The 56,258-nt window shown below is 62.0% G+C and carries 55 protein-coding genes and 1 pseudogene (1 of these 56 running past the window's edge); 42 read left to right on the top strand and 14 right to left on the bottom strand.

Going from position 1 to position 56,258, the window contains the following annotated elements:
* The 7 genes from hscB to NMB41_RS08275 all read left to right on the top strand — a co-directional run.
* A protein-coding gene (gene hscB, locus NMB41_RS08245; protein ID WP_494381982.1) for a Fe-S protein assembly co-chaperone HscB crosses the window boundary here: on the top strand, nt 1-469 show its 3' portion. The gene continues 47 nt to the left of window position 1, outside the view; only the last 469 of its 516 coding nucleotides appear in the window; the start codon falls outside the window, past its left edge; the stop codon is at nt 467-469.
* A 125-nt stretch (nt 470-594) separates the two neighbouring features.
* Nucleotides 595-2,484, top strand: coding sequence for a Fe-S protein assembly chaperone HscA (hscA, locus tag NMB41_RS08250; RefSeq protein WP_494381983.1), 1,890 nt, complete (start codon nt 595-597; stop codon nt 2,482-2,484).
* Between the two features lie 140 nt (nt 2,485-2,624).
* The gene (fdx, locus tag NMB41_RS08255; RefSeq protein ID WP_494381984.1) at nt 2,625-2,966 is read left to right on the top strand and encodes an ISC system 2Fe-2S type ferredoxin; all 342 of its coding nucleotides are present in this window, start codon (nt 2,625-2,627) and stop codon (nt 2,964-2,966) included.
* Between the two features lie 12 nt (nt 2,967-2,978).
* Entirely contained in the window at nt 2,979-3,173 is a 195-nt protein-coding gene (gene iscX / locus NMB41_RS08260) for a Fe-S cluster assembly protein IscX (protein WP_494381985.1), read from the top strand.
* A complete protein-coding gene (locus NMB41_RS08265) occupies nt 3,160-4,068 on the top strand; it encodes a class I SAM-dependent methyltransferase (RefSeq protein ID WP_494381986.1) in 909 nt (302 codons plus the stop codon). The genes iscX and NMB41_RS08265 overlap by 14 nt, the downstream gene beginning before the upstream one ends.
* 4 nt (nt 4,069-4,072) lie before the next feature.
* A complete protein-coding gene (gene ltaE, locus NMB41_RS08270; protein ID WP_494381987.1) occupies nt 4,073-5,104 on the top strand; it encodes a low-specificity L-threonine aldolase in 1,032 nt (343 codons plus the stop codon).
* Nucleotides 5,105-5,839, top strand: a complete 735-nt coding sequence (locus tag NMB41_RS08275) for a S4 domain-containing protein (protein ID WP_494381988.1) — start codon at nt 5,105-5,107, stop codon at nt 5,837-5,839.
* A 135-nt stretch (nt 5,840-5,974) separates the two neighbouring features.
* Here the strand turns inward: NMB41_RS08275 and NMB41_RS08280 are convergent, their stop codons facing one another.
* From NMB41_RS08280 to NMB41_RS08295, 4 genes are read right to left on the bottom strand one after another with little or no spacing between them, the layout of a single operon-like run.
* The gene (locus tag NMB41_RS08280) at nt 5,975-6,502 is read right to left on the bottom strand and encodes an RDD family protein (RefSeq protein WP_494381989.1); all 528 of its coding nucleotides are present in this window, start codon (nt 6,500-6,502) and stop codon (nt 5,975-5,977) included.
* Nucleotides 6,489-7,244, bottom strand: coding sequence for a DUF3106 domain-containing protein (locus NMB41_RS08285; protein WP_494381990.1), 756 nt, complete (start codon nt 7,242-7,244; stop codon nt 6,489-6,491). The genes NMB41_RS08280 and NMB41_RS08285 overlap by 14 nt, the downstream gene beginning before the upstream one ends.
* On the bottom strand, nt 7,241-7,639 hold the full coding sequence (locus NMB41_RS08290) for a DUF3619 family protein (protein WP_494381991.1): 399 nt from the start codon (nt 7,637-7,639) through the stop codon (nt 7,241-7,243). The genes NMB41_RS08285 and NMB41_RS08290 overlap by 4 nt, the downstream gene beginning before the upstream one ends.
* Complete coding sequence (locus tag NMB41_RS08295; protein WP_494381992.1) at nt 7,636-8,205, bottom strand: RNA polymerase sigma factor; 570 nt, start codon at nt 8,203-8,205, stop codon at nt 7,636-7,638. The genes NMB41_RS08290 and NMB41_RS08295 overlap by 4 nt, the downstream gene beginning before the upstream one ends.
* 208 nt (nt 8,206-8,413) lie before the next feature.
* Here NMB41_RS08295 and NMB41_RS08300 point away from each other — a divergent pair, with 208 nt between their 5' ends.
* The 11 genes from NMB41_RS08300 to NMB41_RS08350 all read left to right on the top strand — a co-directional run bounded on the left by NMB41_RS08300 (nt 8,414) and on the right by NMB41_RS08350 (nt 20,455).
* Complete coding sequence (locus NMB41_RS08300; protein ID WP_494381993.1) at nt 8,414-9,289, top strand: TauD/TfdA dioxygenase family protein; 876 nt, start codon at nt 8,414-8,416, stop codon at nt 9,287-9,289.
* A gap of 12 nt (nt 9,290-9,301) precedes the next feature.
* Nucleotides 9,302-10,309: an ABC transporter substrate-binding protein gene (locus NMB41_RS08305; protein WP_494381994.1), complete on the top strand. Its 1,008-nt coding sequence runs from the start codon at nt 9,302-9,304 to the stop codon at nt 10,307-10,309.
* Between the two features lies 1 nt (nt 10,310).
* A complete protein-coding gene (locus tag NMB41_RS08310) occupies nt 10,311-11,144 on the top strand; it encodes an ABC transporter ATP-binding protein (protein ID WP_494381995.1) in 834 nt (277 codons plus the stop codon).
* Nucleotides 11,141-12,013, top strand: coding sequence for an ABC transporter permease (locus NMB41_RS08315; RefSeq protein WP_494381996.1), 873 nt, complete (start codon nt 11,141-11,143; stop codon nt 12,011-12,013). Before NMB41_RS08310 ends, NMB41_RS08315 begins: the two co-directional genes overlap by 4 nt.
* Before the next feature lie 487 nt (nt 12,014-12,500).
* The gene (locus NMB41_RS08320; RefSeq protein WP_494381997.1) at nt 12,501-14,234 is read left to right on the top strand and encodes an acetolactate synthase 3 catalytic subunit; all 1,734 of its coding nucleotides are present in this window, start codon (nt 12,501-12,503) and stop codon (nt 14,232-14,234) included.
* Nucleotides 14,235-14,726, top strand: coding sequence for an acetolactate synthase small subunit (gene ilvN, locus NMB41_RS08325; RefSeq protein WP_494381998.1), 492 nt, complete (start codon nt 14,235-14,237; stop codon nt 14,724-14,726).
* Nucleotides 14,727-14,817: 91 nt separating this feature from the next.
* Nucleotides 14,818-15,834 carry a ketol-acid reductoisomerase gene (ilvC, locus tag NMB41_RS08330; protein ID WP_494381999.1) on the top strand — a complete coding sequence of 339 codons (1,017 nt, stop codon included), beginning with the start codon at nt 14,818-14,820 and terminating at the stop codon, nt 15,832-15,834.
* 126 nt (nt 15,835-15,960) lie between these two features.
* A complete protein-coding gene (locus NMB41_RS08335) occupies nt 15,961-16,722 on the top strand; it encodes an SIMPL domain-containing protein (protein WP_494382000.1) in 762 nt (253 codons plus the stop codon).
* Between the two features lie 130 nt (nt 16,723-16,852).
* Nucleotides 16,853-17,722 carry a CDP-diacylglycerol--serine O-phosphatidyltransferase gene (gene pssA / locus NMB41_RS08340; RefSeq protein ID WP_494382001.1) on the top strand — a complete coding sequence of 290 codons (870 nt, stop codon included), beginning with the start codon at nt 16,853-16,855 and terminating at the stop codon, nt 17,720-17,722.
* 52 nt (nt 17,723-17,774) lie between these two features.
* Nucleotides 17,775-19,319 carry a 2-isopropylmalate synthase gene (locus NMB41_RS08345; protein ID WP_494382002.1) on the top strand — a complete coding sequence of 515 codons (1,545 nt, stop codon included), beginning with the start codon at nt 17,775-17,777 and terminating at the stop codon, nt 19,317-19,319.
* 263 nt (nt 19,320-19,582) lie between these two features.
* Nucleotides 19,583-20,455 carry an alpha/beta hydrolase gene (locus NMB41_RS08350; protein ID WP_494382003.1) on the top strand — a complete coding sequence of 291 codons (873 nt, stop codon included), beginning with the start codon at nt 19,583-19,585 and terminating at the stop codon, nt 20,453-20,455.
* A 2-nt stretch (nt 20,456-20,457) separates the two neighbouring features.
* On the opposite strand, the gene NMB41_RS08355 is transcribed toward NMB41_RS08350, so the two are convergent.
* On the bottom strand, nt 20,458-20,961 hold the full coding sequence (locus NMB41_RS08355) for a hypothetical protein (protein WP_494382004.1): 504 nt from the start codon (nt 20,959-20,961) through the stop codon (nt 20,458-20,460).
* A 178-nt stretch (nt 20,962-21,139) separates the two neighbouring features.
* On the opposite strand from NMB41_RS08355, the gene rpsO reads away from it, so the two are divergent.
* The 3 genes from rpsO (at nt 21,140) to NMB41_RS08370 (ending at nt 24,936) form a co-directional block, all read left to right on the top strand.
* Nucleotides 21,140-21,409, top strand: coding sequence for a 30S ribosomal protein S15 (rpsO, locus tag NMB41_RS08360; protein WP_494382005.1), 270 nt, complete (start codon nt 21,140-21,142; stop codon nt 21,407-21,409).
* Nucleotides 21,410-21,671: 262 nt separating this feature from the next.
* Nucleotides 21,672-23,774, top strand: a complete 2,103-nt coding sequence (gene pnp / locus NMB41_RS08365; protein WP_494382006.1) for a polyribonucleotide nucleotidyltransferase — start codon at nt 21,672-21,674, stop codon at nt 23,772-23,774.
* Between the two features lie 136 nt (nt 23,775-23,910).
* Entirely contained in the window at nt 23,911-24,936 is a 1,026-nt protein-coding gene (locus tag NMB41_RS08370; RefSeq protein ID WP_494382007.1) for an IS110 family RNA-guided transposase, read from the top strand.
* Nucleotides 24,937-25,203: 267 nt separating this feature from the next.
* On the opposite strand, the gene NMB41_RS08375 is transcribed toward NMB41_RS08370, so the two are convergent.
* Entirely contained in the window at nt 25,204-25,335 is a 132-nt protein-coding gene (locus NMB41_RS08375; protein WP_494382008.1) for a hypothetical protein, read from the bottom strand.
* Between the two features lie 376 nt (nt 25,336-25,711).
* On the opposite strand from NMB41_RS08375, the gene NMB41_RS08380 reads away from it, so the two are divergent.
* From NMB41_RS08380 to NMB41_RS08410, 7 genes are all read left to right on the top strand, one after another.
* On the top strand, nt 25,712-26,578 hold the full coding sequence (locus tag NMB41_RS08380) for an STAS domain-containing protein (protein ID WP_494382009.1): 867 nt from the start codon (nt 25,712-25,714) through the stop codon (nt 26,576-26,578).
* Nucleotides 26,579-26,595: 17 nt separating this feature from the next.
* Nucleotides 26,596-26,955: an STAS domain-containing protein gene (locus NMB41_RS08385; RefSeq protein WP_494382010.1), complete on the top strand. Its 360-nt coding sequence runs from the start codon at nt 26,596-26,598 to the stop codon at nt 26,953-26,955.
* Nucleotides 26,952-27,419 (top strand): anti-sigma regulatory factor, encoded by a 468-nt coding sequence (locus tag NMB41_RS08390; RefSeq protein ID WP_494382011.1) that lies wholly within the window; start codon nt 26,952-26,954, stop codon nt 27,417-27,419. The genes NMB41_RS08385 and NMB41_RS08390 overlap by 4 nt, the downstream gene beginning before the upstream one ends.
* Nucleotides 27,407-28,438, top strand: coding sequence for an ATP-binding SpoIIE family protein phosphatase (locus NMB41_RS08395; protein ID WP_494382012.1), 1,032 nt, complete (start codon nt 27,407-27,409; stop codon nt 28,436-28,438). Before NMB41_RS08390 ends, NMB41_RS08395 begins: the two co-directional genes overlap by 13 nt.
* Nucleotides 28,435-29,784, top strand: a complete 1,350-nt coding sequence (locus tag NMB41_RS08400; RefSeq protein ID WP_494382013.1) for an ATP-binding protein — start codon at nt 28,435-28,437, stop codon at nt 29,782-29,784. The genes NMB41_RS08395 and NMB41_RS08400 overlap by 4 nt, the downstream gene beginning before the upstream one ends.
* Nucleotides 29,781-31,670, top strand: coding sequence for a hybrid sensor histidine kinase/response regulator (locus tag NMB41_RS08405; RefSeq protein WP_494382014.1), 1,890 nt, complete (start codon nt 29,781-29,783; stop codon nt 31,668-31,670). The genes NMB41_RS08400 and NMB41_RS08405 overlap by 4 nt, the downstream gene beginning before the upstream one ends.
* A 94-nt stretch (nt 31,671-31,764) precedes the next feature.
* Nucleotides 31,765-32,724 carry a hypothetical protein gene (locus NMB41_RS08410; RefSeq protein WP_494382015.1) on the top strand — a complete coding sequence of 320 codons (960 nt, stop codon included), beginning with the start codon at nt 31,765-31,767 and terminating at the stop codon, nt 32,722-32,724.
* 57 nt (nt 32,725-32,781) lie between these two features.
* On the opposite strand, the gene NMB41_RS08415 is transcribed toward NMB41_RS08410, so the two are convergent.
* Complete coding sequence (locus NMB41_RS08415; RefSeq protein ID WP_494382016.1) at nt 32,782-34,212, bottom strand: M16 family metallopeptidase; 1,431 nt, start codon at nt 34,210-34,212, stop codon at nt 32,782-32,784.
* Nucleotides 34,213-34,223: 11 nt separating this feature from the next.
* Nucleotides 34,224-35,615 carry a M16 family metallopeptidase gene (locus tag NMB41_RS08420; RefSeq protein WP_494382017.1) on the bottom strand — a complete coding sequence of 464 codons (1,392 nt, stop codon included), beginning with the start codon at nt 35,613-35,615 and terminating at the stop codon, nt 34,224-34,226.
* A gap of 295 nt (nt 35,616-35,910) precedes the next feature.
* Between NMB41_RS08420 and NMB41_RS08425 the strand changes: the two genes are divergently transcribed.
* The gene (locus NMB41_RS08425; RefSeq protein WP_494382018.1) at nt 35,911-36,678 is read left to right on the top strand and encodes a GIN domain-containing protein; all 768 of its coding nucleotides are present in this window, start codon (nt 35,911-35,913) and stop codon (nt 36,676-36,678) included.
* A 52-nt stretch (nt 36,679-36,730) separates the two neighbouring features.
* Nucleotides 36,731-37,339: a tetratricopeptide repeat protein gene (locus NMB41_RS08430; protein WP_494382019.1), complete on the top strand. Its 609-nt coding sequence runs from the start codon at nt 36,731-36,733 to the stop codon at nt 37,337-37,339.
* Between the two features lie 15 nt (nt 37,340-37,354).
* Here NMB41_RS08430 and budC read toward each other — a convergent pair whose 3' ends face one another.
* On the bottom strand, nt 37,355-38,116 hold the full coding sequence (gene budC, locus NMB41_RS08435) for a meso-2,3-butanediol dehydrogenase (RefSeq protein WP_494382020.1): 762 nt from the start codon (nt 38,114-38,116) through the stop codon (nt 37,355-37,357).
* 312 nt (nt 38,117-38,428) lie between these two features.
* On the opposite strand from budC, the gene NMB41_RS08440 reads away from it, so the two are divergent.
* The 6 genes from NMB41_RS08440 to NMB41_RS08465 all read left to right on the top strand — a co-directional run bounded on the left by NMB41_RS08440 (nt 38,429) and on the right by NMB41_RS08465 (nt 43,307).
* Nucleotides 38,429-38,695: a hypothetical protein gene (locus NMB41_RS08440; protein ID WP_494382021.1), complete on the top strand. Its 267-nt coding sequence runs from the start codon at nt 38,429-38,431 to the stop codon at nt 38,693-38,695.
* A gap of 107 nt (nt 38,696-38,802) precedes the next feature.
* Entirely contained in the window at nt 38,803-39,228 is a 426-nt protein-coding gene (locus tag NMB41_RS08445; RefSeq protein WP_494382022.1) for a DUF4265 domain-containing protein, read from the top strand.
* A gap of 174 nt (nt 39,229-39,402) precedes the next feature.
* Nucleotides 39,403-40,674: a hypothetical protein gene (locus NMB41_RS08450; protein ID WP_494382023.1), complete on the top strand. Its 1,272-nt coding sequence runs from the start codon at nt 39,403-39,405 to the stop codon at nt 40,672-40,674.
* A 303-nt stretch (nt 40,675-40,977) separates the two neighbouring features.
* On the top strand, nt 40,978-41,310 hold the full coding sequence (locus tag NMB41_RS08455; protein WP_494382024.1) for a hypothetical protein: 333 nt from the start codon (nt 40,978-40,980) through the stop codon (nt 41,308-41,310).
* An 18-nt stretch (nt 41,311-41,328) separates the two neighbouring features.
* The gene (locus tag NMB41_RS08460; protein ID WP_494382025.1) at nt 41,329-42,057 is read left to right on the top strand and encodes an HNH endonuclease; all 729 of its coding nucleotides are present in this window, start codon (nt 41,329-41,331) and stop codon (nt 42,055-42,057) included.
* Between the two features lie 89 nt (nt 42,058-42,146).
* A complete protein-coding gene (locus NMB41_RS08465) occupies nt 42,147-43,307 on the top strand; it encodes an IS30 family transposase (RefSeq protein WP_494379472.1) in 1,161 nt (386 codons plus the stop codon).
* A gap of 543 nt (nt 43,308-43,850) precedes the next feature.
* Here NMB41_RS08465 and NMB41_RS08470 read toward each other — a convergent pair.
* The 3 genes and pseudogenes from NMB41_RS08470 to NMB41_RS08480 form a co-directional block, all read right to left on the bottom strand.
* Nucleotides 43,851-44,072 (bottom strand): LysR substrate-binding domain-containing protein, encoded by a 222-nt coding sequence (locus NMB41_RS08470; RefSeq protein WP_494382026.1) that lies wholly within the window; start codon nt 44,070-44,072, stop codon nt 43,851-43,853.
* 154 nt (nt 44,073-44,226) lie between these two features.
* Nucleotides 44,227-44,376, bottom strand: a pseudogene (locus NMB41_RS08475) (LysR family transcriptional regulator); the annotation flags it as partial.
* 362 nt (nt 44,377-44,738) lie between these two features.
* Nucleotides 44,739-46,382: an ATP-dependent nuclease gene (locus tag NMB41_RS08480; protein WP_494382027.1), complete on the bottom strand. Its 1,644-nt coding sequence runs from the start codon at nt 46,380-46,382 to the stop codon at nt 44,739-44,741.
* 482 nt (nt 46,383-46,864) lie between these two features.
* Here NMB41_RS08480 and NMB41_RS08485 point away from each other — a divergent pair.
* The 3 genes from NMB41_RS08485 to NMB41_RS08495 all read left to right on the top strand — a co-directional run bounded on the left by NMB41_RS08485 (nt 46,865) and on the right by NMB41_RS08495 (nt 51,089).
* A protein-coding gene (locus tag NMB41_RS08485; RefSeq protein ID WP_494381430.1) for an IS3 family transposase occupies nt 46,865-48,015 on the top strand; the annotation gives its coding sequence in 2 pieces (ribosomal slippage) (nt 46,865-47,108 and nt 47,108-48,015; 1,152 coding nt in all).
* A 233-nt stretch (nt 48,016-48,248) separates the two neighbouring features.
* Nucleotides 48,249-49,205, top strand: a complete 957-nt coding sequence (locus tag NMB41_RS08490) for a M16 family metallopeptidase (RefSeq protein ID WP_494382028.1) — start codon at nt 48,249-48,251, stop codon at nt 49,203-49,205.
* Between the two features lie 3 nt (nt 49,206-49,208).
* Entirely contained in the window at nt 49,209-51,089 is a 1,881-nt protein-coding gene (locus NMB41_RS08495; protein ID WP_494382029.1) for a M16 family metallopeptidase, read from the top strand.
* Nucleotides 51,090-51,117: 28 nt separating this feature from the next.
* On the opposite strand, the gene NMB41_RS08500 is transcribed toward NMB41_RS08495, so the two are convergent.
* Together NMB41_RS08500 and NMB41_RS08505 are read right to left on the bottom strand one after the other, a co-directional pair.
* On the bottom strand, nt 51,118-51,870 hold the full coding sequence (locus NMB41_RS08500) for a PEP-CTERM sorting domain-containing protein (protein WP_494382030.1): 753 nt from the start codon (nt 51,868-51,870) through the stop codon (nt 51,118-51,120).
* A gap of 190 nt (nt 51,871-52,060) precedes the next feature.
* The gene (locus tag NMB41_RS08505) at nt 52,061-53,413 is read right to left on the bottom strand and encodes an SGNH/GDSL hydrolase family protein (RefSeq protein WP_494382031.1); all 1,353 of its coding nucleotides are present in this window, start codon (nt 53,411-53,413) and stop codon (nt 52,061-52,063) included.
* Between the two features lie 270 nt (nt 53,414-53,683).
* Between NMB41_RS08505 and NMB41_RS08510 the strand changes: the two genes are divergently transcribed.
* The 3 genes from NMB41_RS08510 (at nt 53,684) to secG (ending at nt 56,199) form a co-directional block, all read left to right on the top strand.
* Nucleotides 53,684-54,664: an NAD(P)H-quinone oxidoreductase gene (locus NMB41_RS08510; RefSeq protein WP_494382032.1), complete on the top strand. Its 981-nt coding sequence runs from the start codon at nt 53,684-53,686 to the stop codon at nt 54,662-54,664.
* Between the two features lie 280 nt (nt 54,665-54,944).
* Complete coding sequence (gene tpiA, locus NMB41_RS08515; protein ID WP_494382033.1) at nt 54,945-55,691, top strand: triose-phosphate isomerase; 747 nt, start codon at nt 54,945-54,947, stop codon at nt 55,689-55,691.
* A 55-nt stretch (nt 55,692-55,746) separates the two neighbouring features.
* Entirely contained in the window at nt 55,747-56,199 is a 453-nt protein-coding gene (secG, locus tag NMB41_RS08520) for a preprotein translocase subunit SecG (protein WP_494382034.1), read from the top strand.
* Nucleotides 56,200-56,258 lie beyond the last annotated feature (59 nt).

The raw sequence follows: 56,258 nt of genomic DNA on the forward strand, positions 1-56,258 counted from the left end.
CGACATGGCCGCGCTCGACGCGGCCTATCGCGAAGTCCAGGGCCGCGTGCACCCGGACCGCTTCGTCAACGCGACGGACGCCGAAAAACGCGTCGCCATGCAATGGGCCACGCGCGCCAACGAAGCCTACCAAACGCTGAAGAACCCGCAAAAGCGCGCGCAATACCTGTGCGAACTGAACGGCGTCGATTTGCAGACCGAATCGAACACGGCGATGCCGATGGCCTTCCTGATGCAGCAGATGGAATGGCGCGAAGCGCTCGGCGAGGCGCGCGCGCAGAAGGACGCCGATGCGCTCGACGCACTCGACAAGGACCTGCGCATGGAACGCGCGGCGCTGCTGGAGCAGGTCGGCAAGGAGCTCGACGCCGGCGATTTCCAAGCCGCCGCCCAGGGCGTGCGCTCGCTCATGTTCCTCGATAAATTCGGGGGCGAGGTACAGTACGCGTACGAGGCGATCGAAGGTTAAAAACTTCGCTGGCTCGAAGCGCAGGGACGTAGGGTGGGCGGCGGTGCCGCCCACGCGTTCGACCGGCGTATGCATTGTGCAATCGGCCACCGCACCACACAAAACAACAACCAGGTAACACGAACATGGCACTTTTGCAGATTTCCGAACCCGGCATGTCGACCGCACCGCACCAGCACCGGCTGGCGGTGGGCATCGACCTGGGCACCACCAATTCGCTCGTCGCCACCGTCCGCAGCGGCAGTCCTGAAGTGCTCAGCGACGACGAAGGCCGTTCGCTGCTGCCATCGGTCGTGCGTTACCTGGCCAACGGCAATGCCAACATTGGCCACAAGGCGCAAGCCCATCGCACCACCGACCCGAAGAACACCATCGTCTCGGTAAAACGCTTCATGGGCCGCGGCCTGAAGGACATCGCCCACGCCGAAAACCTACCCTACGACTTCGTCGACGGCGAAGGCATGGTCCAGATCCGCACCGTGGCCGGCGTGAAAAGCCCGGTCGAAACCTCGGCCCAGATCCTGGCAACCCTGCGCCAGCTGGCCGAAGACTCGCTGGGCGACGACCTGGTCGGCGCGGTGATCACCGTGCCAGCCTACTTCGACGACGCCCAGCGCCAGGCCACGAAGGATGCGGCCCAGCTGGCCGGCATCAACGTGCTGCGCCTCCTGTCCGAACCGACCGCCGCAGCGATTGCCTACGGCCTCGATCACGCCTCCGAAGGCGTGTTTGCCGTGTATGACCTCGGCGGCGGCACCTTCGACATCTCGATCCTGAAATTGTCGAAAGGCGTCTTCGAAGTCCTGTCCACCGGCGGCGATTCGGCCCTGGGCGGCGACGACTTCGACCACCGCCTGTTCTGCTGGATCAACGAACAGGCCAAGCTCTCGCCGCTGTCGGAAGAAGACACCGCGACCCTGATGGTCAAGGCGCGCCAGGCCAAGGAACTGCTGTCCTCGAACGACGAAACGACGATCGACGCGGTCCTGAACTCGGGCGAACTGGTGCACGTGAAGATCTCCGCGCATACCTTCGCCGAGATCACGAAGCACCTGGTCGGCAAGACCATGAACGCGATCAAGAAGGCCATGCGCGACGCCAGCGTGTCGGTGGAAGACGTCGACGGCGTGGTGATGGTCGGCGGCGCGACGCGCATGCCGCACGTGCGCCGCGCGGTCTCGGAGTTCTTCCACACCATCCCGCACGCGAACATCGACCCCGATAAAGTCGTGGCGCTGGGCGCCGCGATCCAGGCGAACCTGCTGGCCGGTAACCGCGCCTCGGGCGACGACTGGCTGCTGCTGGACGTCACGCCGCTCTCGCTCGGCATCGAAACCATGGGCGGCCTGGTCGAGAAGATCATCCCGCGCAATTCGACGATCCCTTGCGCGCGTGCGCAGGAGTTCACGACCTTCAAGGACGGGCAGACCGCGCTGGCGGTGCACGTGGTGCAGGGCGAGCGCGAGCTGGTGTCGGATTGCCGTTCGCTGGCGCGTTTCGAGCTGCGCGGCATTCCGCCGATGGCAGCCGGCGCGGCGCGGATTCGCGTAACGTATCAAGTCGACGCCGATGGCCTGCTGTCGGTCGCCGCGCGCGAGACGCGTTCGGGCGTGGAAGCGTCGATTACCGTGAAGCCGTCCTACGGCCTGGCCGACGACGAGATCGCACGCATGCTGCAGGATTCGTACAGCTCGGCGCAAGTGGACATGCAGATGCGCGCGCTGCGCGAAGAGCAGGTTGAGGCCGACCGTATTTTGCTGGCGACGCAGTCGGCTTTGGACTCGGACAGCAATTTGCTGGACGAGGCCGAGCAGTCGGCACTGGCGACATTGGTGCAGGGCGTGCGCGATGCACTGGATCGTTCGAACGATACGAACGTCGAGCCGGGTGCGCGCCAGAGTGCCTTGCACGACGCCGTCCAGACCCTCGCGCACGGCACCGACGAATTCGCCGCGCGCCGCATGGACAAGAGCGTGCGCCAGGCGCTGGCCGGCAAGTCGCTGGACGAAATCTGATTTTGTAGGGTGGGCACTTGTGCCCACGCGGTACGGCGCTTATGCGGTGTTTGCGCACCCATCGATTGTGCGACCCGCCTACCGCGTGGGCACAGAGTGCCCACCCTACAAACGATATATATTATTTTAGAGGTAACAACGTGCCACAAATCGTCATCCTGCCCCACCCAGTCTTCTGCCCTGACGGCGCCGTCCTCGAGGCCGAAAGCGGCAAGTCCGTCTGCGACATCATGCTCGAAAACGACATCGAGATCGAACACGCCTGCGACCGCGTCTGCGCCTGCACCACCTGCCACGTGATCGTGCGCGAAGGGTTCAACTCGCTGAACGAGCAGGAAGAAAAAGAAGAAGACATGCTGGACAAGGCCTGGGGCCTGGAGCCGAATTCGCGCCTGTCGTGCCAGGCGATCGTGGCCGGCGAGGACCTCGTGGTCGAGATCCCGAAGTACACGATCAACCACGCGGCCGAGAAGAATCACTGATCGGGAGCTGCCATGAAATGGACCGAAGTGACGGCAATCGCCGAAGCGCTGGTCGAGAAGTATCCGGACGTGGACCCCACGAACGTGCGCTTCGTCGACCTGCACAATTGGGTCGTCGAGCTGGAAGGCTTCGACGACGACCGTGCACGCGGCGGCGAGCGCGTGCTCGAAGCAATTCAATCGGCGTGGATCGATGAAGCGCGCTGACCGGAAACCGGACGCAGCGCGGGATCTGCCACCTGAGCTCCCGCCCGAAGTACGCCCTGGACAGTCGATCGAACTGCTCAAGGAACTGCACATCCTCACGCGCGACGCCAAGCTGAACCAGGACAGCCGCCGCAAGCTGAAACAGGTCTACCACCTGGTCAACTTCATCGAGCCGCTCCTGAACGACGTGCGCGCGGAGAAGGGCGCCGTGTCGCTGGTCGACCATGGCGCCGGCAAGTCCTATCTCGGCTTCATCCTGTACGACCTGTTCTTCAAGGGCCTGGAAGACGCCTCGCACATCTACGGCATCGAGACGCGCGACGAGCTGGTCGCGAAATCGACCGAGCTGGCGGCGCGCCTGGGATTCAAGAACATGTCCTTCCTGCCGCTGTCGGTCGCCGAATCGACGACCTCGTCGCAACTGCCGGAGTCGATCGACATCGTCACCGCGCTGCACGCCTGTAACACGGCCACCGACGACGCCATCGACTTCGCGCTGAAGAAGAAGGCCAAGCACATGGTGCTGGTGCCGTGCTGCCAGGCGGAAGTGGCGACCGTGCTGCGCAAGAACAAGGGCAAGGACCTGGGCAAGAGCGCGCTGACCGAAATCTGGCGCCACCCGATCCACACGCGCGAATTCGGGAGCCAGGTAACCAATGTCCTGCGCTGCCTGCAGCTGGAAGCCCACGGCTATCAGGTGACGGTGACGGAACTGGTCGGCTGGGAGCACTCGATGAAGAACGAGCTGATCATCGCCACCTTCAAAAACCTGCCGCGCCGCCGCCCGAGCGAACGCCTGCAGGAAGTGCTGTCCACGCTGGGACTGGAAGAGATGGGCCAGCGTTTCTATGCATCGCAAGCGGCGCAGGCTGAAGCCGTAACCAACGACGACTGAAAACATGAGCGAACAACAGCACTGGATCGACCTGCGCAGCGACACCGTCACCCAACCTTCGCAAGCGATGCGGGCCGCCATGGCTGCCGCCGAAGTCGGCGACGACGTTTATGCCGACGACCCGACCGTGAACCGCCTGCAGGACTTCGCGGCCGACTTGTTTGGCTACGAAGCCGGCATGTTCGCGCCCAGCGGCACCCAGACCAATTTGATCGCGCTGATGACCCACTGCGGTCGCGGCGACGAATACCTGGTCGGCCAGGAAGCGCACACCTATAAATACGAAGGCGGCGGCGCCGCGGTGCTGGGCTCGATCCAGCCGCAGCCGATCGCGAACCAGCCGGACGGCAGCATCGCGCTGGCCGACATCGAAGCCTATATCAAGCCCGACGACATGCACTTCGCCCGCACCCGTTTGCTGGCGCTGGAAAACACGATCGGCGGGCGCGTGCTCGGCCAGGACTACATCGCGGCCGCTACCTCGCTGGCGCATGCCAAGGGCCTGGCGACCCACCTCGACGGCGCGCGCGTCTGCAATGCCGCCGTCAAGCAAGGCATCACGCTGCGCGAAGTCGTAAAGGGTTTTGACACGGTGTCGGTCTGCCTGTCGAAGGGTCTTGGCGCGCCGGTCGGTTCGGTGTTGCTCGGCCCGAAAGCCTTCATCCAGCAAGGCATCCGCTGGCGCAAGATGCTGGGCGGCGGCATGCGCCAGGCCGGCGTGCTGGCCGCGGCTGCGCACCACGCGCTCGAACACAATGTGCAGCGCCTGGCGGACGACCACGAAAACGCGGCGCTGCTCGCGCGCGCTCTGGGCGAGATCGACGCGCTCACCGTCGGCACGCCGCAGACCAACATCTTCTGGATGGACATCCCGGCGGCCGCCTGCGAGCCGCTGCGCGCTTCCCTGGCGGAGCAGGGCATCCGCGCCTCAATCGGCCCGCGCACGCGCCTGGTGACCCACCTGGACATCTCGCGCGCCGACGTCGACACCGTCGTCGCCGCCTTCAAAACCTTCTTCAAGAACTGGCAAGCGTAAATGAGTAACGAAGCAATTCGCCTGGCCAAGCGTGTGGCCGAACAAGCAGCATGCTCGCGGGCGGAAGCCGAGCGATATGTCGCCAATGGCGGCGTGACCGTCGACGGCGTCGTCGTCGAAGACCCGGCCTCGCGCGTGCTGCCGTCGCAGAGCGTGGTGCTGCTGCCGGGCGCCAGCAGGGACGAAGCGCCGCCGGTGACGATCCTGCTGCACAAGCCGGCCGGGATGAATTCCGGCGTCGGCGCGCGCGGTGCGAATGCGCTGGAATCCCTGACGCAGGAAACCCTGGTCGTCGGCGGCCACGGCCAGCCGCGCTTCCTGAAGCGCCACCTGGCGCGCCTGACCCTGTGCACGCCGCTCGAGACGGACGCCAGCGGCCTGCTGGTCTACAGCCAGGACTTCCGCGTCGTGAGGAAGCTGATGGACGACGGCGAGCGCGTGGAGCACGAGTTCGTGGTGGAAGTATCGGGCGGAATCAAGGAGGGCGGCCTGGCGCTGCTGAACCAAGGTTTGACTTTCAGCGGCAAGCCAATCAACCCGATGAAGGTGAGCTGGCAGAGCGAAGGGCGCCTGCGCTTCGCGGCCAAGGGCATGCGTCCGGGCCAGATCGAGCACATGTGCGCGGCAGTGGGCTTGACCGTCACGGACATCAAGCGTTTGCGCGTGGGGCGGATGTCGATGGGTGGGCTGCCGGCGGGGCAGTGGCGGTATCTGACCGAGTACGAACGGTTTTAATCGACGTGTCTGGCTGCGCATGTGCCGCACCGCGTGGGCTCAAGAGCCCACCCTACGAATAGCAATGAACGTAGCGTGGGCTCTTGAGCCCACGCGGTACAGCGTCTGCCAATAGGCAGCTTTGAACGCAGCCGCTTACTTCTTCTTCCCCACCTTCGGCAACGCAATCAAGCGCGTCCCCGCAATCCGGTCATGCAGGAACTGCCGATCCTTGTCCAGAAACGCCGTCAGCCCCCATCCCACCAGCCCGACGATCAGCACCGCCGCCCAGTCCCTGACGCGATGCAGGTCGAGCACGCCGCCCACGATCAGCGCCGGCGCGAACCATCCCCACGCCAGCAGGTAGCGGATTGCCGCATTCTTGAAGGGGACTTTCGAAAATCCCACCTTCACCACCTTGATGCGCCAGGTCTTCATGGCCAGCGTAAAGCCGCTGCCGCTCCAGGCGTGCACGAAGTAGGCGGCCGTCACCAGAAACAGGAAGACCATCAGCCCGGCGCGGTAGGCAGGGTCCTGGCGGTTGCCGGTGACGAAAATGTAGATGAAGACGGCCAGGGCCTCGACCGCGGTCAAGAGGAAGGCCTCATAGACCATGGCGATGAAGCGGCGCTTGACGGTCGGCGTGCCGATCACGGGTGCTGCAGGGGGATTAACCGTTTGCATTCGATGGGGCAGGGGCGGCAGTGGGTTGGGCAGGCGCAGGCGCGGCCGCAGGGGGCGCCGCAGGCGCTGGCGCCGGCTGGGTGACCGCTGGGGTGGCCGGAACCGCGGCCGGCGGGTCGAGCGCAATGCAGGAGGCGCCACGGCGCGCGGTACCGGCCGGGCAGCTCGTTGGCGTGACGATCGTGTTCGCGGCAGGCGGGCTGGTGGCGGTGGCGGCGTTCTTGCGCGCGGCCGACTGCGCCAGGCGCTGTTTTTCGCCGGGGGTGAGCTGCTTGTAGCTTTCCCAGGTGGCGGCCTTGTCGCCGGGCGCGAGTTTGCGTGCCTTGTTGAAGTTTTCGCGCGCCAGGCTGCGCTGCTCGGGCGTCAGGCGCATCCACTGGCGCATGCGTTCGTGCACGCGGCCTTGTTCGGTCGCGTTCATCGACGCGAAACGGCGCGACATCTCGAGCCATTTTTTCTTGCGTGCGCCTTCCATCGCATCCCATTCCGGATGCAGCGGGGCGAGTGCGACCTGCTGGGCGGGCGAGAGATCGCGCCAGAGCGGCTTTTCCAGCGCCCGGGCACCCTTGGCGGGCAGGCCGGGCGTGCTGGCGCTGGTGGCTGCGCTGCGCGTGGCGTTGGGGCTCCCGCTTCCTGCGTCCTGCCACAGGAACCAGGCGAGCCAGGCAACGAGCGCCGCCAGCACCACCGCCGCCGCGGCGATCCGGCCGAGGCGGCGGGGCTTGGAAGGGGGTGTCCTCATTGCTGGCGCTGTTGCGACTCCAGATAGGCATTGAAGCCATGGTCGAGGTAAGCCGTCAGCGGCAGTTCGTCGGCCAGCACGGCCGCGTCGAGTTCGGCCAGTTCGGCCATGCGCTGCTGCTGGTCATACTGGTACAGTCCGCCCAGGCCGACGACCAGCGCCAGCAGGGGGATGGCCACGCCGAGGCGGCCGAGGCTCGCCCCGGAGAAATGGAAGCCGACATCGAACCAGCGGCGCCCCTTCTTCGATCCCGCAGGCGCATCGGCCTTCTTGCGCGACAGCGCCAGCGCGCGTGCGGCCGCCAAGCGCTCGGTTGTGGAAGCCGGCAGCGCGTCGAGGTTTTCGTTCAGGGCGTGGCGTATTTTGTACGCCAGGTTGATGTCGTCGGTATTCATAGTTTTATTCCCTTGGCCCGCAAGGCATCGGCAAGGGTATGCGTAGCGCGAGAACAGTGCGTTTTGACACTGCCCTCCGAGCATCCCATCGCCGCGGCCGTTTCGGCCACGTCCATATCCTGCCAGTAACGCATGAGGAAGGCTTCGCGTTGACGCGCCGGGAGCTTTTGTATCTCCGCGTCGATCAGGCGCAGGGTCTGGGCGCGCTCGGCCTGGTCCATGCTGGACTCGGCCGCAGCCGTTCCTTCTTCCGCTTCATACGCATCGAGTATATCAAAGTCCTCTTCATCGCCGCCACGCCGGCCGAGGCTCGATGCCAGGCTGACCCAGGTATTGCGCACCTTTTCGCGGCGAAAATAATCGAGGATGGTCGTCTGCAGGATGCGCTGGAACAGCATCGGCAGTTCGGCGGCCGGCTTGTCGCCGTATTTTTCGGCGAGCTTGATCATCGCGTCCTGCACGATGTCGAGCGCCGCTTCGTCCTTGCGCACTGCATACACGGCCTGCTTGAAGGCGCGCCGTTCGACATTCTCGAGGAAGTCGCTGAGTTCTTTGTCTGTCGCCATGCGCTGAGGGAGGGTGATGCGCGCGGATGCTTTGTCCGTGCTTTATGGAAAACCCACGAATCCTAGCAAAAATCCCACGTCGTTGCACCGTTATTGCTCAGTAGCGGACGCGCTTTCAAAAAACGCATGAGGATAGTCGGAATGATTCGTTCTCAGGCCGACCCCGGCTGGATAAGCTGAACCCGACTCTGACTCAGCCCAAGCCATCATGCCTCTCGATACCGACTCCCGCCAGGATTTCGACATCCGGCCCCTCCACGCACCACTGGGCGCCGAAGTGCTGGGCCTCGACCTGACGCGCCAGATCAGCACCGCCGATCTGGCGCGCGTGCACCGCGCCCACCTCGACCACCACGTGCTCGTCTTCCGCGACACCCGCATCACACCTAGCCAGCAGGTCGAATTTTCGCGCCGCTTCGGCGCACTGCAAATCCACGTGCTGCGCCAGTTCCAGCTGGCTGGCGCCCCGGAAGTGCTGGTCATCTCGAACATCCGCGAAAACGGCGAGCCGATCGGCCTGGGCGACGCCGGCCATTACTGGCATTCCGACCTGTCCTATAAAGCCACGCCGAGCCTGGGTTCGATGCTGCATGCGCAAGAGCTTCCCCAGGATGGGGGCGACACCCTGTTTTCGAACCAGCACCTGGCCTGGGACACGCTCCCCGAGCACCTCAAGCGCGAAGTGGAAAACCTGCATGCCGAGCATAGCTACCTGGCGCGCTACGAAGACCTGCGCAGAATCAATCCATGGCGCCCGGCCCTGACCCAGGCGCAGATCGACGAAGTGGTGCCGGTGCGCCATCCGGTGGTGCGCACGCATCCGGAAACGGGACGCAAGGCCTTGTTCGTGAGCGAGCATTTCACGACGCGCATCCTCGATATCCCGGAAGAACGCAGCCGCGCCTTGCTCGACGCGCTGTTCGAACACAGTACGAAACCCGAATTCATCTACCGCCACCAGTGGCAGCCGCAGGACATGGTGTTCTGGGACAACCGCTCGCTGATGCACCTGGCCGCCGGCTGCCCACCCGAACAGCGCCGCAAGCTGTACCGCACCACGATCGCGGGCGATGTCCCGTTCTAACCAGGAAAATCCATGTTCAACTTGAAAAAAATCGCGGCCGCCTTGACCGTCGCCTCCCTGGTTGCCGCCGCACCCGCCGCCCAGGCCGAGGGCAAGATCCGCATCGCCGAGCAGTTCGGCGTCGTCTACCTGTTACTGAATGTCGCGCAGGACCAGAAACTGATCGAAAAGCACGGCAAGAAGCACGGCGTCGAGATCGACGTCGACTGGGTCAAGCTGTCGGGCGGTGCCGCCGTCAATGACGCCTTGCTGTCGAACTCGGTGGACGTGGTCGGCGCCGGCCTTGGCCCCCTGATGACGATCTGGGACCGGACCAATGGCAAGCAGAACGTGCGCGCCGTTGCGTCGCTCGGCAATTTTCCTTATTACCTGATCAGCACCAACCCGGCCGTGAAATCGATTGCCGACTTCGGTCCGAAAGACCGCATCGCGCTGCCGGCCGTCACCGTCTCGGTGCAGGCGCGCCTGCTCCAGATGGCATCAAGCAAGCAGTGGGGGCCGGCCCAGTTCAAGAAACTCGATTCGTTCACGCAAGCCGTGCCGCACCCGGACGCGGCCGCCGCGGTGATTGCCGGCGGCACCGAGATCAACGCCCACTTCGCAAATCCTCCCTTCCAGGAGCAGGAACTGGCCGGCAACCCGAAAGCGAAGATCGTGCTCGACTCCTACCAGGTGCTGGGCGGCCCGGCCTCGTCGACCGTGCTGTATGCGACCGAAAAGTATGTGAAGGAAAACCCGAAAACCTACCGCGCCTTCCTCGACGCCCTGGTGGAAGCGGCGCAGCTGGCCAGCACGAATCCGGAAGCGGCGGCCGACGCCTATCTGCGCGTGAACAAGGGCAGCATCGACCGGGCGCTGCTGGTGTCCGTGATCAAGAATCCGAAGGTGCAGTTCAAGGTGGCGCCGCAGAACACGCTGGGCATGGCCAAGTTCCTGCATGAAGTCGGCGCGATCAAGAACAAGCCGGAAAGCTGGAAAGACTATTTCTTCGAGCATCCGGCGCTTGCCTCGGGGAGCTGAAATGAATACGCCTCCTTTGCAGGTCGTGCCGCCTCAGGGGCCGCTGCTGCGCGCCGAGCACGTGACGATCGAATACGCCGGCGCGCAAGGCACCGTGCGCGCGACCGAGGATGTCAGCTTCGACGTGCACCGCGGCGACCGCTTCGTGCTGCTCGGGCCTTCGGGCTGCGGCAAGTCGACCTTGCTGAAAGCCGTGGGCGGCTTCATCGCCCCGCGCGCCGGCAGCCTGCGCCTCGGCGGCAAGCCGATCACGGGTCCTGGGCCGGACCGCATCGTCGTGTTCCAGGAATTCGACCAGTTGCCGCCGTGGAAAACGGTGGAAGCCAATGTCATGTTCCCCTTGCTTGCGGGCGGCGTGAAGAAAGCCGTAGCGCGCGAGCGTGCCCGTCACTGGCTGGGCAAGGTCGGACTGGCGCGCTTTGCCGACGCCTATCCGCACACGCTCTCCGGCGGGATGAAGGCGCGCGTGGCCATTGCGCGGGCGCTGGCCATGCAGCCAGACATCCTGCTGATGGACGAGCCTTTCGCCGCGCTCGATGCGCTTACCCGGCGCACGATGCAGGAGCAGCTGCAAAGCCTGTGGGAAGAGATCGGTTTCACGATGCTGTTCGTGACCCACTCGATCGAGGAAGCGCTGGTGGTGGGCAACCGCATCCTGCTGCTGAGCCCACATCCGGGGCGCGTGCGTGCTGAACTCAATAGTCACCAGTTCGACCTGAGAAGCGCGGGCAGTGCTGAATTCCAGGCGGCCAACGAGCGTATTCACCGGCTGCTGTTCGGCGAGGTACCGGCGCAGGCCGAGACCGCTACTCAACCATTTGCCGTGCACTCATGAACGCTTTCAACAATCCTCCGATTCGTCCCGAATACGAGTTGGCGCTGGCCGTGCCCGCCGCCGGGCAGGCGCTGACGGCGTCGCCATCGTTCTCCGCATTCACGGGCTACGCCTGGCTGCGCAAGGCTGGCATGCTGCTGGTGCTGGCCGCCATCTGGGAGCTGCTGGCGCGCTGGTACGACAACGAGCTGCTGCTGCCGACCGCGCTGCAGACCGGTAAGGCCCTGGCTGAGGGCACCGCCTCGGGCGAACTGTTCGGCTATATCGGCACCTCGTTCGCGGTGCTGACACAGGGGTACCTGATGGGCGTCTTCGGCGCCTTCATGCTGACCTGGCTGGCCGTGTCGAACCGCGTCGGGCGCGAGCTGATCGAAACCTTGACCTCGATGTTCAACCCGCTGCCCGCGATTGCCCTGCTGCCGCTGGCGCTGCTGTGGTTCGGCCTGGGGAAGGGGAGCCTGATCATGGTGCTGATGCATTCGGTGCTGTGGCCGCTGACCCTGAATGCGAGCGCGGGTTTCCGCGCGGTGCCGGAGACGCTGCGCATGGCGGGGCGTAACTATGGGCTCGGCGGTTTGCGCTTCGTGCTGCAGATCCTGATTCCGGCGGCGCTGCCGGCCATTTTGTCCGGACTGAAGATCGGCTGGGCCTTTGCCTGGCGCACGCTGATCGCGGCGGAGCTGGTGTTCGGCACCACGTCGGGGCAGGGCGGGCTGGGGTGGTTTATTTTCCAGAGCCGTAATGAGCTGTTTACGGATAAGGTGTTTGCGGGGCTGGCGGCGGTGATCATCATCGGGCTGGCTGTCGAGAATATTGTGTTTCAGACCTTGGAGCGGGTGACCATTCGGCGGTGGGGGATGGAGCGCTAACGAGGCGCATCGTTCCAACGCGTGGACTCCCGAGTCCACGCGTTTCACCCCTCGCACATTGGCGCCATCAAACTCATCCGCTGCATCGCACGATCCCACCAAAACATGCACCCAACCGGTGCATATTCTCTTTTCATTTTTTTATCTTGACCAAAATGGTGCAACGCAGTAAGGTGTTCCTCATGCTTTGCACCAGCGAAGCTTCACCGTCCGCAGGACCGGCACACAAGGCCAGGACCCGCGTGACACGCTTTCATTTGTAGGCAGTTTGCTCCAACCCGTGCCACAAGCGCGAGAGATGCGTCGAGCCGCTACAGACACTCAGCCAAACGAGTTGCGTTTAGCGCCGTTCCAAAGGTATCTATTGATATCGGGAGTTCGACGTGCACGCAGAAAGAAGGGAAGCTTGAGCGCTGTGGGGCAAACCGTATTTCGTTAGGAACGAGCATCCGATCAATCGCCCAATGGGTTTTGAAAGGAATGATTCATGAATAACGAAGCACCATCAGGCCCTATCACGGGTGCCGAGATCGTCGTGCGTTGCCTGGCCGAAGAAGGCGTGAAACACGTCTTTGGCTATCCCGGTGGCGCAGTGCTGTATATCTACGACGCCATCTTCCAGCAAGACAAATTCCAGCACGTTTTGGTGCGCCACGAGCAGGCAGCCGTCCATGCCGCCGACGCCTATTCGCGCAGCTCGAACACCGTCGGCGTGGCCCTGGTCACCTCCGGTCCGGGCGTCACGAATGCCGTCACGGGTCTGTCCACCGCCTACATGGATTCGATTCCGATGGTGGTGATCAGCGGCCAGGTGCCCAGCCATGCGATCGGCCAGGATGCCTTCCAGGAATGCGACACGGTCGGCATCACCCGCCCCGTGGTCAAGCATAATTTCCTGGTCAAGGACGTCAAGGATTTGGCGCTCACCATCAAGAAGGCCTTCTACATTGCGCGTACCGGCCGTCCCGGTCCGGTGCTGGTCGATATCCCGAAGGACATCAGCATGCACAAGTGCATGTTCGAGTATCCGCGCGAAATCGAGATGCGCTCCTATAAACCGGTCGACAAGGGCCACACCGGCCAGATCCGCAAGGCCGTGCAGCTCTTGCAGCAGGCCGAGCGTCCGATGATCTATGCCGGCGGCGGCGTCATTCTTGCCAATGCGTCGCAAGAACTGAACCGCCTGGTCGACAAGGTCGGCGCGCCCGTCACGAATACCCTGATGGGCCTGGGCGGCTCGCGCGCCAGCGACGAGCATTTCGTCGGCATGCCCGGCATGCACGGCACCTATGAAGCGAACATGGCGATGCAGCACTGCGACGTCCTGATCGCCATCGGCGCCCGCTTCGACGACCGCGTGATCGGCAACCCGAAGCACTTCGCCAGCCATCCGCGCAAGATCATCCACATCGACATCGACCCGTCGTCGATCTCGAAGCGGGTGAAGGTCGACATCCCGATCGTCGGCAACGTCAAGGAAGTGCTGACCGAATTCCTCGCGCAGCTCGATGCCGCCGGCGCCATGCGCGCCGATCCGGAGCCGCTGCGCGCCTGGTGGAAGCAGATCGACGAATGGCGCGGCAAGGACTGCCTGAAGTACGAAGGTTCCGATCTCGTCATCAAGCCGCAATCGGTCATCGAACAGCTCTGGAAAGTGACGAAAGGCGACGCCTTCATCACCTCCGACGTCGGCCAGCATCAGATGTGGGCCGCCCAGTACTACCCCTTCGACAAGCCGCGCCGCTGGATCAATTCCGGGGGGCTCGGCACGATGGGCGTCGGCCTGCCGTACGCGATGGGCGTGCAGATGGCGAACCCGGATGCGACGGTCGCCTGCGTCACCGGCGAAGGCTCGATCCAGATGTGCATCCAGGAGCTTGCCACCTGCAAGCAATACCACCTGACGCCGAAGATCATTTTGCTCAACAACCGCTTCCTGGGCATGGTGCGCCAGTGGCAGCAGATCGACTACGGTTCGCGCTATTCCGAGTCCTATATGGATTCGCTGCCGGACTTCGAGAAGCTGGCCGAGGCCTACGGCCACGTCGGCATGCGCATCGAGAAGCCGTCCGACGTCGAGGGCTCGCTGGTCGAGGCATTTGCCATGAAGGACCGGCTGGTGTTCATGAACTTCATTACCGACCAGAGCGAAAACGTCTGGCCGATGGTCAAGGCAGGCAAGGGCTTGTCTGAAATGCTGCTCGGATCGGAGGACCTGTAAATGAGACACATCATCTCAGTTCTTCTCGAGAACGAGGCCGGTGCCTTGTCGCGCGTGGTGGGCCTGTTCTCGGCACGCGGCTACAACATCGAAACCCTGACCGTGGCGCCGACCGAAGACGCGACCCTGTCGCGCATGACGATCGTCACCTCGGGCTCGGACGACATCATCGAGCAGATCACCAAGCACCTGAACCGCCTGATCGAAGTCGTAAAAGTGGTCGATCTCACCGAAGGCCAGCACATCGAGCGCGAGCTCATGCTGATCAAGGTGAGGGCGGTCGGCAAGGAGCGCGAAGAACTCAAGCGCACCGCCGACATCTTCCGCGGCCGCGTCATCGACGTCACCGAGAAGACTTACACGATCGAACTGACCGGCGCCAAGAGCAAGCTCGATGCCTTCATCGACGCCATCGACCGCGCTTCCATCCTGGAGACCGTCCGTACCGGCGGCTCTGGCATCGGCCGCGGCGAACGCATCCTGAAGGTGTGACCGGTCCGCGGGACCCATCGCAAAAACAATACGAAACGCCGGCGCCGCCCACGGCGCCCGCACACAACGAACATAAAACAAAGGAATGACCATGAAAGTTTTCTACGACAAAGACTGCGACCTCTCCCTCGTCAAAGGCAAGAACGTCGCCATCATCGGCTACGGCTCGCAGGGACACGCGCACGCACAAAACCTCAGTGAATCCGGCGTCAAGGTCACCGTCGGCCTGCGCCGCGGCGGCGCGTCCTGGAACAAGGTCGAGCAAGCCGGCCTGCAGGTCGCCGAAGTCGACGAGGCAGTCAAGAATGCCGACATCATCATGATCCTGCTGCCGGACGAGAACATCGCCCAGGTCTACAAGGAAAACGTTGAGCCGAACGCGAAGCAGGGCGCGGTGCTGGCCTTTGCCCACGGTTTCAACGTCCACTACGGCCAGGTCGTGCCGCGCGCCGACCTCGACGTGATCATGATCGCGCCAAAGGCCCCGGGCCACACCGTGCGCAGCACCTATAAAGGCGGTGGCGGCGTGCCGCACCTGGTCGCCGTCTACCAGGACAAATCGGGCGCCGCGCGCGATATCGCGCTGTCGTACGCCATGGCCAACGGCGGCGGGCGCGCCGGCATCATCGAAACGAACTTCCGCGAAGAGACCGAGACCGACCTGTTCGGCGAACAGGCAGTCCTGTGTGGCGGCGCCGTCGAACTGATCAAGGCCGGCTTCGAAACCCTGACCGAAGCGGGCTACGCACCGGAAATGGCTTATTTCGAATGCCTGCACGAACTGAAGCTTATCGTCGACCTGATCTATGAAGGCGGCATCGCCAACATGAACTACTCGATCTCGAACAACGCCGAATACGGCGAGTACGTGACCGGCCCGAAAGTCGTCACCTCGGCCACCAAGGATGCGATGCGCCAGTGCCTGAAGGACATCCAGACCGGCGAATACGCGAAGAGCTTCATCCTCGAGAACAAGGCCGGCGCCCCGACCCTGATCTCGCGCCGCCGCCTGACCGCCGAGCATCCGATCGAGGAAGTCGGCGCCAAGCTGCGCGCGATGATGCCGTGGATTGCGAAGAACAAGCTGGTCGACCAGTCGAAAAATTAAGCGGGTGGGACCGGCATTCGTAAGCGGGCGATCACAGTTGCAACTTTCCATTACAAATTCACGACGGAAAGCAGCGCAGCGGTATCGTATAAGTAAAGCCACTTTTACTTAGCCTCGGAGAATGTCATGTCCCTTCCAAAAATGTTCCTCATCGCCAGCCTCGTGCTGGCGGCCCACGCCGGCGCGCAAACCCTGCCGGCTCCAAGCACTTCCGGCACCATGGTCGTCGTTCCCGCCAACGGCGAAGTTCGCCATGCCAACGACCAGGCCACAGTCACCTTCGCCGTCGAAGAGTTCGACAAGGACAAGCAGGCGGCCGCCGCGCGCGTGAACCGCAAGATGAAAGAGGGCACCGAGATCGTGCGCCGTGCCGATCCGAAGGCCGAATTGAAGACGCAGGGCTATTACACCTACCCGGTCTACCCGGAGCCGCCCGTGCAGCCGCTGCCCGCAAGCCGCGTGCCGGTCAAGCCGGTGCCGAGCGGCTGGCGCGTTGGCCAGTACCTGGAGGTGAAGACCACCAACCTGGCCGAGCTGCCGAAGACGGCCGCCGCGGCACAAAAGGTTTTACAGATCAATGGCATCAACTTCGGCCTGGCGCCGGCGACCGAGAAGATGCTCGATGACCGCCGGATTGCCGAGACTTACCGCAACCTGAACGAGCGCATCGTGTCGATTGCACGCGCAATGGGACGCCAGCCGTCGGATGCCGTGCTCGATACGGTCGATTTCGAAGGATCGGGCAATTATGGCGGCCGGCCGGAGGGACAGTCGATGATGGCCAGCTCGCGCATGAAGGCGGCGGACCAGGAAATGCCGGAACCAAGTTTTGAACCAGGCGAAACCACGCTGCAGATGCGCCTGGTAGGAAAGGTAAAGTTCAAGTAAGAAACTTTGCAACGGCGAAAATTGCCGTTGGAACAGTTTCAATAGTATCCGTTCGCTAACAAGCCGGTCCCGCCCCTATAATGGAGGAAACGGCGCCAGCGAGCGCGATCACTTTTGAATACGGAACCTTATGCCAGCCTTTCCAAGACGTAAGAAAAATGGAACAACGCCCCGTGCGCCGCGATTTTCCCGCCTGAAGCGTTTCGGGCGCCGGGCGGAAGACAAGGGAGGCCCACGCGGGCGCGGCATTTATCTGTTACCGAATGCGTTCACAACCGCTGCGCTGTTCTGCGGTTTCTACGCAATCGTGATGGCAATGAACCAGCGTTTCGAGCACGCCTGCTGGGCCGTCTTCATCGCGATGATCCTGGACGCGCTGGACGGGCGCGTGGCGCGCCTGACGAATACCCAGTCGGAGTTCGGCGCCCAGTACGACAGTCTGTCGGACATGGTGTCCTTCGGCGCGGCACCGGCGCTGGTGATTTATGAATGGTCGCTGCGCGGGCTCGGCAAGCTGGGCTGGATTGCCGCCTTCGTGTACTGCGCCGGGGCCGCGCTGCGCCTGGCGCGCTTCAACACCAACATCGAAGTGGTGGACAAGCGCTTCTTCCAGGGCTTGCCCAGCCCGGCGGCGGCGGGTGTCGTGGTCGGCTTCATCATGTTCATGACCGATCCGGACATCAACATCAGCGCGCGCCAGGTCGACTGGGTGAGCTGGTGCCTGGCCGTGTTCGCCGGTCTGACGATGGTGTCGAACGTGCCGTTTTACAGCTTCAAGGACGTGAACTTCCGCAAGTCGGTGCCGTTCATCGTGGTGTTCCTGATTGCGCTGGCCTTTGCGCTGTTGGCGATCGATCCACCGAAAGTCCTGTGGCCGATTTTTGTAGTCTACGGTTTGTCGGGCTATGTGGTGTTCGTGCTGCAGCGTGCCAGGGGCAAGCGGGTCAGCATCATCCCGACCGATGAGCCGATCGAGAACGATAAAGTCGAGCGCCGCTAGGGTTCGCTGGGACCCGCGGCGCTCTTGATCAACAAGCGCTGACGGAGTACCTATGTTCGACCCTGACCGCCTCATCATTTTCGACACCACCCTGCGCGACGGCGAGCAATCGCCGGGCGCCTCGATGACCAAGGACGAGAAGGTGCGCATCGCGCGCCAGCTCGAGCGGCTCCGGGTCGACGTCATCGAAGCCGGCTTTGCCGCCGCTTCGCCCGGCGACTTCGACGCCATCCGCGCCATCTCGCTGGCCGTGCGCGACTCCACCATCTGCTCGCTCTCGCGCGCCAACGACCGCGACATCGCCCGCGCCGCCGAGGCGCTGGCCCCGGCCGAACGCAAGCGCATCCACACCTTCATCGCCACCTCGCCGCTGCACATGAAGATGAAGCTGCGCATGGAGCCGGAGCAGGTGCTGGAACAGGCAATCCAGGCGATCCGCTACGCCCGCAACCATGTCGACGACATTGAATTCTCGCCCGAGGACGGCAGCCGCTCGGAAGAGGATTTCCTCTGCCGCGTGCTGGAAGCCGTGATCCGCGAAGGCGCCACCACCATCAACTTCCCCGACACGGTCGGCTACGCCACGCCCGAAGTGTTCGGCGAAACCATCCGCCGCCTGCGCGAGCGCATACCGAATTCCGACAAGGCCATCTGGTCGGTGCACTGCCATAACGATCTTGGCCTGGCGGTGGCCAATTCGCTGGCCGGTGTTGCCATCGGCGGCGCGCGCCAGATCGAGTGCACGATCAATGGCCTGGGCGAGCGGGCAGGGAACACGGCGCTGGAAGAAGTCGTGATGGCCCTGCGCACCCGCGCCGACTACTACAAGCTCACGGTCGGCATCGACACCACGCAAATCGTACCGGCTTCCAAAATGGTCTCGCAGATCACCGGCTTTGCGGTGCAGCCGAACAAGGCGGTGGTCGGCGCGAACGCCTTTGCCCACGCCTCGGGCATCCACCAGGACGGCATTTTGAAGGCACGCGAGACCTACGAGATCATGCGCGCCGAAGACGTCGGCTGGCACGCGAATAAAATCGTGCTCGGCAAACTTTCGGGCCGCAACGCCTTCAAAGCGCGGCTGGCGGACCTGGGCATTGCGCTCGAATCCGAGGCCGAGGTGAACGCCGCTTTTGCCCGCTTCAAGGAACTGGCAGACAGGAAGAGCGAGATCTTCGACGAAGACATCATGGCGCTGGTATCGGCCGAGGACCACGCGCAGGAGGGCGAGTACTTCCGCTTCGTGTCGCTGGCGCAGCACTCGGAGACGGGCGAGCTGCCGCATGCGCGCGTCGTGTTCTCGATCGACGGCACGGAGTTCGACTGCGAGGGCTCGGGCGACGGGCCGGTCGACGCCACGGTGAACGCCATCGAAAGCCAGGCCAAAACGGGCGCCGACCTGATCCTGTTCTCGATTAATGCGATCAGCAACGGCACCCAGTCGCAGGGCGAAGTGACGATGCGGCTCGCGCGCGAGGGGCGCATCGTGAACGGCGTCGGGGCCGATCCGGACATCGTCGTGGCCTCGGCCAAGGCGTATTTGTCGGGGCTGAACAAGCTGCACTCGAAGGTGGAGCGGGTGAATCCGCAGCTTTGATTTTTTTGTGCTGGTGGGGCTGTTGCCTGCAGGGCTAGTGGTCGGTTTGATCCGCGTGGGCACGGGTGCCCACCCTACGGATGACGTTATCTGCGAGATCATGCGAAACCCGGATACGTAGCGGTTCTCGTAGGGTGGGCACTCTGTGCCCACGCGGATCATGCGGACCAATACCGCTCCAGGCAACAGCCCCACCCCGCCAGCACTGGAGCTTCTCAAGCTCATGTGCGCCACTCCCAAGCCCCGGCCAATATACTCGGGGCATGAACAAACTCATCTACTGCGCCTTCGCCGTGCTGCTGGCAGCCAGCATCGCCGCCTGCTCGCCGCTCGCGGTCGTGAATGCCGTCACCCCCGCCGGCGCCGTGCAAACCACCGCATCGATCCGCTACGGCAGCGACCCACGCAACATGCTCGACGTCTACCGTCCCTCGGCAAACGCGAACAAGGCCCCCGTCATCGTCTTTTTCTTCGGCGGTAACTGGGTCAGCGGCAAGCGCGAGGATTATGCCTTTGTCGGCCGCGCCCTGGCCGCACGCGGCTTCGTGGTGGTCATCCCCGATTACCGCCTGTATCCGCAAGTGCGCTACCCGGACTTCCTCGTCGACAGCGCGCAGGCACTCGCCTGGACCGCACGCGAGATCGCGGCCCAGGGCGGCGATCCGAACAACATGTTCGTGATGGGCCACAGCGCCGGCGCCTATAACGCCGCCATGCTGGCGCTCGATCCGCGCTGGCTGGGCCAGCAGGGCCTCAAGCCCGGGATGCTGCGCGGCTGGATCGGCCTGGCCGGTCCCTACGATTTCCTGCCGGTGCAGAACCGCACCACGCAGCCCGTCTTCAGCGCGCCGAATACGCCGCCCGACTCGCAGCCGGTCAGCCATGTCAGCGCATCCTCGCCGCCGGCACTCCTGATCGCCGCGAACGACGACAATCTGGTCAACCCCGCGCGCAACACAGGCGGCATGGCGAACAGGCTGCGCGCCGCCCACGTGCCGGTGCGCGAGCTGTATTACGACGGCGTCACCCACACCACGCTGGTCGCCTCGCTCTCGAGCACCCTGCACAAGCTGGCGCCGACGCTCGACGCGGTCGAGGCCTTCGTGCGCAGCGACGGCGGGCGCAAGCAGCAGTAGTTTTACCAGCGCCGGTCGCGCACCTCGAACATCGGATCCGGCCCGTTCATCATCTGGCGCACGATGCCGGCTTCGTCGAAATGCACGTGCATCAGCGAATTCCAGACGCCGGCCTCCTTGTAGCGGTAGGACCAGACCTCGTAGTTGCGCAGCCTGACGCGCGACTCTTCGGCGGGCCGGCCGATGGTGCGCAGCACATCGAGCTTGGTCGCCTGGTCGACCTTGATCGTCGCGAACTTTTCGCCCGTCAGCACCTGTTCGTAGGAGACCATGCGCCCGTCGGGCCCGATGTGCGCCATCCAGGTGAACTGGCCGAAGGGGCCGGTGGCGTACTCGAGCATCTGGCCGCCGTCGAGGGCAGGGTAGCTGCCCGTCGGCTGCCCCCGTTTGGCGATAACGGCCGCCACCGGCTCGCCGACGGACGGCGTCTGGTGGAAGAGAGGCTGCGCGCAGCCCGCCAGCACGAGGCTCGCACACAGCGTTGTCATTCTGAGCAATGTATTCATGGCGAACTCCGCAAAAGCGCCTGGAAACTCCATCATGCCCTAACCCGGCCGCAGCAAAAGCTGGTGACGCCAACTGTTTTCGCATATACTGGCGGGTCTGTCCGCAAGGGCAGGTTTTTTTAATCAAATCACGGTGCGCTGGGTTACGACTCTTGCACCGCATGTGAAAGGTAACATCATGTCCGTAGAAAACATCGACAAGTCGGCAATTATCGCCGACAACGCACGTGGCCAGAACGACACCGGTTCGCCGGAAGTCCAGGTCGCACTGCTGACCGCACGCATCAACGAACTGAACGGCCACTTCAAAGCCCACCAGAAAGACCACCACTCGCGCCGCGGCCTGATCATGATGGTCAACCGCCGTAAGAGCCTGCTGTCCTACCTGAAGAGCAAAGACCTGGGCCGTTACCGCGACCTGATCGCCAAACTCGGCCTGCGTAAGTAATTTTTGCGCCAGACGGTTTAGTCAAAGAAATGCCTGCGCCAGTGTTGCTGTCGCGGGCATTTTTTGTTTTACGGATTCTGCAGTAAACGGCTTAGAGCGTCTAATACAGCCCTCAGGGCAAGGCGCATCGTCGAAGACAGTACGCGAGTACGGCGAGACGAATGCAACGCAGCCATGAGGGCTGTATTAGACGCTCTGGTTGTCCGCGGTGAGGTGAACGACAGCTCCTGAAAATCTGTCGGCAATTAGAAAGGGATTACCAATGTTTAATAAAGTTACGAAGACCTTCCAGTACGGCCAACACACCGTCACCCTGGAAACTGGTGAAATCGCTCGTCAGGCATCCGGCGCCGTGCTGGTGTCGGTGGAAGACACCGTCGTGCTGGCCACCGTCGTCGCCCGCAAGGACGCCAAGCCGGGCCAGGACTTCTTCCCGCTGACCGTCGATTACATCGAAAAAACGTATGCTGCCGGTAAAATCCCGGGCGGTTTCTTCAAGCGCGAAGGCCGTCCTTCCGAAAAAGAAACGCTCACCTCGCGCCTGATCGACCGTCCGATCCGCCCGCTGTTCCCGGAAGGCTACCTGAACGAAGTCCAGGTCATCATCCACGTGCTGTCGGTCAACCCTGAAATCGATCCGGACATCCCTGCGATGATCGGCGCTTCGGCCGCCCTGTGCGTCGCCGGCGTCCCGTTCAACGGCCCGATCGGCGCCGCCCGCGTCGGCTACGCCAACGGCCAGTACATCCTGAACCCGAGCACCACCCAGCTCAAGACCTCGCAGATGGACCTCGTCGTCGCCGGTACCGAAACGGCCGTGCTGATGGTCGAATCCGAAGCGCAGCAGCTGTCCGAAGAAATCATGCTGGGCGCGGTCGTCTTCGGCCACGACCAGATGCGCGTCGTCATCGATGCGATCCACGACCTGGTCGCCGAAGGCGGCAAGCCGGAAGTCGAGTGGATTGCACCTGCCAAAAACGAAACCCTGATCGCGCAAGTGACGGAACTGGCCGCGGCCAAGATCCGCGACGCTTACCAGACCCGCGAAAAATCGGCGCGCCAGCAAAAGCTGAAGTCGCTGTCGAGCGAAGTCATGGCGGCCCTGTCGGCGCAAGGCGTGCAGGCTGACGGCGGCGACGTCGGCAACATCCTGTTCGACATGGAAGCCAAAGTCGTGCGTACCCAGATCCTGGACGGCGAGCCACGCATCGACGGCCGCGACACCCGCACCGTGCGTCCGATCGAAATCCGCACCAGCGTGCTGCCACGCACCCACGGTTCGGCCCTGTTCACCCGCGGCGAAACCCAGGCGCTGGTCATCGCGACCCTCGGCACCGCCCGTGACAGCCAGAAGATCGACGCCCTGATGGGCGAGTACACCGACGACTTCATGATGCACTACAACATGCCTCCGTTCGCCACCGGCGAAACCGGCCGTGTTGGCACCCCGAAGCGCCGCGAAATCGGCCACGGCCGCCTGGCCAAGCGCGCACTGGTTGCCGCCCTGCCTAACCCGGAAGACTTCAGCTACTCGGTCCGCCTGGTGTCGGAAATCACCGAATCGAACGGTTCCTCGTCGATGGCATCGGTCTGCGGCGGCTGCCTGGCACTGATGGACGCCGGCGTGCCGATGAAGGCGCACGTCGCCGGCATCGCCATGGGCCTGATCAAGGAAGGCGGCAAGTTCGCCGTCCTGACCGACATCCTCGGCGACGAAGATCACCTGGGCGACATGGACTTCAAGGTGGCCGGTACCCCAGCGGGTATCACGGCACTGCAGATGGACATCAAGATCATGGGCATCACCAAGGAAATCATGCAGGTGGCACTGGCGCAAGCCAAGGAAGCCCGTCACCACATCCTGGCCGAGATGCAGAAGGCCGTGCCAAACGTGAAGACCGAACTGTCGGACTTCGCCCCACGCCTGATCACGATCAAGATCAACCCAGAGAAGATCCGTGACGTCATCGGCAAGGGCGGCGCCGTCATCCGCGCGCTGACCGAAGAGACCGGCACCCAGATCGACATCACCGACGAAGGCGTGGTCACCATCGCTTCCGTCGACGCTGCCGCCGGCCAGGAAGCCAAGCGCCGCATCGAAGAACTGACCGCTTCGGTTGAAGTCGGCAAGACCTACGACGGTACCGTCCTGAAACTGCTGGACTTCGGCGCCATCGTGCAAGTCATGCCAGGTAAAGACGGCCTGCTGCACATCTCGCAGATCGCCAACGAGCGCGTCAACGCCGTTGCCGACTACCTGAAAGAAGGCCAGCAAGTGCGCGTCAAGGTCCTCGAGACCGACGAGCGCGGCCGTCTGAAGCTGTCGATGAAGGCGGCTGATCCGGCGGAAGCTGCGGCGCAGTAATCATCTTCGGAGCGGTTCGCCGCTCGAGAAGCAAAAAACCGCCAGCGCGTAAGCCTGGCGGTTAATGAGATGGTCACCCTCCACCCTATAAGTTACTAGACTTGTAGGGTGTTGTTCTTTCTGGACGGAGGCCATCATGCAAGACGTTACGCTCATCGGCATCGACCTCGGCAAGCACAGCTTCCATGTGCATGGCCAGGATCGCCAAGGCAAAGCCCTGCTGCGCAAGAAATTCAGCCGCAAGCAGCTGATCGAGTTCCTTGCCAAATTCCATGTTTGCACAGTCGTGATGGAAGCGTGCGCCGGCGCCCATCACATGGCCCGGTTGCTGGCTGGTTACGGCCATGAGGTCAAACTGATCTCGCCGCAATTCGTGCGTCCCTTCGTCAAGAGCAACAAGAACGACTTCATCGACGCCGAAGCTATCTGCGAGGCTGCCTGCCGTCCTTCCATGCGTTTCGTGACACCGAAAACCGAATCCCAGCAATGCCTGTCGGCACTGCACAGGGTGCGCGAAACGCTGGTGCGCGAGCGCGTCAAGGCAAGCAACCAGATTCATGGATTTCTTCTCAAGTTCGGCATTAGCCTGCCGGTCGGCCATGCCGCGATTCGACATCTGCCTTCCGCGCTGGCGGAGCAAGCTCTGCCAGCGCGGCTGGTGGCCTTGCTCGAGCGGCTACACAGCCATTTCAAATATCTCGACGAGCAGATCGCCGATATCGAGAAGGAGCTGGGCCGGCAACTGCAGGACGACGACCTGGGGCAGCGCCTGATGTCGATACCGGGCGTGGGTCCGATCACGGCCAGCGTACTTGCTGCCGAAGTGGGCGATGGCAAGCACTACCACTGTGGCCGCGACTTCGCCGCATCGATCGGACTGGTACCGCGGCAGTACAGCACGGGCGGAAAAAACAACCTGCTGGGCATCAGCAAACGCGGCGACAAGAACATCCGACGCCTGCTTGTCCAATGCGCCCGAGCGTACATGCAGCGCCTGGAGCGCCAAACCGACCGGCTGGCGCGATGGGTGCGCACCATGCTGACGCGGCGCCACTCGAATGTCGTTGCCTGCGCCCTGGCCAACAAGCTGGCGCGCACGGCCTGGGCGATCGCTGCACATCACACGGAATTTAAACGACAAGAGGCCGTCATGCCATCATGACGGCCTCTTGCACTTGCTTTTGAACACCGACCTGGTTTTGCGACTGCTGAAATTGGATGACGTGAACGGCACACCGGCCTGACGGATAACCTGACGAAAAATCCGGCTCTTGCAAGCCGAGCGGTTTTTTAGGACCGACAGGCGCGACTCTCATCGTGGCGCGGAGCAAGTCTCCAAACAGACGCCGGATAGATTTGAGCAAGCCACTACATCATACAAAAATCAGGGTTGCAAAAAGGAGGGTGACCATAGATTTATTCTGGCCACTCAGCCCAGCTTGATCGCCAAGTAGACCAGCGCCGCAAGCGCCAGGCCAAACTTGGTTCCGGAAAGGAAACTGGCAACCACCGTGTTACGCCGATACAGAAACTTTTCACGCCGACCGAACTTGAATTTCATGGGTCTTCTCCCTGAGGCAAGGGTGCGTCCGCGCACCGCGATGCGTCAACGGCTGCGCTGGACAATGCTGCTCGCCGTTGTTCTGGCGCAAGACTTCAGGCTAATCCCACCCGGGCGTCTAACATTGTTTAGAATCAATGGTTTAGCGCCAAAGGCATGTAATGGAGCGAAAATGGTATGCACCAGACTGGTGCAGTGTGCCGATTTGCAACTGCGCGCGGCGCCCAAACTGGCCCGAATCACCCCGCGCATCGCTCAACAGTTACGTAAATTCAATAGAAGAAGTGTTATAGTTAATAATTCTCCAATGGTGGAGCAGCTCGTTCGAAATTCGAGCGCATCCCCGACACTGACGACCAAAACCAGGACCTAATCGATGACCACGAAAGACAACGCAAGCCGCATCAGCCAGATCATCCAGGAGCACGAGGCCGAGATCGGCTCGCAGTGGATTTCCCAACTCGAAGCGATGATCGTGCGCGGCACCAGCAGCTCGCGCGAGCAGCTGCGCACGCATTGCCAGCAATTCCTGGCGGCCTTCGCACACGCGACCAATAGCGGCGAACTCGAAAACATCGAACACCGTTCGTGGGACGAAGTACGCGACCTGCTGACCGAAATTTCGTCGACCCGTGCGAAGAACGGCTCGACCCCGAGCGAAACCGCCAGCTTCGTGTTTTCGCTCAAGCAGCCCCTGTTCGCCCAGCTGACGACCGCCTTTGCCGATGAGCCTGCGACCCTGGCTGCTGCATCCTGGGCGGTCAGCTCGCTGCTCGACAAGTTCGGCCTGTTCACCATCGAAGTGTTTCAGAAAGCCCGCGACCAGATCATCGTGCGCCAGCAGCAGGAACTGCTCGAGCTGTCGACCCCGGTCGTGAAACTGTGGGATGGCATCCTGGCGCTGCCGCTGATCGGCACGCTCGATTCGGCCCGTACCCAGGTGGTGATGGAAAACATCCTGCAAAAGATCGTCGACACCGGCGCCGTCATTGCCATTATCGACATCACCGGCGTGCCGATGGTCGATACCCTGGTCGCCCAGCACTTGATGAAGACGATCGCCGCCGCGCGCCTGATGGGCGCCGACTGCATCATCAGCGGCATCCGCCCGCAGATCGCCCAGACCATCGTCCACCTCGGCGTGAACCTGGAAGACGTCGTCACCAAGGCCACCCTGGCCGATGCCTTCCTGGTCGCCCTCGAGCGCACCGGCGCTTCGGTTACCGTCGCCCGCAAGAACTAATAAGGACAGGAAATACGATGGAACGCATTCCTATCCTGCGGATGGGTGACCTGCTGCTGGTCACCATCCAGGTCGACATGCACGACCGCCTTGCCATGACCTTGCAGGACGACTTGACCGAGCGTATCGTGCGCGATAACGCCAAGGGCGTGCTGATCGACATCTCCGCGCTCGACCTGGTCGATTCCTTCATCGGGCGTATGATCAGCAACACCGCTGCCATGGCGCGCGTGCTCGACGCCCAGACCGTTGTGGTCGGCATGCAGCCGGCCGTGGCGATCACCCTCGTCGAGCTGGGCCTGACCCTGACCGGTGTCAAGACCGCGCTGAACGTCGAGAAGGGTATGATTCTTCTCGGAAAGAATTTGAATAGATGAGCACGGCGACTGATTCCGCAGTTGAATTCGAGACGCACTTGCTGGAACGCGACGCCAAGAAGCGCATCGAGCGGACCAGCCTGCGCCTGCGCAGCGACGAGGACGTGGTCGGTTTGCGCAAGCAGGTACGCGAGCGTGCGGTCGCCATTGGCCTGTCGCTGGTCGACCAGACCAAGCTCATCACTGCTGCGAGCGAGTTGGCACGCAACACGATCAAGTACGGCGGCGGTGGCGAGGCGCACCTGGATAAACTGAGCGATGGCATGCGCCAGGGCGTCGGCATCGTCTTCATCGACAGCGGCCCCGGCATTGTCGACCTCGAGCTGGCCTTGCGCGACGGCTATACCACTGGTGGCGGCTTGGGCCTTGGCCTGAGTGGCTCGAAGCGCCTTGTCGACGAATTCGACATCGATACACGATTTGGAGAAGGGACCGCCATCGCGGTCGTGAAATGGAAACGCTGATCAGCTCACTGAGCACCCACCATGCGTATCCGATCGTGCACGCCAGCGACATCGCGGCGGCGCGACGCGCCGGCCAGAAGCTGGCGCTCGAACTCGGCTTCAACGAAACACGTGCCGGCCAGCTTGCCCTGATCGTCACGGAAGCCGGCACCAACCTGCTCAAGCATGCCGGCGAAGGCATGCTCTACCTGAACGTGGCGCAATCCGAAGGCGTGCCCGGGGTCGACGTGCTGGCCGTGGACAAGGGGCCCGGCATTGCCGACGTCGACGCTTGCCTGCGCGATGGCATGTCCACAGCCGGTACCGCCGGCACGGGCCTGGGCGCGCTGCGCCGCTTGTCCGACGAATTCGACGTCTGGTCGGCGCTCGGCGAGGGCGCCCTGTTCTTCATGCGCCTGTGGCGCGACGAAGCCGGTCCTGGCCTGTGCCGGATCGACGTCGGTGCGCTGACCGTGCCGCTGGCCGGCGAGGACGCCTGCGGCGACGGCTGGGGCGTGGCTTGCGACCCGGCCGGCGCCACCTTGCTGGCGGTCGATGGCCTCGGCCACGGCCCGCTGGCGGCGCTAGCCGCGCACGCGGCGCTCGGCCAGCTCCAGCGTCTGCCAAGCTCGGAGCCCGGTCCCCTGGTCGACGCGGCGCACGATGCGCTGCGCAGCACGCGCGGCGCAGCCCTGGCTGCGGCGCGCATCGACTTCGACAACGACGTGGTGCGCTTTGCAGGCATCGGCAATATCGGTGCGTACGTCATCGATGGCGACAGCCGGCGCGCGCTGGTCTCGCACAACGGCATCGTCGGCCACAACATGCGCAAGGTGCAGGAGTTTTCCGTGCCTTGCGCGCCGGGCGCGCTGTGCATCCTGCACTCGGACGGCATCCAGACCCAGTGGGACCTGGACAAGTATCCCGGCCTGACCTCGCGCAGTCCGGCGCTGGTGGCCGCCATGCTGATGCGTGACTTCATCCGCCGCCGCGACGACGCCATGGTGCTGGTGGTGCGCCGCCACTCGGGACGCGCATGAGCCAACGCATCCTTGCCGTCGCACTTGACAGCGACAAGGATGTAGTCCTGGTGCGCCAGCGAGCGCGCCAGGTATCGATGCTGCTCGGTTTCACCAAGCAGGACCAGGTGCGCATTGCGACGGCCGTGTCGGAGGTCGCACGCGCGGCCTGCCATGGCGGCATCGCGGCGCGCGCCGTGTTCGTGCTCAACGATGAACGCGACCGCCAGATGCTCGAGGTCTCGGTCAACGCCGTGCGCGCGGCCGCCGCCCACAGCGAGGGCGCGGCCCTGTCCGACGCCGCGCTGGTCACCGCGCATCGCCTGATGGACGCCTGCGAGGTCGACGCCACCGGCAGTGCGCCGCTGATCCGCCTGCGCAAGGCGCTGCCGCCGCAGCAGCCGGTCAGCCCGACGCGCCTGGCCCAGATCGCGACCGAACTGGCGGCCACGCCGGCCGGCAGCACTTACGAGGAAGTCCAGCAGCAGAACCGCGAACTGATCGAAACCCTGGCCGAGCTGCGCGAGCGCCAGGAAGACTTGCTGTCTCTTACGCGCGAGCTGGAAGACACCAACCGCGGCATCGTTGCGCTGTATGCCGAGATCGAAGACAAGGCCGAGCGCCTGCGCCGCGCCGACGAAATGAAGTCGCGCTTCCTGTCCAATACCAGCCACGAGCTGCGCACGCCGCTGTCCTCGATCCGGGCGCTCTCGAAGCTGCTGCTCGACCGCATGGACGGCGAGCTGACGCAGGAGCAGGAGCACCAGGTGTGGCTGATCGAGCGCACCGCCACCGAGATGTCGGAGCTGGTGAATGATTTGCTCGACCTGGCCAAGATCGAGGCCGGCCGCGTGGAAGCGCAGCCGGCGCCGGTCGTGGTCGAGAACCTGTTCCGCGCCCTGAAGGGCATGATGCGCCCGCTGGTCGACGCCGAGCACGTCGACCTGGTGTTCGACAACGGCGGCATCGAGGAGCCGTTCGATTCGGACGAGGGCATGCTGTCCCAGATCCTGCGCAACTTCGTGTCGAATGCCCTGAAGTTCACCGAGCAGGGTTCGGTGCGTGTCACCGCGGAGCTCGACGAGGCGGCCGGCACGCTGCGCTTTGCCGTGACCGACACCGGCATCGGCATCGATCCCGAGCACCTGCACCTGATCTTCGAAGAATTCACGCAAGTCGAGAATCCGCTGCAACGGCGCAGCAAGGGCACGGGCCTCGGCCTGCCGCTGTGCCGGCGCCTGGCCGAGCTGCTCGGCGGGCGTGTCGACGTCCGCAGCCGGCCCGGCGTCGGTTCGACCTTCATGCTGACGCTGCCGCGTCAATTTCCCCATCCGGCGCTTGCCAGCACCCGAGATACCGAATCATGACCGCGACTCCACCTATCATCCTCAACGTCGACGACAACGACGGCGCGCGCTACGCAAAGACCCGCATCCTGCAAAGCGCTGGCTTCCGGGTGCTGGAAGCGGCAAACGGCACCGATGCGCTGGCCATGGTGCGCGAGGAGGAGCCTGCGCTGGTGCTGCTGGACGTGAAGCTGCCCGACATCAACGGCATCGAGGTGTGCCGGCGCATCAAGTCCGACCCCGATACCAATTGCGTGCTCGTACTGCAGACCTCGGCCGCGCTGACCAACCGCGCCGACCGCATCCGCGGCCTGGAAGGCGGCGCCGACAATTACCTGGCCGCGCCGATCGAAGCCGACGAACTGATCGCCAACGTGAATGCGCTCTTGCGCATGCGCCAGACCCAGGACGAGCTGCGCGAGAGCGAGGAGCGCTTCCGCCAGCTGACCGACAACATCGAAGACGTGTTCTGGATGTTCTCGGCCCCGGATGGCGTGCTGGCCTATGTCAGCCCGGCCTACGCGACGATCTGGGGTCGCAGCGTCGATACCTTGCGGCGCCAGCATGCGAGCTGGCTCGACGCCGTGCACCCGGACGACCGCGCGCGCCTGGCGGGGCGCTGGGCGGCGCTGGCGACGCATCCGCACTACGACGAGGAATTTCGCCTGGTGCTGCCGGACGGCGCCACGCGCTGGGTGCGCGACCGCCTGTTCGCGGTGCGTAACGCGCGCGGCGAGGTGTACCGCGTGGCGCGCGTCACTTCCGACGTCTCGGCCCGTAAAGAAATGGAAGCGCTGCTGCGCGCGGCCGACGCCAACAAGAACCAGTTCCTTGCGACGCTGGCGCACGAGCTGCGCAACCCGCTGTCCCCGATCCGCAATGCCGCAACGCTCCTCGGCGTGGGCGGCGAGCACGCGACCGAACGCCACGCCCATGCGCGCGAAGTCATCCTGCGCCAGGTCGACCACCTGACCCACCTGGTCGACGATCTGCTCGACGTGGCGCGCATCTCGGAAGGCAAGATCGTGCTGCGCCGCGAAGAGGTCAACCTCGGCGCCGTGATCGCCCAGGCGGTGGAGACCGCCGGTCCCCTGATCGCCGCGCGCGGCCACTCGCTCGACGTGCAGCAGCCGGCCTGCCAGATCTGGGTCGCGGGCGACCCGGTACGCCTGGCGCAATCGATGGGCAACCTGCTGCACAATGCCGCCAAGTTCACGCCCAAGGGCGGCGACATCATGCTCAGCGTCGCGTTGCAGGGCGACGCCGTCCACATCTCGGTGATCGATAACGGCATCGGTATCGCCGAAGACAACCTGCCGCGCATCTTCGGCATGTTCGCCCAGGCTGCGGTGCCGCCGGACCGCGCGCCGGAAGGGCTGGGCATCGGTCTGTCGCTGGTGTCGCGTTTGGTCGAGATGCACGGCGGCCAGCTGCGCGCCGAAAGCCCGGGCATCGGCATGGGCAGCACCTTCACGGTGGAGCTGCCGGTGCTGCGCACGGCCGGCAGCGAATGCACGCTCGACGCCACCCACGAAGACGCCGCCAGCAAGGGCGGCCTGCGCGTGCTGCTGGTGGACGACAACGTCGACGCCATGGAGATGATGGGTTTCCTGCTGGCCGAGATGGGCCACGAGACCTGGACCACCTCCGACGCCAGCGAGATCGAGACCCTGGCGCTGCGCCACCGGCCTCAGGTGATCGTGCTCGACATCGGCTTGCCGGGTGCGGACGGCTACCAGCTGGCGCGTATGCTCAAGGCCAATCCCGAACTGACGCACATCCGCCTCGTCGCGCACACCGGCTACGGCTCGCCCGAAGACCGGCGCCGGGCGCAGGAAGCCGGCTTCGATGCCCACCTCGTCAAGCCGGCCGAGCTGGAAGACCTGGAGAAGGCGCTGCGCGGGTAGGGCGGACGCAGCGGTGAACTTCAGGCCATCGCCGACCTCTTAACGTAACCGGGGGCGCGATCGCGACGCCTGCCGGCTTCCTCAGGAGACCGTCATGGCCCAGCTATCGACTCCCGGCACGCCGCTCGTGCTGGCCTCAGCGCAGCTGACACGCAATACCCCCGCCGAGGTGATCCAGGCCAAAGTGCCGGCGCGCGAAGCCTCGCTCGAACCCTGGCGCCGCCGCAACGCGGTGCTCGACGCCTTCTTCTACGACCTGAAAGTCCTGCACCCCGCGGAAGCGGGAAGACTCGCGCCTTGCCTGGCACGCGAAGGCGCCTTGCTGATCGTGCCGCCCTCCGGCGGCGAGGCGCTGCAGATCTGCCCGACGATTGAAGACTTCGCCCGCCAGGGCGGCCGCGAGCTGCGCATCCTGGCCGTGGCCGGCGTCGGCAGCTCGGCGCTCGGCACCGCCGCCTTCGCGCGCAACGTGGCCGACGCTTTCGGCGAACCGGTGGCGGGGCTGGTCTCGGGCTATGGCCTGGCCGACCTGCTGACCGAAGCACTGGGCGGCTGGTTCTGGTTCGGCACCCTGAACCGGATGCGCCACGCCTTCGAGCAGGTCGACGACCTCACGCGTGGGACCTTGTTCGACGTCGGTCTCAGCGCGCCGCCGAACGTCGCCCGCGCCAGCCTCGACACGCGCACCCTGTGCAGGTTGCTGGCGGACGATTCCTTTCACTTCGGACTCCTGACCGGGCACTCGAAGGGTAACCTGGTCATTTCCGAAGCCTTGTACGCGCTGCGCGACGCGAACGCCGACGAACACCTGCGCGAGATCGGCATCGTCACCGTATCAGCGGCGATCGCCATGCCGCCGCGCTACCGCAAGATCATCGACGTGATGGGAGAGGTGGACTGGTTCGGGGCGATGAATTCGAATCCGGCGATCACGGTGGAGGTGCGGCCGAAGAATGCGTGGCATCACACGAATACCGAGCTGCAGTGTCATCTGCCGGTGCAGGAGGTGATGAGCGCGCTGCGGCGCGAACCGGTAAGCGCGTTGTTGCATTGAGTTTGCGCCCATAAAAAATGCCCGCGCAAGGCGGGCATCGTAACCGGACAAACCGTCTTACTTGTCGGTCACCCTGAATTCGCCATAGGCCTTGAGCTGCTCGCTCACGGCCGCCGGGTCGCCGACCACGACGATCGACTGCGCCTCGGGTGCGAAATATTTCTTCGACACGTCGCGCACCTGCTGCGGCGTCACCTTCTGGATCAGCGGCACGTACTGGCCGAGGAATTCGGGTGGCAGGCCGATCAGCCAGTTCTGGGCCAGGGTGTTGGCGACCGCGCCCTGAAGCTGGTTGCTGATCAGGTAGCCGCCGGCGACGTAACGCTTGTTCATCGTCATCTCGTCGGCCGGAACCAGTTCGGTGCCGATGCGCTTGTACTCGTTGAAGTACTCGCTGAGCGCCGCGCCCGTCACTTCGTTGCGCACGTCGGCGCCGCCGACGATGGCGCCGCCCACGCGGTTCATGCGCGCACCGGCCGAGGCGCCATAGGTATAGCCCTTGGCTTCGCGCAGGTTCAGGTTCACGCGGCTCGAGAAGCCGCCGCCGAGGATGGTGCTGGCCAGGCGCAGCGGCACCTGCTCGTCGGCGCTGGCCTGGATGCCGGGGCCGCCGACGCGGATGGTCGACTGCACGCTGTTGGCGCGTTGCAGCAGGATGCGCGCGGGCTTGGCAGCCAGCGCCGGCGGCGCCGTTTCCGGCAGCGCCTCGCCCGTGGCTTTCCAGTCGCCGAAGGCCGCTTGCGCCAGCTTCATGGCTTCAAGCTCGCCGATGCGGCCCGTGATGACCAGCAGCGCGCGGTCCGGACGGAAGCGCCTGGCGTGTTCGGCGCGCAGCTGCTCCTGCGTCACCGAGGTGATCGCCTCGGCCGTCGGCTGGGTGTGGCCGTAGGGGTGCTCGCCATACACGGCCTGGTTGATGGCGCGCTCCGCGCGGAAACGCGGCGTGGCTTCTTGCGCGCGCAGGCTCTGCAGCGCATTGGCCTTGGCCAGCTCGACTTCATTGGCCGGGAAGTTCGGCACACGGGTGACTTCGGCCAGCAGCGACATCATGGCCGCCGCCTGCGAGGAGACGGCATTGGCCGAGACGAAGATGCCGTCCGACGCCGGGCCGGCCGCGACCGAGCCGCCCATGCCCTGGGCCGCTTCGGCGATCGCACGCGAATCGCGTTTGGCCGTGCCTTCGTTGAGCATGCCGGCCAGCAGGCTGGCAAACCCAGGGTTGGCCTTGCCGTCGGCAGCAAAACCGGCGCCGCGCACGGCGAGCACGTAGTCCACGCGCGGCAAGCCTTTACGGGGCACGACCCAGACGGTCATGCCGTTGGCGAGGGTCTTCTTGACGATCTTCGGCGTCGGGATCGGCTTGTCGGCGCCGTAGGCCGGCATCGGCGACGATTTGGCGGCGGCGGTCGCCAAGGCGGTAGCTTCGGCGGCAAACGCGCTTGGGGCGAAGGCCAGGGAAACAGCCAGTGTCAGCATCAGTTTTTTCATCGATGCGCTCCTCATTTCTGTACGCCGGCAGGCGGCGTGGTGGGTGCGCCGGCAGCCGCGACCTTGGCAACAGGCTTGCGGTCGATGACGGTGCGGTTGTTCTTGACCAGGTAGATCGATGCCGCGCGCTGGATGTCGGCGGAGGTGACGCCTTCGATCCAGCCCGGGATCTTGTTGACGACCTTGGCGTCGCCCCACAGGGTCTGCAGGCGTGCCAGGGTGTCGGCGCGGCTGATGTAGCTCTCCAGGCCGTTGTTCCAGTCGGCCAGCATGCGCGTCTTCACACGCTTGAGGGTCGCGGCGTCGACGCCATCCTTGACGATCTTCGCGATTTCCTCGTCCATCGCGGCGAGGATGGTGTCGGCGTTGGTCGTCGGCTTGTACATGGTGTAGACGGTGAACAGGGTCGGGCCGTCGAATTCCCATGGGCTGGTCAAACCGAACAGGACGTCGGTGTTCAGCGCCAGCTCGCGCCCCTTGACCAGACCCTGGTACAAGACCGAAGCGTCGCCGCCGGCGAGGAGCTCGCCCAGCACGGCCATCGGCGCCTGGTCGCGGCTGCCACGGTCCGGCATCTTCCAGGCAGCGGCGAGGGCCGGCACCTGGGCCAGCGCGTCGCTCTGCTCGACGCGCTTTTCGACCGTGTTCAGCGGCTCGGTGAAGTCGCCGCCTTTCGGCACCGGACGCGCGGGGATCGAACCAAAATATTTCTGCGCCAGCGCGAAGCCCTGGGCCGGGGTCACGTCGCCGGCGATCGCCAGCACCGCGTTGTTCGGGCCGTAGTAGTCGCGGTGGAAGGCGCGCACGTCGTCGAGGCTGGCGCCTTCGAGGTCTTCGAAGCTGCCGTAGCCGTCGTGGTTGTTTTCCCATTTCTGGAAAGCGTGCTGGCCGATGTCGATCCACATGAAGCCGCCGTAAGGCTGGTTCTTCACGTTCACGCGGATCTCTTCCTTGACCACGTCCTGCTGGTTCTTCAGCGTCTCGGCGCTGAAGTCGAGCGTCTTCATGCGGTCCGCTTCCAGCCACAGGATCGGCTCGAGCGAGGAGGCCGGCGCGGTCTCGATGTAGTTGGTGAAATCGGCACGGGTCGAGCCGTTGTTACGGCCGCCGCCGCCGGTGATCGTCTTGTCGAACACGCCCTTCTTGGCGTTCGGCGTGCCCTGGAACATCAGGTGTTCGAACAGGTGGGCGAAGCCGGTGCGGTTCTTCGGCTCGAGCCGCATGCCGACGTGGTAGACGACCGAGACGCCGACGGTCGGCGAGCTGCTGTCGGGCGTGACGATGACGGTCAGGCCGTTGTCGAGTTTTTTGGTGTGGACCGGCAGATCCCACTTGTCGCTGGTTGCCGCGAAAGCGGACACCGACAAGCTGAGCCCGGCCAGCAGGACGGGAAGTTGGCGCATGCGCATTGATGACCTCAAATAAAGGGCTGTACGGAGCATTTCATCTTAGCGCAAGGTCATGTTAGAAAGTAATTATTTTGCGTATGTATGTTGAGGTTAAGCAAGGCAACGGCGGTGCCGATTTGTCGTCTGGTCCCGCAAATCTGCAGTCTGTCGCAATCCCGGCAGCTGGCAGGAAGGAGGCCGTTATAGTGGCTACATTGTCAAATTGGTTAATAATTGCCGCACCTAGAGCCTACAGGAATAGGCTCTTAGCAGCATTGCCAACAAAACACGAATAGCAACGGAGAAGCAGATGAGCAAATTTTTGAAGTTCGGCCTCGCGGCCCTCGGACTGCTGGCGCTGATGCGCCTGGCATCGGCCGCGCCCGACATCACCACCGAAACCCGCCCGCTGGACGCGCGCGTGATGCGCATCAAGATCGATGGCGTGGTCGACCTGCGGGTCCGCCAGGGCAGTCCGGCCTCGCTGGTGCTCAATGGCGACCCACGCTCGATCGCGAAGATGACGACCCTGCAAAGCGGCGACACGATCGTGATCGGCACCGAGAACCACGAGATGCGCGTGGCGCGCAAGAACGGCGTGCGTGCAGAGATCGTGCTGCCGAACCTGCGCGAAGTCAGTTCCGAAAGCGTCGGCATGACCGAGATTACCGGCTTCAAGGGCGACGAACTGGAACTGTCGCTCGACGGCGCCGGCTCGATGACCGTGAACGCGGATTTCCGCATCATCAGCGCCACGCTGGGCGGGGTGGGCAGCATGCGGCTGGCAGGCATGAACAGCGAGCGCATCAACCTCGACCTGCAGGGCGCGGGCTATGTGACGCTGGCCGGGCGCAGCAAGACCCTGAACGCCGAGCTGGGCGGCCTGGGCGGGCTGGACGCGCAGCAGTTCGTGGCCGATTCGGTCACGCTCGAACTGTCGGGTCTGGGCAATGCGACGGTCACCGCGCACCAGAGCGCCAACCTGAACCTGTCGGGCATGGGTTCGGTCACAGTCTACGGCAAGCCGCTGAACCGCCGGGTGAGCGTCGAGGGACTGGGCAAGGTCAGCTGGAAGTAAAGGCACCGGGCGATAACGAGGTAGGCGAGAGACCGATCCACGCACTGAGACAATGAAAAAAATTACCGTAGCGATCCTGCTTGCCCTCGGCCTGACCGGGCTGGCGCAGGCGGGCTTCCCCGAGGGGGCAAGCGCGTACAACGCGCGCAACTATGCGCAGGCGATGCGAGAGATCGCGCCGCTGGCACGCGCCGGCCATGCCGATGCCCAGCACTTGCTGGGCTTGATGTATTACATGGGCCGCGGCGTTGCGCGCGACTACAAGCAGGCCTTGCAATGGCACCTGAAGGCCGCCCAGCAGGGCAAGGCCGACGCGCAGTACGTGGTCGGCGCCATGTACTACACCGGCAACGCCGTGCCGCAAGACCAGAAGCATGCCGTCACGTGGTTTCGCAAGGCGGCCGAGCAGGGCCACGGCGAAGCCCAGCACGCGCTCGGCCTGATGTACCGCTACCACGTGGCCGGCGTGCCGGGCGATCCGGTGATCGCTTACATCCTGTTCAACCTGGCGGCAGCGGGCGGCAACCACAATGCGGTTGGCCAGCGCGCGGCGATCGCCAAGACCATGACGCAGGAGCAGATCGAGGAAGCGCAGGCGCTGTCGCGCACCTGGAAGGTGGGCACGCCCTTGCCGACGCAGTCGAAGACGGGGGGAGGGTGAACCGCGCCGCCGTGACTACATTGGCGGCTGCCCGTTCGATGCCGTCACACCCGCATCCACCGGCAGGTTGACGCCAGTGACAAGGCGCGCATCCTCGCTCGCCAGGAAGGCCATCACTGCAGCGACGCCCTCCGGATCCTCGGGCGCGCCGAGCGGCATGCGTTCCTTGAACTTGGCGACCAGTTCGGCGTCCTTCAGCATGTCCTGGGTCATGCCGGTGTCCGTGAAGCTTGGATTGACGGCGTTCACCCGCACGCCGTCCTTTCCCGCATCCAGCGCCATCGCGCGCACCATGTTGCTGACAGCGCCCTTCGACGTGTTATAGGCGAACGTGTTCCAGTCGCCTCCCAGCCCCGACACGGAGGAGGTCATGACGATCGAACCGCGTACCTTCACGAGTTCGGGCATCGCCGCCTTGGCCATGTGGAAGTAACCGGTCACATTAACCGCCATGACGCGCGCGAAGTCTTCTTCGCTGGTCTGCATGATGTCGCCCTCGGTCGCCACGCCGGCGTTGTTGACCAGGACATGCAGCGCGCCAAAGCGGTCGATGGCCGCCTTGACCGCGGCGGCCGCGGTTTCCTTGTCGGCGGTGTCGCCCACCTGCATGAGAACACGGTCCTGTGGAAGTCCGGCGGCGGCTTTGTTGAGACTGGCACCGTCGATGTCGAACATGACGACATTGGCGCCTTCATCGAGGAACCGGCGCGCGGCCGCCAGGCCGATGCCGGACGCGGCGCCTGTGACGAGTACGGTTTTTTCTTTGAAATGGTTCATCGTATTCCTTTCAAGTTGAGCGATGGATTTGCCGGCGTAAAAGGCGGAAGCGACAGTGAAGTGCTTGTGCAAATGGAGCCTGATAGCGGGGGCGGAGAATGCGATGACGACGGTATCACAGCCGCACAAATCTCGATTTTCAGTGCTCAGGGACCATTTTTCGCGTCTTGTCTTTGCCGCTCAGCCTGGTTTGCGGCTTGGAACGCCAATTAAAACGTCTTACTTGCTCTGGAAGTTAGGCCCTCGTACACTGAGCCATTCCGACCGTCTGGTATCGGCGGGAATCGGGCACTAGAGGAGCAGGTGAATCATATGACTTCGACAGCGTGGCTTCTTCTGGTCGCAGGCACGGCGCTGCTGTGCCTGGACGCTTATGCCGTGCGCAAGGTGTACATGTCGGAACTCTACGAAAAAAAACAGTTTTGGGCGCAGACCGCGCTGATACTTTTCGTGCCTCTTTTAGGCGCCTTCCTTGCACTCTGTCTGTGCCGCGACAATATTGCGCTGTTTCAAAAACCACCTGCCGGCCACGCCAGGGATATAGACGGGACCTGCAGTAACGTCGATTATCACGGATGAGCGTACTAACGGCTGCTGAAGGGTCGGAAGCGGGCACTACAATAGGTCTGCAAGCGGCCAGAAGCGGAAGTTCGTCGTCAGTACACAGGTCAGATTTTGGAGGGAAAGTGGAAAAGGTAGCTTTTGCGTTAGATGTCGACGATGGATGGCCGCCCGTAGCTACCGAACATGTTTGGTGTGAAAAAACAGGCTCGATTTACGAACTTAAAAACGCTCCCTTTTTTATTAAGGGTCTCGCGCTTGGCGATAAATTTTCTGCCGAGCCAGACGCAGTCAACGGCTGTGTTTTCGAGTTCACTACCGTAGAACCATCAGGACATTCGCTAGTCTGGATTGCTGAACAAGAGGGGCTTGAACTTGAGCCGTACAAAGATGAGCTAGTAGATCTGGGCCTCAGTATCGAAGTTTTCTCTCAGTTCAAACACTATGCAGTTGATGTTCCTGCATCGGTCGATGCTCACGAAGTCAACACAATGATGGACATGCTCCAAGAGCTCGGTTTTGCGATGGCCTTTCCTGTCTGGCGACACTGATCAAATGCAGGCCTCTTGGTCCGCTTTGGATCGTAAGCGGACGCTACAATAGGTCCGCAATCGGCCAGAAGCGGACGATTAGCACTGCGCAAAACTCATTACGAGTTGCGGCTAGTCTTGCTAAGTCTGCGCGTCGTAGCTAGGACACCAGCAGGAAATTATTAGGAGGTTATCTTGGCGTCACCTTTGGAAGATCTTGACGAACTCACTCTCCGTTGCAGGGATCATCGCGCCCGAGAGTACATCAGCGAAGCTGTGGCCGCTTATCGTGCAGGTGCATTTCGCTCTGCCATTGTGGCATCATGGATTGCGGTATGCTTCGACGTCATTGGAAAATTACGGGAATTGTCACTAGCGGGAGATAAGGCCGCCGAAGTATACGTGGACCAAGTTGACGAGATCAGACGTAAGGACGACCTTTCAGGGGCACTGAAGTTCGAGCGCGAACTACTACAATTGGCCAAAGATAAATTCGAACTATTGTCGCCAATTGAATATGTTGATCTTGAACGTCTTCAGGCCGACCGAAATCGCTGTGCTCACCCTTCATTAACTTCAGATGGTCTTGCGTATCGGCCGCCTGCTGAGCTTGCTCGGCTGCACATCCACTCCGCAGTCACCCATCTGCTTCAACATCCTCCAGTTCAAGGCAAATATGCCTTGGCGCGTATTCTCTCCGAAATCGATTCTCCCTATTTTCCGACAACCAAAACAGAGGCAAGGATTGCTTTCGCGCCTGGTCCGCTCAGCAGACCAAGGGCATCGTTAATAAGAAATTTAGTTGTAGTTCTGCTAAAAGCGATGTTGCTGGAAGCGCGAAATTACACGCGGCGAAAACAGCTAATCGCAGCGCTAGGCGCTCTTCAAGAGATGCATCCTATTGAGTGTTCGACGACGTTGGGATCATCTCTTTCAGAAATCTGCCGAAGGGCTAGTGACGACAAACTTCAGTACCAGATTGAACTTTTGGAGGACGACCCAGGTTGTTGGGAATATATGGACGAGGACTTACATCAAAAGCTCGTGGCGTTTGTAGATCAGCTTCCTTCGTCCGAGATTGAGACAATTCCATTTCTACTTCGGTTTGCACCTCTGGCCCGGAGCGCAATGGCGAGGCTTCGCAGGATTACAATAAAAGAGCTGGAGTCCTCTCTCTTCTTTGATTTTCCGCCGCATATTGGCGACGTCATCGTGGGGAATTATCTCCGAGCCGGATCTTTTGAATCCGCAAACAACTGGGGGAAGCATATTGCTTTCTATGCTAGTGAGATAAGTGCTGATCAAGTGAGGCTACTAATCACGGGCGCAGCGGCGAATAGTCAAATACAGGGTAGCCATCAATTCCGTCCGCTCTTGCAAAAATTAAGGGAAGCAGGAAAACTGGATGCGGACCAGTTCGATCAACAACTCGTAGATGCGGACTTAAGTGAGTTTGTAAATATTTGATTGGTAGTGCCGGGTAAGCCTCGCAGTTAGTCTGAAACGCTTCGCTGAACTCCACGGTCTCTGCTCCGTTTTGGGTTGACGCCTTGTGCGTGCTTGTCCGCATGACGCGCATGAGCGACTGGCGCCTAGTGGCCGCTCCGGGGCGGTAGCTGCCGCCCAGTGTTAGACTGCTCGGCCAGAAGCGGACATTATGAATAGCCAAGCAAGTTATCTCTACCAGATTTCGGAAAAAGCTGGCGTCGACGAAGATCTTCTTACAATCTTTCATATGTAAATTACATGACAGCACCGCAGCCGCCTTCAATGATTGAACAGGTCTACCAGTACGCGCAGGAGGTACGTGAGGCACTGCCTAATGAATCGTGGGCGAACCACGTCTACACCTTGGCAGTGAGGACCCTGACCTCGACTTTTGGCAACGACTGGGTTGAGCACCACGTGCTAGCCAGCGACGAGCGATCCCCCTTCTTCCGCAATCTCGAAGCCGCCGCTGGGGACGAATCTTTGCATCGGACGCGCGTCATCGATCTCGCAGAGACCATCCTCAACCTTCAAAAGGTTCCAGGCTTGATCGACGTCCTGAGGGCGATGAAGCTCGGCCACATAAAGGCCGCTATATTGCTAAGTAATTATTAATATCTAAGGGAGGTCGTTATGCCTTTTGTAGATGGGAATTTTCCCAGTTTGGCGATCGATGAAGCTGCAGGGGTCCAAGATCGAATTTCTGGGACATATCTTAAAAAGAGTGGGAATTCTTCAGACATAATTTCTTTGAGTGAGGCACTTCCTATCGATGGCGATTTTATTTCGAAAGCATCTAAGCCTTCCAAATATACGCTTCTTCATAAGTTTACTGAAAGCTATCTTTCAGCCGAGTATCATTATGGCGCAAGGAAGGGGGAGGAGCACTACCCCCCAACGGTTTATGGCCTCTTGAATGAGTACAATATAAAATATGAAGAAATTCCTTATACAGGACGAGACAGCAATTATAAATTGTACCAAATAGCGGTGCCTGCTTTTAGAATGTTAGCACATGATGCCTTTTGTATATTATTTGAAAACAGGGAGTTGATGAGGGAATTTAGTCGCTTGGTGGCTTCGCTAAGCAATGAAGTATATTCCAGAGTGAATTACTGGCCATCGTGGTTAGAAGACGCTCTTTTTAATAGAGAACGGGGACGATGCGCAATGTGTCTCTGCGATTTAACTGGTGTTATAGCCATAGGAAAAAAAATTCATATCGATCATATCATCCCTATTAGCGCCCATGGAACCAATGACCCTACAAATCTGCAGGTTTTATGTGATAAGTGTAATCTTAAAAAGGGAAACAGAAACGACAACACTTCAGCAATTCGCCATGTCCCATGGACTTTGTAGGTGTCATTCACGAATGACAGCTTTGAGTCTTGGATTCAACCGGTCGACGCAACACACTAAACTCTGCGTAAGCAGAAGGAGTGTTGCAGATGAAGCAAAAACCGAGGATTTATTATACGGAAGCCCAGAAGGCGCTCATGTGGGAGCGCTGGAAGAAGGGTGAATCACTTCAGCAAATTGCCCAGCTGTTCGATCGAAACCACTCGTCGATACAGCGAATTCTTGCCGAGTCTGGCGGCATCCGGCCTGCACAAAGGCAGCGCTCAAGATTGGCTTTGACCTTGGCTGAGCGGGAAGAAATATCGCGCTCGCTAGCCACTGGTCAACCCATCCGTCGGATTGCTCAATCACTTGGACGAGCACCTTCTACTATCAGCCGCGAGATCAGTCGCAATGGTGGCAAGACGAGCTATCGAGCTGGTTGTGCCGACGCCGCTGCCTGGAAGCGAGCCCATCGTCCCAAGTGCTGCAAGTTGGTGGACAATCCCGTGTTGGCGCGCGTTGTGGCTAGTAAACTCCAACTACAGTGGTCGCCAGAGCAAATTGCCGGGTGGCTCAAGCATACGTTTCCAGGCAACGAGGATTACCAGGTGTCGCATGAAACGATTTATCGCAGCCTCTTCATTCAAGCCCGTGGTGCGCTGAAGAAGGAGCTGCTGGAGCATCTTCGGCGAACCCGGGTCATGCGCCGATCGCGTCATCATACGCAAAAGAAAGATAACCACGGCAGGATCAGGGATACGGTATCGATCAGCGAACGCCCTGCCATGGTGGAGGACCGAGCTGTACCGGGCCATTGGGAAGGAGACCTGATGTTTGGAGACCGAAACAGCCAGATCGCCACCCTCGTCGAGCGCCATACTCGTTACGTGATGCTGGTAAAAGTCGCGAGCAAAGATACCGAAACAGTAATCAACGCATTGATTGATAACGCTCGTCAGCTACCCCAAGAGCTCTATCAATCACTGACTTGGGATCGTGGCAAGGAGATGGCCGACCACAAACGCTTTACGATGGCAACCGACATCGATGTCTACTTTTGCGATCCGCACAGCCCTTGGCAGCGTGGTAGCAATGAAAATACCAACGGACTGCTGCGCCAGTATTTCCCCAAAGGCATCGATATCTCCGAGTACTCGCAGGCCCAGCTTAACGAGGTAGCCCGCAAATTGAACGAACGGCCAAGGAAGACTTTAGAATACCAAACACCCGCTGAACGATTCAGCCAACTTGTTGCGTCGACCGGTTGAATCCAAGGTCGTTTGCAGCCAGTCACGACGGACCGTGGATTTCGCTTTGGCAACATGCCCCGTTGACCTGACCGGCCGGATTCGGCCAGAATCCGGCATTAGAGGAGCAGCTGAATCATATGACTTCGACAGCGTGGCTTCTTCTGCTCCTAGGCACGGCGACACTGTGCCTGGACGCTTATGCCGTGCGCAAGGTGTACACGTCGGAGCTCTACGAAAGAAACCAGTTTTGGGCGCAGACCGCGCTGCTACTGTTCGTGCCTCTTTTAGGTGCCTTCCTTGCAATCTATCTGTGCCGCGACGATATTCCGATGTTCAAAAGCCACCTGCCGACCATGCTAGGGATTACCACGGATGAGCGTATTAACGGCGGCTTCGGGTCGGTTGCGGCCTGTCGCACTGCTCACTACTTTTCATACTGGCAACCTGATATGCTGGGCCGAACGGCCGGGTTCGGCCAAAAGCGGTCCCTCGGATTTACGGCTTGCATTCGAAACCGATCGGGTTCGCACTTTACCCGGTCGTACTTGCATTAGTAGCAATTCAAGCCAGAAGTTCCTCCTTAAAATGTTCAACCACAAAGTCAACAAAAACGCGGACTTTTGGCGTCATTTGTTTGCTGCTAGACCACAGTATCCAGAATGCAGTTGTCTGCCTCATGTGCCGGACAACGACCGTACTCAACGCGCCCGTCGCAAGCGCCTCCTTGATCAAAAAATCCGTTACGCAGGTTATACCCCGGCCGCCCTGCGCTAGGTAGCGCAATTAATCGAGGTCGCTGACGACCACTGTCATTTGGCAACGCTAGTTCGCGCGCAACGGTGCGGGACTGTCGAACTGGCCAAGGTGCCAATTTGCCGGTACTGGGATACCGGTAGTGCAGGCACGCATGCTGCCCCAGATCGGAGGGCGTGGTCGGTTCGCCGCGCGCGGCCAAGTAGCCGAGCGTGGCCACCAAAGGAAGCCGATACGCGCCCACCCGCCGTGACATCAGACGCGAGTCGTTTAGCTCCCCGCCGCGGATTCCTAAGCAACTTAAGCACGATCTCCGCACGGCAATGCGTTGCATTGAAATCCATGGCCTAGCCGACCACAGGGAGTGGATAGGAGAAGAGCTTCCAATGAAAAAGGAGGCATGGCTTCAGGGGATGTTTCGGTACGCATGGCCCACCGAGCCGAACTTGGTCCGGCCTTGGCAAGTGATTCTGGATAAGGCGCTTACCGAGAGAGCCTTACGGAATCGACTTTGGCGATGAAGACAACAGTTAGGAGGAAGTAGCTCGCATCGACCTTCCCCCCAGGCTAGCATCAGGAAGAAGTTCTGCAATGTCAGCCTGCTGAATCGGAGCGGAACGAGTTTTCTCATCAGGTTAGAAGCGTAGCGTTTCGGCGTCGGTCCTCTACTAACTGCACAAAAGGGGAACGCTGGTCCTATGCCAGCAGCGCAGTAAGCTCTGGCGATCGCAAAGCCTGGGAAATCGAAAAAATTCGATCCGGAATTCCGCGGTCGCGGAGTACATCGCGCACCCCTTTCATGAGCAACTTCCCATGAGTGGCTCGGGTAAATGCGCTGGTCATCAAGCGAGCGCACTCTACAGCTATATCTCCAGCATTTGGTTGCTGCCCCTCGCTCCTGAGGTTGGCGCAACGTGTGTTTATGTATTTTTTCATCAGCTCGTCCCGGCGCGCAGCAAAGGCCGTTTCTATGATATTGGTGGCCTCTGCCACGTCGATATCACTGCTTTGCGCTAAATGCTCCACAGTCATGAAATATGACTCTAAGTCATTTCCAGCGGGGATAAAAAAGCGTACATCTAGGGCGGCGAACTTTGCTTGGTACGCAAGCAAAGCATCCTCGGTCAGAAAATCTCGATCCCGGTGAAGGATGAAAATTGCAGCCTGGTGCCGAACTCGAAGTTGACGGATTAGTGCGGCGGCTGTCGCAAGTTGAGTGCAGCCTGAATAGGAAACTATGTCGCACTCATCCAAATCCACCCCGTTCGCCTCAAGAAAAATCTTCAGTATTCCGTGATCCTCGTCTTCTGTGAAGACGATGAAGCGCGGATTCCCTAGCCGCTCGCCAACGTTCAGAGCCCCAATCTCTAACAACGCCTTGACTTGATAGTCTTCAACATCGGGTTGGATCTCGCCATTTTTTAGCCAAATTAAGCTCGCGTTGTCCCATAACGCTTCGACCAGATGCCGGCTATGCGTTGAGATAACAATGTTCAAGCCACCTTGCGATGCGTTTATTAATTCGTTCGCCAGCTGTATCTGATTATTCGGATGAAGGTGGCTGTCGGGTTCATCAAGCAGGAGAATTTTCGGAGCAAAGAGATTGATGTACGAGAATATCTGAATTGCCTGAAGGACTCCGGTTCCGCAGGCGTCGATAGGGTAAGTCACGCCATCACGTACAACTTTACACTGGATCATTTCGTCCGCGTCCGCATCGAACGAAACATCCAATTGGTACTCAGGAAAGATTCGTCCAATTTGCTCTTGAAATCGCAGCCATTTGCCCTGATCCGATTTCAATTGCAATAGAATATTTCGAAAAACCCCGTTGGAGTCGCCCTTTGCAGCCGCTTTACGAACAACAAGTTTCGTCTCAAACTCTTCTTCGGAAGGGATGCCCGCTAACCCCGTAACCAACGCGCTGTATGGGCTTACAATTGATTGAAGTTGTGCGCCCAACGGTTGACCGATCAGCTGAAGACTCACGTTTTTATTGCGCCCTTTTCGGACAATTACTTTGGTGGAAATCTCGCCGTCGGTATATGTAATGTTGATTGCTTCTGCCTCCGGCTCACGAAGCTTGCCGTTCGGTCCAAGAGAAAGAACGTCCTTGATCGGTGAGTAGACGAGGTCATTTTGACCTATCGAGGTAGCCAAACGGCCATCGACCCATGCACCGCCTTGCATTGTCGATGTCTGCGCTACCGAAACGCCAAATTGAATCGCTTGTAGCACTGAGCTTTTTCCCGCATTGTTTCCTCCGACAAGCAAAGTGAGACCATCGAGGTCCAATGGCACATTCTGCAAGCTCTTGAATCGTTCAATCAAAACTTTCATAAATCACGTCCTCTGTATAAATAAACGAAGTCAAGCGGGACTGCTCGGGCGGGAACTGGGGGCGCAAGGTTACAGACAATTCCGCTTCCCAGGACAACAATACGGTTAGCTATCAACGGCAATGCTGCATCGTAATCGCTGGACAAGTGCCGTAGTATACCACCTTGCCCAAAGGAAAAATGTGTGCGTAGGCACGGAGTCCAAGAGGGGCCATGTACGCGCATAATATGCACGGCAAAACCCTCTGGGCCGTGTAACCCCAGGTGCCGGCCACGCCGGTGCGCGCGAAGGCAGCAAGCATATGCTCGGCATGGCTGCGCGGTTTCCCATGGATGCGAAAGTTGCATGGGCCTAACTGGACCGTAGAGTTGTTAAACCTAGCTACTTTTGATCTGTGGCGAACGTCCGCTTAGGGTCCAGACTGAATCGCCACGACTATCGTAGACACTCCTGAGCCATAATATCGGGCACAAGGAGAAGATATGAGCGGTAAGCGGTACACAGAAGAATTCAAGATTGCAGCGGTCAAGCAGGTGGCGCAGGGCGGTCACCCGGCGAGCGAAGTAGCGGCGCGGCTCGGGATCAGCATCCATAGCCTGTACGCCTGGACAAAGCGCTACGGCGTGCCCGAGGCGGAGCGCAAGGCTGTCGATGCTCAGTCAGACGAGATGCGGCGCCTGAAGGCCGAGCTCAAGCGCGTTACGGAGGAGCGTGACATATTGAAAAAGGCCGCGGTGTACTTTGCCAAGACGTCCGGGTAAGGTACACCTTAATTGCTCAGTTACAGGACCAATTCCCGGTGCGCCGGCTGTGCAAAGTGCTTGAGGTGCATCCGAGCGGTTTCTATGCCTGGCGCCTTAACCCTGAAAGCAAACGAGCCAAAGAAGACAAGCGCCTCCTGGTTCCCATCAAGGAGTCCTGGCTGGAAAGCGGCAGCGTGTACGGCTACCGCAAAGTCAGCGACGATCTGCGCGAGCTCGGTGAACAATGCGGCGTCAATCGTGTCCACCGACTCATGAGGTCGGCCGGGATTCGTTCACAAACCGGCTACGCCAAGCGCAAATACAAGCGCGGCGGTGCGCCTTCGCTGGTGGCGCCCAATCATCTTCAGCGTCAATTTGACGTGCAGGAACCCAACCGCGTCTGGGTGACGGACATTACGTACATCCGTACCTACGAGGGCTGGCTCTATCTGGCCGTTGTACTGGACCTGTTTTCGCGTCAGGTGGTCGGCTGGTCGATGAGTTCACGCATCGATCGCGAGCTGGCGATGAATGCGCTCTTGATGGCGCTCTGGCGGCGGCAACCCAAGAATACGGTGATGGTACATTCCGATCAGGGCAGCCAATTCAGCAGCTACGACTGGCGCGACTTTCTGGACCAGCACAATCTGCAGCAAAGCATGAGCCGACGCGGGAACTGTCACGATAACGCCGTTGCCGAGAGCTTCTTCCAGCTCTTGAAACGGGAGCGAATCCGACGCAAAACTTACGGCACCCGGCAAGATGCAAGGACGGATGTCTTCGATTACATCGAGATGTTTTACAATCCGAAGCGCCGGCACAGCTTCAGCAATAATTTGTCGCCGGTCGAGTATGAAAAGCAGTATTTCAAGCGGCTCGCGAGTGTCTAGTAAACTCGTGGCGATTCAACCGTCGGTATTTGCCTAAATAAATGTGTCAATCCTGATAGGTGAAAGTCTGCAATGGCCCGGTAGCGGCCGTACCGAGCATTTCGGCCTGGTGTTGTCTACCCAGCGCATTCAGCTTCAACGTTGTAGCAATCAGGAAATTGCAATAGTATCCAGGAACTCCGGCGCACCGATGGGTTCGCTAACCGTTCCCCCTATTGCGAGGAAGTGATTGCATGAAGATTGTTCGCCCGACCCTCTTGCTGGCCGCCTGCCTCGGCGCGGCTGCTACCATCCCGGCGCAGGCCGCCGCGACGCAGAAAGTAGCAGCGCCCAAGGCCGCGCTGAAAGTGGACTTCCAGAAGTTCACGCTGCCCAATGGCCTGGAGGTGATCTTCCACATCGACCGCTCAGATCCTGTCGTGGCCGTGAACCTGACGGCGCATGTGGGATCGAGCAGGGAGAAGGCGGGGCGCACGGGCTTTGCCCACCTGTTCGAACATCTGCTGTTCCTGGAGTCCGAAAACCTCGGCAAGGGCGGCCTCGACAAGATGAGCGCGCGCATCGGCGGCTCGGGCGCCAACGGGTCGACGTCGCAGGATCGCACCAATTACCTGCAGACGGTGCCGAAGGACGCGCTGGAGAAAATGATCTGGGCCGAAGCCGATAAACTGGGCTGGTTCATCAACACCGTCACCGAGCCCGTTCTCGCCAAAGAGAAGCAGGTCGTCAAGAACGAGAAGCGCCAGGGCGTGGACAACGCGCCCTACGGCCACACCCGCTACGTCATCAACAAGGCCCTGTATCCGGCGGACCACCCGTACAACTGGCAGGTCATCGGTTCGCTCGAGGACTTGCAGAATGCGCAGCTGGACGACGTCAAGGAATTCTTCCGCCTGTGGTATGTGCCGAACAACGTGACCCTGGTGCTGGCCGGCGATTTCGATCCGGTCCAGGCGCGCAAGTGGGTTGAGAAGTATTTTTCCGAGATCAAGCGCGGCGCGCCGGTCGCGTCGATGGCCAAGCGTCCCGGCGTCGTCAAGCAAACCGTCAAATTGGCGCATGAGGACAATTTCGCCAAGCTGCCCGAGCTGAACATGGCGTGGCCGACCGTCGAGGACCTGCATCCGGATTCGTATGCGCTCGAAGTGCTGGCCGAATACCTGTCCCAGACCAAGCGCGCGCCCTTCTAAAAGGTGCTGGTCGAAGACAGCAAGCTGGCGCCGAGCGTCCAGATCGGCAACCAGACCTCGGAACTCGCGGGCCAGTTCATGCTGCGCATCCGCGCCTTCGAGGGCAAACCACTGGACGAGGTGGCCGGCGCGGTCGACAAGGCCTTCGCCAAGTTCGAAGCGGAAGGCATACCCGAGAAAGACCTGAACCGGATCAAGGCCGGCCTCGAGACGCGCTTCTACGACTCGGTCTCGAGCGTGCTCGGCAAATCGGCGCTGCTCGCGGAATACAACTACCTGTCCGGCAATCCGGGCTATGTGCAGGAGAGCGTGCGCAAGACGCTGGCCGTCACCAGCGCCGACGTACGGCGCGTCTACAACACCTATATCAAGGGCAAGCCTTACGTCGCGACCAGCTTCGTCCCGAAAGGCAAGCTGGCGCTGGCGCTCAGCGGCTCAAACAAGGCGGAAGTGGTCGAGGAACGCGTGGTGCAGGGCGCCGAGACCGCGGTCGATCCGAGCGCGAATGCGGACTACGTGAAGACCCCATCGACCTTCGATCGCAGCAAGGAGCCTGCGTACGGAAAAGCGCTGGAGGTGAAGGTGCCGCAGGTGTGGAACGCAACGCTCGCCAACGGCATGCGCGTGGTCGGCATCGAGAACAAGGAAGTGCCGCTGGTGCAGTTCGAGATTGCGATCGACGGCGGCCTGCTGCTGGACCAACTCGACAAGGTGGGCGTGGCCAACCTGATGGCGCGCATGATGACGCAGGGTACCGCGAACAAAACCCCGCAGGAACTGGAAGAGGCGATCCTGCAGCTGGGCGCGACGATCAACGTGGCCGCGCGCACCGAGGATGTGCGCATCAGCGTGACCACCCTGGCACGCAACTACCGTGCGACCCTGGACCTGGTGCAGGAGATCCTGCTGCAGCCGCGCTGGGACGAGAAGGAATTTGCCCTGATCAAGCAGAGCGTGCTGAGCCAGATCCGCCAGCAGGAGGCCGATCCGAACGCCCTGGCCAGCATCAATTTCAACAAGCTGGTCTACGCCAAGGACGATCTGCGTTCGCGCAACATCCTGGGCACCTCCGAGACCGTGAACGCAATCACGATCGACGACCTGAAGCAGTACTACAAGACCAACCTGACGCCGTCGAACGCACGCATGCAGGTGGTCGGCGCCTTGCCGAAAGCGGCCATCGCCGGTTCCCTGGCGGGCCTGGCGCGCGACTGGAAGGCGAAGGAAGTGGCGCTGCCGGCGGCGTCCAGCGCGGCGGAGCGGGCGCCGGCGCGCGTCTACTTTGTCGACGTGCCGGATGCGAAGCAATCGGTGCTGCAAGTGGGCTATCGCGCGCTGGCGGTCACCGACGCTGATTACTACCCGGCCGTCGTGATGAACTACATCCTTGGCGGCGGCGGTTTCGCGTCGCGCCTGACCCAGCAACTGCGGGAAGGGAAGGGCTATACCTACGGGATCAATTCGAATTTCTCGGGCAGCAAGAGCGCCGGGCCTTTCGTCATCGCCAGCGGCGTGCGCAGCAACGTGACGCTCGAGTCGACCCAGCTGGTGAAGCAGATCCTGGCCGATTACGCGCCGACCTATTCGGCGGCGGACCTGGAAACGACCCGTAACTTCCTCGTCAAGAGCAATGCGCGCGCCTTCGAGACTTCGGCGGCCAAACTGGGCATGCTCGATAACATCAGCAAGTACGGCTGGCGCGCCGACTATGTCAAGGAGCGCGAGCAGATCGTCAAGACCATGACGCTGCCGCAGATCCAGGCCTTGTCGCAGAAATACCTCGATCCGTCGAAGATGGTGTGGCTGGTGGTGGGCGACGCCAAAACCCAGCTGCCGCGCATGAAGGAGCTGGGTTTCGACGAGCCGGTATTGATCGGCAAGTAAGCCGGGCCGTGGCGGCCCGGCATGCGGCTTATTTGCCGCTTGCCTTGCGGCGGGCGGCGCCGGCGGCCAGCAGGCCCATGCCGATCAGTGCCAGCGATGCCGGTTCCGGGACGTCATTCGTCTCGGCGCTGGCGACATAGCGCAGTTCGTTGACCAGCAGGGTGCGCGCGTCGGCGTTCGGGGAGTGGAAGTTGTCGGTGGTCTGGCCACCGAAAGCAACGAAACCCTTACCGTACTGCATGGCGCCAAATACGATGCCATTGCTGCCATCGTTGATCAGGTCACTGATGGCGCCACTCACGGTGGCGTGGCCGAACGCGTTGCCCGAGTACCCGGTGGCGATGCCGCCCTGGGTCAGCCCTGCGGCGATGCCCGCTTCGGTCACCGACACGTAGTTGCTGAAGCCTGGATAGGTCAGGCGCACGCCAAAGCCGAAGTCAAACGAACCGCCCTGGTTGGGCGCCGCATTCAGGAACAGGCGGCCGCCATTGCTGACGTAGCTGGTGACGATATCGTTATTGGCTGCGAGGAAGCTGCTGAAGGCGTCCGCGTTCGAGTCGCTGCCGTCGAGGAAAACGAAGTCGGCATCTGCGAATATCGCGGTCGAAAAGCCCATGGTTTTCGACCACTGGCCTGCACCGAAAGCGGCGTTCATGGCGGCATCGTTGGTCGTCTGATCCCATGGGTTACGGTCGCCGGTGCCGTAGGCGATGGTGCCTGCATTGGCGGCGGCGCTGGTGAGCAGGACGATGGCGGAGGCGATTAGTGCTTTGATTTTCATGACATTCCCTAAATAGTTGTTTTATGATCAGAACGATTACGTATCAGCAATAAACGTGCCCGTAGGAAAACTTTATGAAAAATCAAAGGGTTGCGTAAATACGGTCAGCAAGGCTCAGGCCGAATGTAAAGTTTCTCGACACGGCAAAGGCCTGGTTGCGGCCTTTGCCGTCAGCCCTCATCAAGCTGTCCTATCTCGCCAATGCAGGTTTGAGAAGCGCCGCGCCCGGCGAGCGGAACAGCGCCAGCGGCACCGCATTGCCCATCGCCTGGTAGCCCAGATCGTTCGGATGCAAATGGTCGCCGCTGTCATAGGCCGGCAGGAAGCGCGCCGGATGGGCCGGGTCGCGCGTGGCGAGGTCGAAGTCGATCACGCCGTCGAATTCGTCCGTGCTGCGGATCCAGCTGTTCACCGCCTGGCGCACCACTTCCTTCTCCGGCGAGTAATAGCCGGCCCCCTCGAACGGCGTCAGGGTCGCACCGAACACGGCGATGCCCTTGGCATGGGCGCGCGCGATCACCTGGCGGTAGCCGGCGATCAGCTCGCTTGCTGCAATCGGGTTCGTGTTCGGGCTGTTGCCGATGTCGTTAATCCCGATCATCAGGGTCATGTAGCGCACGCCGGCGGTGGCCAGCACGTCGCGGTCGAAACGCTCGAGGATGCTGCGCCCGGCCAGCGGGTTCGGCGAATCGCTCACCAGGCGGTTGCCGCTGATGCCGCGATTGACGACGCCGAGGCGGGCGTTGATGCCGAGGATGGGGTCGCGCACCGTTTGCAGGCGCCGCGCCAGCCAGTCGGGCCAGCGGTTGTTGGTGTCGACCGTGCTGCGCGTGCCGTCGGTGATCGAGTCGCCCAGGGCCACGATCGCCGGACCGGCGCTGTCGACGTCCACTTCGGTCAGGAAGGGCCAGGCGGTGAGGGTGCGCTGGACCGGCAGCGTGGCGGCGGCCGTGAGGTCGCCCGCCAGCGACACATAATTCGTTTGCAGGCCGGTGTTGTGGATCGTGGTGGCCTGCACCGTGCCGGGCAGGTAAAGGCTGATCGCGAGGTCGCTCAGGGCCGGCACGTTCAGTTCGACCGGGTCGGACAGCACCGGGGCGCCTGGCGGGATCGTGATCGAGGTGCTGCCGCTGAAGGTGAGGACCTGGTTGGTGCCGGGCGCGACGTCCGAGCCGGCGGCGCGGATGCCGATGCGGGCGGCGCCGATGCGTAGCGGCGTGGCGCCGAATTCGTTGGACACGCGGATGCGCACGCGGTTGCCGCCGATGCTGGTGTGGACGATCAGGCGCAAGGTCTGGTCGGTGAAGGTCTGCAGGTTGGCCGCCAGCGGCGGGCCGGCCGGGGCGGTGCCCCAGGTGCCGGTCCAGCGCTCGGTGGTCCAGTCCTGGGCGCCGGCCGGCTGGCCGGGCAGGGCGAGGGCGAACGCGAGCGCGGCGGCGCCCAGCAGCAGGCCGCGGCGCGGCCGGTTGGCAGGCAGGGGGCGCGCGAAGGCGGCAAGGGTGCGGCGGGCGAAGCCGGACAGGGTAGCAGGCGACAAAGGCATGATCGTGCTCCTTCGGTGATTGGTCGGGGCGGCTCGACTGCTGAGCCGGCGTCCTCCAATCTATGCGGCGGGAATAGGGCGGACAAGGTGGCTACGGACGAGATCGTTGTGCGAGCTCTAAAGTTCCGCAGTTAGCTGATGCATTGAAGAATTTGTTTGCGTTTGAGCACAGCAATAGGGAATACATTCGCTTTCGAGCAACAATTCAGCAGGCAACGCGGCATCGGGCGCTGACGTACAATTGTTGTTTTCTCAAGCGGAGGCCTACCCATGCGCGCAATCGAAATCACCCAGCCGGGCAAACCCGAGGTGCTCAAGCCGTGCGAACGGCCGATGCCTGAACTCAAAGCCGGCGAAGTGCTGATCCGGGTGCACGCGGCGGGCATCAACCGGCCCGACGTGCTGCAGCGCCTGGGCCACTATCCGGTGCCGCCGGGCGCCTCCGACCTGCCGGGCCTGGAAGTGGCGGGCGAGATCGTCGACGGCGACCTGGAGGGCAGCGGTTTCAAGAAAGGCGACATGGTCTGCGCGCTGGTGCAGGGCGGCGGTTATGCCGAATACTGCGCCGCGCCCGTCGCGCAGTGCCTGCCGGTGCCGGCCGGCCTCTCGATGGTGGAAGCGGCCTCGCTGCCGGAAACCTTCTTCACCGTCTGGACCAATGTGTTCGATCGCGCGCAATTGTCCGAAGGCGAGACCCTGCTGGTGCAGGGCGGCACCTCGGGCATTGGCGTCACCGCGATCCAGCTGGCCACGGCCATGGGACACCGCGTGTTCGCCACCGCCGGCAGCGAAGACAAATGCCGCGCCTGCGAAGAGCTGGGCGCCGAGCGCGGTATCAATTACCGGGACGAGGATTTTGTCGCGGTGGTGAAGGAACTCACCGGCGGGCGCGGTGTCGACGTGGTGCTGGACATGGTGGCCGGCGACTACGTGGCGCGCGAGATCGATTGCCTGGCCGACGATGGGCGCATCGCGCTGATCGCCTTGCTCGGCGGCGCCAAGGCAAATGTGGATCTGGCGCAGGTGCTGCGCCGGCGCTTGACGATCAGCGGCTCGACGCTGCGCCCGCGTCCGGTGGCCTTCAAGGGCGCGATCGCACGCAATCTGCGCGAGAAGGTGTGGCCGCTGCTGGAAGCGGGCAAGGTCAAGCCGGTGATTTATAAAACCTTCCCGCTGGACGAGGCGGCGGCGGCGCATGCGCTGATGGAAAGCAGCACGCATGTGGGAAAAATTGTGTTGAAGGTAGTGTAAACCTGCGCGGCTTTGCTGGAGCTGGTTGGACGCGTGGGCGGGAGACCCGCCCACCCTACGGGTCAGATCAGACGGGTTATCGAGATCGAACGATAACGGGTGCATAGGACGTAGGGTGGGCGGGTCTCCCGCCCACGCGTTCAGCAGGCGTCGAATCCGGCCCGCACCATGATTCTTCGGCCCAATTCCATTGACGTCTTTTCAACACGCCCGCTCAGCCATTGTTTGACCGACCCCTGAACGGCAGCTAGAATAGCGGGTTATTTGACTGTGGGGTAATATGCGTCCCAAACTCGTTGTAGGTAACTGGAAGATGAATGGCAGCCGCGCGAATAACGCGACGCTGCTCTCTGGCATTGTCGACGGACTCGGCAATGGCAAGGCGAACGCCGCCGTGTGCGTGCCGGCGCCTTACCTGCAGCAATGCGCCGATGCGCTGGCCGGAACGGCCCTGGCCTGGGGCGCGCAGGATGTTTCCAGCCACGCCAGCGGCGCCTACACGGGCGAAGTCTCGGCCGCGATGCTGGCCGAATTCGGCTGCCGCTACGTGATCGTCGGCCACTCGGAGCGCCGCGCCTACCATGGCGAGACGGACAGCCAGGTGGCGCAGAAGGCGCTGGCGGCCTTGAACGCCGGCCTGACCCCGATCGTGTGCGTGGGCGAAACGCTCGAGCAGCGCGAAGCGGGACAAACAAATGTTGTAGTCGGCAAACAAATGTCTGCCGTGCTGGAACTGCTTGACGAAGCGTTTGTTGCGCGTATCGTGGTCGCCTACGAACCCGTCTGGGCGATCGGTACCGGCAAGACGGCAACGCCAGCGATGGCGCAGGAAGTGCATGCACAATTGCGCAGCCAGCTGCGCGAGCGCAGCGCGCAAGCGGCCGAGAAGGTCGCGATCCTGTACGGCGGCAGCATGAAGCCGGACAACGCGGTCGAACTGATGCAGCAAGCCGACATCGACGGCGGCCTGATCGGCGGTGCGGCGCTCAAGGCGGCGGACTTCCTGGCGATTATCAACGCCGCGTAATTGAAGATTCAGAATTCAGCATTTGCAACGTAGTTAAACTTGGAATGGAATTGTAATGAGCGTGATGTTCAATCTTGTTGTTGTCGTGCAGGTCATCTCCGCGCTGGCAATCATTGCCCTAGTGCTGCTGCAGCACGGTAAGGGTGCCGACATGGGCGCCGCCTTCGGTTCCGGCGCCTCGGGCAGCCTGTTCGGCGCCAGCGGTTCGTCGAACTTCCTGTCGAAGTCGACCGCCTTCGCGGCCGCCATCTTCTTCGCCTCGACCCTGGCGCTGGCCTACATGGGCAGCAACCGTACGCCCGGCAAGGCCCCAAGCGGCGGCGTGATGGAACGCATGGCGGCACCTGCGAGTGGCGTGCCTGCCACCACCACCACCCCTGCCGACGCACCTGCGCCGACCGCGGGCGTGCCGACCGCGCCGGCAGCCGACGTACCGGCTGCCCCTGCGGCGACCGTGCCTGTTGCACCAGCGGCACCAGTGGCTCCGGCCCCGGCTCCGCAGAAGTAACAGGAGAGGAGGGCGGCGATTCGACGCGCATACGTGCGTTGAACGCATGGGCGGCAAAG

This window comes from Massilia sp. FBCC-B171 (assembly GCF_059134155.1).

Excerpts from the sequence above, each read along its gene's own strand:
- ltaE (WP_494381987.1), top strand. The coding sequence starts at position 4,073 with ATGAGCGAACAACAGCACTGGATCGACCTGCGCAGCGACACCGTCACC.
- NMB41_RS08465 (WP_494379472.1), top strand. The coding sequence starts at position 42,147 with ATGAAGCAAAAACCGAGGATTTATTATACGGAAGCCCAGAAGGCGCTC.
- budC (WP_494382020.1), bottom strand. The coding sequence starts at position 38,116 with ATGAACCATTTCAAAGAAAAAACCGTACTCGTCACAGGCGCCGCGTCC.
- secG (WP_494382034.1), top strand. The coding sequence starts at position 55,747 with ATGAGCGTGATGTTCAATCTTGTTGTTGTCGTGCAGGTCATCTCCGCG.
- pssA (WP_494382001.1), top strand. The coding sequence starts at position 16,853 with ATGCCAGCCTTTCCAAGACGTAAGAAAAATGGAACAACGCCCCGTGCG.
- NMB41_RS08480 (WP_494382027.1), bottom strand. The coding sequence starts at position 46,382 with ATGAAAGTTTTGATTGAACGATTCAAGAGCTTGCAGAATGTGCCATTG.
- iscX (WP_494381985.1), top strand. The coding sequence starts at position 2,979 with ATGAAATGGACCGAAGTGACGGCAATCGCCGAAGCGCTGGTCGAGAAG.
- NMB41_RS08350 (WP_494382003.1), top strand. The coding sequence starts at position 19,583 with ATGAACAAACTCATCTACTGCGCCTTCGCCGTGCTGCTGGCAGCCAGC.
- NMB41_RS08290 (WP_494381991.1), bottom strand. The coding sequence starts at position 7,639 with ATGAATACCGACGACATCAACCTGGCGTACAAAATACGCCACGCCCTG.
- NMB41_RS08275 (WP_494381988.1), top strand. The coding sequence starts at position 5,105 with ATGAGTAACGAAGCAATTCGCCTGGCCAAGCGTGTGGCCGAACAAGCA.
- NMB41_RS08335 (WP_494382000.1), top strand. The coding sequence starts at position 15,961 with ATGTCCCTTCCAAAAATGTTCCTCATCGCCAGCCTCGTGCTGGCGGCC.
- NMB41_RS08310 (WP_494381995.1), top strand. The coding sequence starts at position 10,311 with ATGAATACGCCTCCTTTGCAGGTCGTGCCGCCTCAGGGGCCGCTGCTG.
- NMB41_RS08300 (WP_494381993.1), top strand. The coding sequence starts at position 8,414 with ATGCCTCTCGATACCGACTCCCGCCAGGATTTCGACATCCGGCCCCTC.
- NMB41_RS08355 (WP_494382004.1), bottom strand. The coding sequence starts at position 20,961 with ATGAATACATTGCTCAGAATGACAACGCTGTGTGCGAGCCTCGTGCTG.
- hscA (WP_494381983.1), top strand. The coding sequence starts at position 595 with ATGGCACTTTTGCAGATTTCCGAACCCGGCATGTCGACCGCACCGCAC.
- NMB41_RS08430 (WP_494382019.1), top strand. The coding sequence starts at position 36,731 with ATGAAAAAAATTACCGTAGCGATCCTGCTTGCCCTCGGCCTGACCGGG.
- NMB41_RS08415 (WP_494382016.1), bottom strand. The coding sequence starts at position 34,212 with ATGAAAAAACTGATGCTGACACTGGCTGTTTCCCTGGCCTTCGCCCCA.
- NMB41_RS08510 (WP_494382032.1), top strand. The coding sequence starts at position 53,684 with ATGCGCGCAATCGAAATCACCCAGCCGGGCAAACCCGAGGTGCTCAAG.
- NMB41_RS08370 (WP_494382007.1), top strand. The coding sequence starts at position 23,911 with ATGCAAGACGTTACGCTCATCGGCATCGACCTCGGCAAGCACAGCTTC.
- NMB41_RS08400 (WP_494382013.1), top strand. The coding sequence starts at position 28,435 with ATGAGCCAACGCATCCTTGCCGTCGCACTTGACAGCGACAAGGATGTA.
- NMB41_RS08315 (WP_494381996.1), top strand. The coding sequence starts at position 11,141 with ATGAACGCTTTCAACAATCCTCCGATTCGTCCCGAATACGAGTTGGCG.
- NMB41_RS08460 (WP_494382025.1), top strand. The coding sequence starts at position 41,329 with ATGCCTTTTGTAGATGGGAATTTTCCCAGTTTGGCGATCGATGAAGCT.
- ilvC (WP_494381999.1), top strand. The coding sequence starts at position 14,818 with ATGAAAGTTTTCTACGACAAAGACTGCGACCTCTCCCTCGTCAAAGGC.
- NMB41_RS08505 (WP_494382031.1), bottom strand. The coding sequence starts at position 53,413 with ATGCCTTTGTCGCCTGCTACCCTGTCCGGCTTCGCCCGCCGCACCCTT.
- rpsO (WP_494382005.1), top strand. The coding sequence starts at position 21,140 with ATGTCCGTAGAAAACATCGACAAGTCGGCAATTATCGCCGACAACGCA.
- NMB41_RS08385 (WP_494382010.1), top strand. The coding sequence starts at position 26,596 with ATGGAACGCATTCCTATCCTGCGGATGGGTGACCTGCTGCTGGTCACC.
- NMB41_RS08375 (WP_494382008.1), bottom strand. The coding sequence starts at position 25,335 with ATGAAATTCAAGTTCGGTCGGCGTGAAAAGTTTCTGTATCGGCGTAAC.
- NMB41_RS08390 (WP_494382011.1), top strand. The coding sequence starts at position 26,952 with ATGAGCACGGCGACTGATTCCGCAGTTGAATTCGAGACGCACTTGCTG.
- NMB41_RS08425 (WP_494382018.1), top strand. The coding sequence starts at position 35,911 with ATGAGCAAATTTTTGAAGTTCGGCCTCGCGGCCCTCGGACTGCTGGCG.
- ilvN (WP_494381998.1), top strand. The coding sequence starts at position 14,235 with ATGAGACACATCATCTCAGTTCTTCTCGAGAACGAGGCCGGTGCCTTG.
- NMB41_RS08410 (WP_494382015.1), top strand. The coding sequence starts at position 31,765 with ATGGCCCAGCTATCGACTCCCGGCACGCCGCTCGTGCTGGCCTCAGCG.
- NMB41_RS08500 (WP_494382030.1), bottom strand. The coding sequence starts at position 51,870 with ATGAAAATCAAAGCACTAATCGCCTCCGCCATCGTCCTGCTCACCAGC.
- NMB41_RS08440 (WP_494382021.1), top strand. The coding sequence starts at position 38,429 with ATGACTTCGACAGCGTGGCTTCTTCTGGTCGCAGGCACGGCGCTGCTG.
- pnp (WP_494382006.1), top strand. The coding sequence starts at position 21,672 with ATGTTTAATAAAGTTACGAAGACCTTCCAGTACGGCCAACACACCGTC.
- NMB41_RS08285 (WP_494381990.1), bottom strand. The coding sequence starts at position 7,244 with ATGAGGACACCCCCTTCCAAGCCCCGCCGCCTCGGCCGGATCGCCGCG.
- NMB41_RS08380 (WP_494382009.1), top strand. The coding sequence starts at position 25,712 with ATGACCACGAAAGACAACGCAAGCCGCATCAGCCAGATCATCCAGGAG.
- NMB41_RS08345 (WP_494382002.1), top strand. The coding sequence starts at position 17,775 with ATGTTCGACCCTGACCGCCTCATCATTTTCGACACCACCCTGCGCGAC.
- tpiA (WP_494382033.1), top strand. The coding sequence starts at position 54,945 with ATGCGTCCCAAACTCGTTGTAGGTAACTGGAAGATGAATGGCAGCCGC.
- NMB41_RS08395 (WP_494382012.1), top strand. The coding sequence starts at position 27,407 with ATGGAAACGCTGATCAGCTCACTGAGCACCCACCATGCGTATCCGATC.
- NMB41_RS08265 (WP_494381986.1), top strand. The coding sequence starts at position 3,160 with ATGAAGCGCGCTGACCGGAAACCGGACGCAGCGCGGGATCTGCCACCT.
- NMB41_RS08305 (WP_494381994.1), top strand. The coding sequence starts at position 9,302 with ATGTTCAACTTGAAAAAAATCGCGGCCGCCTTGACCGTCGCCTCCCTG.
- NMB41_RS08295 (WP_494381992.1), bottom strand. The coding sequence starts at position 8,205 with ATGGCGACAGACAAAGAACTCAGCGACTTCCTCGAGAATGTCGAACGG.
- NMB41_RS08405 (WP_494382014.1), top strand. The coding sequence starts at position 29,781 with ATGACCGCGACTCCACCTATCATCCTCAACGTCGACGACAACGACGGC.
- NMB41_RS08280 (WP_494381989.1), bottom strand. The coding sequence starts at position 6,502 with ATGCAAACGGTTAATCCCCCTGCAGCACCCGTGATCGGCACGCCGACC.
- NMB41_RS08490 (WP_494382028.1), top strand. The coding sequence starts at position 48,249 with ATGAAGATTGTTCGCCCGACCCTCTTGCTGGCCGCCTGCCTCGGCGCG.
- NMB41_RS08455 (WP_494382024.1), top strand. The coding sequence starts at position 40,978 with ATGATTGAACAGGTCTACCAGTACGCGCAGGAGGTACGTGAGGCACTG.
- NMB41_RS08420 (WP_494382017.1), bottom strand. The coding sequence starts at position 35,615 with ATGCGCCAACTTCCCGTCCTGCTGGCCGGGCTCAGCTTGTCGGTGTCC.
- NMB41_RS08320 (WP_494381997.1), top strand. The coding sequence starts at position 12,501 with ATGAATAACGAAGCACCATCAGGCCCTATCACGGGTGCCGAGATCGTC.